Raw genomic sequence first — 57,671 nt, forward strand, 5'->3', positions numbered from 1 at the left:
ATTATTTCTTTTGTACTTGCTGCCCTTTCCAGGCCTTCTACGGCATTGCGGGAAAGCTTGATCAAGACGATCAATAAGGGAATGATGGCCGGGAAACTCAAAATGGCCATGAGCGTGCTATTGTTGCCTGCCTTTGAGCTAATGCCAGAAATCATGGTAAATACACTTGCAAAACTAATGCTCCCCAGAATGACTGAAATAAAATATAGCGTAGGGTCCCCGAGCGGATTTTTGAATATGATTGAATAGACGAAATAAGCGATAATGGCCAGTATGCTCATCAATAGCATATTGTAAATGACTTTGGCGAGGATGATAGCCCGCGGGTCTACCAGTGAATAGTAATAAAGCTGTCGGTTGGGGTTTTCCTGAACAAAGCTCTTATTGATAGCATTGATGGAAGCAAATAACATGATGATCCAAAACAATGCATTCCAAACTGTAGTATCTACTGACTTGAATGCCTGATAACAAACAAATACAGTAGATACGACATATAATAGGATTCCGTTGATGGCGTATTTTGATCGCCATTCCAGAATGATGTCTTTAAGAATCAAAGTTTTTACCTGTTGCAGTAAAGTCATATGCCGCAAAGATACAAATGTATTTTAACCACAGAAGTGGCTAAACCATCAATTCTTAAAAAAACGTTTTTTTTACTTATGCATTAGAAATTTTTGATTTAGCAGCATCGGTTGTGTTGTCGATTTTGTTTGCTAAATTTTGTGCCGCATTGTTGGCGTGGTCCAAAGCTTCTCTACCAGCTTCTTTTGCTTTGTTTTTCAATGCATCGGCATCATCTGAAGCTTTGCTGAAAGCAGCCTGCGCTTTGGATTTCAAGCTGTCCAGTTCGGCTGATGCTCTATTGGCCAGCTTTTGTGCTTTTCTAGCTTCTTTTTTAGAAAGATCCTTCAATGACTTAGTTAAGCTTTTGATGCCATCATTTGCACGATCTAATTGTTTTTTTCCGTCATCAGTTCCTAAAAGATACCATGCAGCAGCTCCCGCAGCTAATCCTACCAAAGCAAATGCCACTAATCCATTTTTGCTATTTTTCATAATTCTTCTATTTTATTGTGTATTCAAACAAATGATAATCAAGTATGATACCAAATGAACAATCACTGGAACAATTTGTTTAAAAAGAATCAATAATTAACAAAATTTTACATATCTACCTTTTGCTGTTTGGATTGCAGGGTATACAGGTGGCGATAGAGACCGGTTTCTTTCTGTAATAATTCGAAATGTGTGCCACTTTCCGACACAACCCCGTTTTCGACCACGATGATTTTGTCCGCATCAACGATCGTAGAAAGCCTGTGGGCAATGATAACGGAGGTTCGGCCACGCATTAATTCCTCTAGGGCATCCTGGACCTGACGCTCTGATTCTGAATCCAACGAAGAGGTCGCTTCGTCCAGAATTAAAATCGCGGGGTCTTTGAGTAAAGCCCGGGCAATAGCGATGCGCTGACGTTGTCCGCCAGAGAGCTTCACGCCGCGTTCTCCGACAATGGTATCGTAACCTTCGGGAAAATTTAATATAAATTGATGTGCATTGGCACGTTGGGCGGCTTCAGTAATTTCAGTTTCGGTAGCGTCTAATTTACCGTAAGCGATATTCTCGCGGATGGTTCCGCCAAATAACAAGACGTCCTGTGGAACAATGGCGACCTGATTCCTGATGTCGCAGAGGTCAAAGTCCGAGGCAGGCTTGCCATCATACAGCACTTCGCCTTTATTGCTTGTGTAAAATTGCAATATTAAAGAAGCAATGGTTGATTTTCCTGTACCGCTGGGGCCAACAATAGCAATTTTATCCCCGGCATTGGCCGTAAAGTTAATGTCTTTGAGGATTTCAATATCCGGACGGCTAGGGTAGGCAAATGCGACATGATTGAATTGTAGATCGCCGCTTATCTTTTTGCGGATATCTTTGCAGCCCGGTTCGATTTTAACATCTTCCTGTGGTTCATCCAGGATTTCCAGGATCCTTTCGCTTGCGCCTAGGGACCGTTGAATGTTAGCGTATAATTCCGGGAAGCTGCCCATGGAGCCAGCGACAAACATCGAATACAGAATATAGGTGGTCAGATCACCGACAGACATCTCATGGATCGAGACTAATGCAGCACCATACCAGATGACGGCTATTACGGCTCCGAAGATACAGAATATGATAAATGAAGCGAAAGCACCGCGAAAGGTAGCTCCCTTGACCGCTAATTTGACAACAGAATCCATCTGATTGCTGTAACGGTTGAATTCAAAGTATTCATTCACAAAAGCTTTCACATTGCTGATCCCCAATAAGGTTTCCTGAACGATGCTGTTTGACTCCGCCATTTTATCTTGTGCCTGTCGGGACAGTTCACGGATGAATTTACCAAAAATAATGGCAGCCACAACGATAATCGGTAAAATACAAAGGTTCATAAGGGCAAGTTTGGGCGATACCCAAACCAGTAAAAACACCCCAAAGCAAAGGCTAATCAATTGTCTCAAAATCTCCGCTAATGTGGTGGTCAATGTATCTTGGATCTGTGACAGATCGGCCGATAATCTACTGTTTAACTCACCGACACGGCGATTAGCAAAAAATTCAACCGGTAAGGAAATTAGCTTAAGATAGGTGTCCTTGCGGAGTGCGGCCAATGTACGCTCTGCGATTTCAACAAAGATGCGTATCCGAAAAAACGAAACGATGGAGAGGAAAGACAGAATAACAAAAGCAATTCCACCAATGTAATATACTTGTGGAGCTAGCCAGAGGTATTTTTGTTTGCCCTGTGCAGCATCAATCATTGCACCAAGCAAGGCTGGAAAAGCCAGCATAGCCAAGCTGGATAATACCAAAAATAACATGCCGATTCCAAATTTAACCCGATAAGGCCTCAAATAGGTCAATATTTTCGAAGCCCGTAATAAAAGCTCCTTATTTAACTTTGGTTTTGGTAGATCTTCTTCTTGTTTATTACCACTATTGAAACCTCTTGCCATAATCCGCTACTTCAATGTTTTGTTGCGAGGACAAATGTAAAGAGATTAAAAAATTTTGCTATCATACTTTAGTCAATTTTTTGCCTTTTAGACGATTTTACTCCGTCAAAGTTGTATTTTGACTTGCTTTTCGGTACATTCCAACGATTGGCAGGGGAGATCCGAATGTGTTAGTCCGGATGTTTACTGCTCAACACCGATTGCTGGGCGCGGCTACGGTATAGCAATACTGAGAGAATAATAATGACAAGCAGGGCTAAGTAGAGCCACAGGTTGCCGGCCAGACCCCGCCCTTCGGTTTTTTCCAATTGTGCCCGCAATCGCTCGTTCTCATTTTGGAGTTTATTGATCGTGCCCATATACGCAGAAATCTGTTTGTCATATTCAGTGGCCATCTGCCGAAATTTGTCCTTTTCGAAATCTTTTATTTTTAACAGCTGCTGGGTTTCTAAAAAGATGTTGTTGTCTGTGATCACCACATCCTTCAGGATATCGATACTTTTTTGCATATCGCCTTTGGATTTGAATAGTCCAAAAAGACCTGTTTTCTGGGTAAGGCTCGTGTCGTAAGCGCCAAACTTCTGCTGCCGTGCCTCGAGTAGACTGTTGACACGTTTACGTTGCAGCTCAAAGGCACTGGAATCTGCATTTTCCTGTGCATGAAGATGCCCGAAGATCAACAGTAGGAGAAGGGCTAGTAGTGTGTGTGTTAAAGATTTCATAGCTAAATTTGAACAATCAATCTGAAATGAACTTTGCTGAAATCGCATCAAATGTGTCAACGGTACAAGGGACGACAAAATCTGCTAAATCAGGCGTTTAACGATCATAAATCCCAAGCGTATTTTGGGTCAGATTCAAGTGATAAACTATTTGCAGGAATGAATTTATGAAATTAATCTTTAAATTCGATACGAATGACATTGGAATCGTCATCGTGAAGCCCCAAAAGCTGGCTTGCATTGCCTTTGTTGATCGCAATTTCCAAATAATTACTGATACCAAAAAGACATAGTTTTTCGCCTTCACCGACTTCGTTGTAATGCCATGAAAGGTTGGTTATTGTTTCATTGCGTTTGAAATACAGAACAAAATTCCGTCCCTTTTGGACTTTGTTGAACAGGTCCTTGGAGATATTGGTAATGGCATTGCCGAAAGCGTCGACATAAATGACATTGCCACGGATCATATCTTTGTCAAAGATCGGCTGTAAAGTAACTTTTTCAATCAGGTGATTCATGGGGGTACCCACATCTTTCAGTTTGCCGCCCTTGGCAATATGGCAGGCAGATTTTGAAAGGATATCCGCAAGCGGGAAATGAAGGTATCTCAGGTCCTGCATCAGGTTGAGCTCATACAGTTCCTGGGGTTCATTTCCATTCAACAGTAAGCTGAAGATACCATTGTCCGCCCCTACGAAATAATGATCCCTGTATTTCATGCCGATATACTTGGATTCTTCATGGAACAGGGTGTTGATACCGATGATATGTACGGTTCCTTTTGGGAAATAATGATAGGCGTTACCCAGTACAAAGGCTGCGCGGGGAATGTTGAATGCAGGGATTTCATGCGTGATATCGACAATATGAACATCGGATAACTGCGTTAAAAGGCTCCCTTTTAGCGCAGCTTGATAAAAATCTTTATGTCCTAGATCTGTCGTTAACGTAATTACTGCCATTATAATCTAAAGTAGACCGAATTGCTGTCAAATTCCCTTTATTGCATGAATATAAATAGATCTCCTGCCGTTTACATATTCTGTTCCTGAAAATCTATTCAAATAGAGGACAAAATTACTATTTATCAGCTGATTTGTAAAGCCAATTGAAGAACTTATTTTGAATATATCTTTTTTCGGTTGATACACACAAACATAGCTTCTGTTTATCCTGTAAAGAATCGATTTGTATAGGCTAAGTTCGGCTTTTTAAAGCCAAATTTATAGCGGAAACCTGAAAAAAATAATTTGGTTTTCTTTTTACAAAAATCTCTTGGGAATGGCCTATTTTCTCGTTAGAATACGTTAATTTTGAATAGTATTACGTATTGGAGCTATAGCGTAATAAGGACATCTGATTATTTCTAAAATAGGATAAAATTTGAACGAGTTACTAATTGCATTAGATGGTCTGAATTTACCCATATTATGGGGAGCAGACAATGAGCACTTTGATTATTTGAAGAAACAATTCCCAAAACTGCGGATTGTAGCTCGTGGAAGTGAAATGAAGGTGCTAGGAGATGCGAAGGAATTGGAACTATTTGAGCAATCCTTTAAGGAAGTCATGGCACATCTAGAAAAATTCAACAACATTACCCTGTTGGATTTTGAGAATCTGCTGGGCGCGAGTGCAGGTTCAGCTGCGCAGCAGGAGAAGGAGATTGCGGCCAAGCAGGCAGCCTTTGGTTCTGAGCCCATCGTTTATGGACCTAATGGTTTGATTGTGCGGGCACGGACGGCCAACCAGCGACGGATGGTGGATAGTATTTCAAAAAATGACATCCTATTTGCCATTGGCCCTGCGGGAACAGGAAAGACCTATACAGCTGTTGCACTGGCAGTCAGAGCACTTCGCAACAAAGAAATCAAACGGATTATCCTGACCCGACCAGCGGTGGAAGCCGGAGAAAATCTTGGTTTTCTACCCGGAGATCTGAAAGAAAAGGTCGATCCATATCTGAGACCACTTTATGATGCGCTTGATGATATGATCCCGGCGGAAAAATTAAAAGGATATTTAGAAAACCGTACGATCGAGGTTGCACCACTCGCATTTATGCGGGGGCGTACGCTTGACAACTGTTTTGTGATTTTGGACGAAGCCCAAAATGCAACGGATATGCAGTTGAAAATGTTTTTGACACGGATGGGGCCTACTGCAAAATTTATTGTTACGGGTGATATGACGCAGGTCGATCTCCCTAAAAAGAATCAATCCGGCCTCTCAACATCAATCCGTTTGTTGGACAATATTGAAGGGATCGATATTATCCACCTTAGTGGTGGGGATGTGGTGCGCCATAAATTGGTGCGACGCATTTTAGAAGCATACGGCGATATTTAATGGCTTGTTTGCAAAAACTTATTATTTGAATTTACTTTGAACATGAACGCTATAAAAGAAACAAATTTCAATTTCGAAAATCAAACTGCTTTTTACAGAGGTAAGGTACGTGATGTGTATACGATTGCCGATACCTACCTGGCGATGGTAGCTTCCGATCGTATTTCAGCATTTGATGTGGTACTACCCCGCCCGATCCCGTACAAGGGACAGGTGTTAAATCAGATTGCAGCTAAATTTTTAAAAGCGACAGCTGATATTATCCCCAATTGGGTTGTATCTGTACCGGATCCTAGTGTGACTATCGGTCAGATGTGTGAACCGTTTAAAGTAGAAATGGTTATCCGTGGTTATTTGTCGGGACATGCCTGGCGGGAATATGCGGCTGGTAAACGTGAGGTCTGCGGCGAAGCCCTTCCAGAAGGACTGAAAGAGAATGATAAATTGCCGGAGCCGATCATTACACCAACGACCAAAGCGGCAGTAGGTCACGATGAGGATATTTCCCGTGCTGATATTTTGAAAAAAGGTATCGTCAGCGAGGCGGACTATGTGCAATTGGAAAACTATACCAAAGCCTTGTTTCAACGCGGAACTGAAATCGCAGCGCAAAGAGGATTGATCCTAGTGGATACCAAATATGAATTTGGTAAAAAAGATGGCAAGATCGTTTTGATTGATGAGATCCATACGCCAGATTCATCCCGTTATTTCTATGCAGATGGATACCAGGAACGCCAGGAGAAAGGTGAAGCTCAAAAGCAATTGTCAAAAGAGTTTGTGCGCAAATGGTTGATCGAAAATGGTTTTCAGGGTAAAGATGGGCAGACGGTTCCGGAGATGACGGATGAAATCATTACTTCAATTTCCGAACGTTATATTGAGCTATACGAGCATATCGTTGGTGAAAAGTTCGTCTACCCTGATCAGGAAAATGTACTGGAGCGCGTGGAAAGAAATGTTTCAAAAGCCTTAAAAGAGCTAAATTATTAGTACATTGTATCCGCAAACTAATGAAATAGACTTATGAAGTACACTATTGATAAGCATGATCGTTATATTGTGATAGAACCCCATGTAGAAGTGATAGATGCGGATAATGCAGCTAAACTGAAGGGGGAGTTTCTGTTGCGAAATACGATTGGCCAACGCAATATTGTTTTGGATATGGTTCATGTCCAAAAGACGGATGAGGTAGGTATTCGTTTGGGAATACTGGCTCACCGTTTGTGCCAGTCCGTTGGCGGTATATTTATTTTGGTCAATCTATGTCCTAAATTGATGGATATGGTTCGCGTGTCGCACCTGGATAAATCCATTAAGATTGCCCCATCACTAAAGGTTGCTGAAGATATGATCTTTGCGCACGAATTGGAATCTGAATATCGGGGGACAATTGAGGATTAATATGAAGTTTGAAGTTCTGATATTAGGAAATAGTTCTGCGACGCCGATGTTTGATCGCCATCCGACTAGCCAAGTGTTGAACTTTAATGAACAATTGTTTTTAATAGACTGTGGGGAAGGGACGCAGATGCAGCTCAGCCGCTATGGAATTAAAAGCAATCGCTTAGGACATATTTTTATTAGCCATTTACATGGAGATCACTACTTGGGCTTGGTCGGGCTACTGTCATCGATGCATCTGGTCGGCCGCAAAAGTGATCTTCATTTATATGGTCCCGCTGCCTTGAAAGAGATTTTGGATATCCAATTTCTACATTCTGAGACCGCTTTACGCTATAATCTTATTTTTCATCCGATTTCACCCGACCAGCCCGGTGTTATTTTTGAAAATCGAACAATGAAAGTGAGTGCATTTCCTTTAACACATCGCATTGCCTGTACAGGCTTTCGTTTTGACGAAGGTCCCCGGGCCCGTACCTTGCTTGCTGATGTCGTTCAGGCATTAAATATTCCTACTGTCTATTACCCTGCCATCAAGAAAGGGATGGATTATGTGGATGAAAAGGGAAATGTTTATCCAGCGGACCAATTGAGCCTACCGGCCCCTAAATCCAGAAGTTACGTGTATTGTTCGGATACAGTGCGCACTGCAGACTATCTACCTTATGTCCAGCATGCCGATCTGATGTATCATGAATCTACCTTTCTGCATGATATGGTAGATCGGGCAAAAGAGACTTTCCATACAACCGCACTGGAAGCCGGGGAGATTGCCAAAGAAACCCACGCAAAGAAATTATTGTTGGGGCATTACTCCGCCCGTTACCGGGATCTGAATCCTTTATTGGATGAAGCCCGTACGGTATTCCCTAATACTGAACTTTCGATCGAAGGTAAATGGTTTTTAGTTTAGTTTTTTGTGAATTTTAAGCAGATTTCCACAGCCAAATACTTTTTATATTGCTTTTGATAAACAATTTATCTAAGTTTACGGCTCTAATTTTTTTATAATGGATAATCCATTCAACTTAAACAATCTACTACGGGAAAATATCAAAAAACTCGTACCTTATTCGTCCGCTAGAGATGAATTTAAAGGGGAGGCGTCCATATTGATTGATGCCAATGAAAATCCTTTTGGATCCCCCCTAAACCATGATTACAACCGATATCCAGACCCACTCCAACATCAAGTCAAAGCAAAACTTTCCAACATAAAAGGTGTACCTCCAGAAAACATATTTTTGGGTAATGGAAGCGATGAGGCTATTGATATTTTATACCGCGCGTTTTGTACACCCGGTGTGGACAATGTTATTTTAGTTCCACCGACCTACGGTATGTACGAAGTGTCCGCGAATATCAATGATGTTGCCTTCAAGAAAGTGAATCTTACGGCAGACTATCAACTGGATCTGGACGGTATTGCCAATGCCATAGATGCGCATACCAAGTTGATCTTTATCTGTTCACCTAATAACCCAACAGGGAATTCGATCCGTCGCCAGGACATCGAAACGGTATTGAATAATTTTCAGGGACTAGTCGTTGTCGATGAAGCGTATATCAATTTTTCCGCTGTGAAATCATTTACTCAGGAACTGGCCGAATATCCAAATCTGGTGGTTTTGCAGACCTTATCTAAGGCCTGGGGACTTGCAGCTCTGCGCTTGGGCATGGCCTTTGCAAGCAAAGAGATTATAGCAGTTTATAATAAAATTAAACCGCCTTATAATATTAATCAAGCGACACAGGATATTGTGCTGGAGGCGCTGAATAATGTGGATCAAGTCAATGACTGGATCAAGGAGACTGTTTCAGAACGTGAAAAACTGGTACGCGAGCTCCTTGAATTGGGCTATGTGCATCACATCACACCTTCCGATGCCAATTTTATTCTGGTCAAGATGGAAAACCCCCGGGAGGTCTACGACTATTTGGTTCAGTATGGGATCATTGTCAGAGATCGTTCTAAAGTAGAACTTTGTGAAGGCTGTTTGCGGATCACGGTCGGTACACCTGCGGAGAACCGGACATTATTAGAAAAACTTAATCAAATCAATAAATAATACTATGCCTGATAACTTAAAACGTGTCCTGTTTATAGACCGTGACGGAACATTAATTTTGGAACCAGAAGATGAGCAGATTGATTCTTTTGCAAAATTAAAATTCTATCCTGGTGCTTTGCAGTACCTGCCACGTATCGCTAAGGAGCTGGATTTTGAATTGATCTTGGTTTCCAACCAAGATGGTTTAGGAACATCTTCCCATCCGGAAGAAAACTTTTGGCCTGTCCATCGTTTTGTGCTAGATACGTTTGCGGCAGAAGGTGTAGTATTTGCGAAAGAACATATCGACAAAACTTTCCCACACGAAAAGGCAGATACGCGTAAGCCAGGTATTGGTATGCTGGGGGAATATTTCGATGCAACAAAATATAATCTGAGTGAATCGTTCGTGATCGGTGACCGTGTAAATGATGTCAAACTTGCACAAAATCTTGGTGCTAAAGCCATATGGCTACGTGCAAACGATCAATTGGGGGCATTGGAAAACGTCGACATCGACCCGAATGCGGTGGCTTTGGAGACCACAGACTGGAAGACCGTCTACGAATTCCTTAAACTGGGTACACGTACGGCCGAACATCATCGTAAAACGAATGAAACCGATATTTTTATTCAACTGAACCTGGATGGTTCCGGTAAATCAGCTATTGAAACAGGGCTGCCATTTTTTGATCATATGTTGGATCAAATCGCCCGACACGGCGCACTGGACTTAACGATAAAAGCAAAAGGAGATCTTCATATCGACGAACATCATACGATTGAAGACACTGGAATTGCTTTGGGCGAAGTGTTCTTAAAGGCCTTGGGTGACAAGCGTGGTATTGAACGTTATGCGTTTACGTTGCCAATGGACGATTGTCTGGCGCAGGTTGCACTGGATTTTGGTGGCCGCAATTGGATTGTTTGGGATGCTGAATTTAAACGGGAGAAAATAGGTGATATGCCGACGGAGATGTTCTTCCATTTCTTTAAATCATTTTCTGACGCCTCCAGATCAAATTTAAATATCAAAGCTGAAGGGGATAACGAGCACCACAAGATCGAAGCAATTTTTAAGGCTTTTGCAAAATCGATCAAGAAAGCAGTACGACGGGATGCAGATCATATGCAGCTGCCAAGTACAAAAGGTGTTTTGTAGTTTTGTTTAATTAATAAAGAGTATCCTTGGGTAAATGAGTAAAGATTAACGATGTCCGAATGATGCGAAAGCTTGTGCGGTCAAAGTCTCAATACTCAAATCTCAATACTCAAATCTCAATATGATAGGAATTATTAACTATGGCGCTGGGAATATCTTCTCGCTGACTGCTGCGCTGGATCGTGTAGGGCTGAGCTATGGTATGATCAATACTGCGGCGGAAATCGATCTTTATGATCGTATTATTATTCCGGGGGTAGGCCATGCCGGAGCTGCCATGAACAAATTGCGTGAGTCAGGATTAGTACCCTATATTAAAGAATTGCGTAAACCTGTTTTGGGGATCTGTGTCGGTATGCAGCTTTTGACCGAGTATTCGGAAGAAGGTAATGCTGAGATGTTGGCATTATTCCCGCTGAAAACGTTACATTTTGATGCCGGTCTAGCGGGCAAAGTGCCTCATATGGGCTGGAATAGCGTTTCTGTACAAGCAAATAATCCTTTATTTGCGAATATTGAAGATCAGACTTATTTTTATTTTGTGCATTCGTATTATATTGAATATGATACGACGTTTACAGCCGCAAAATGCGACTATGGATTACCATTTTCAGCAGCCATTTCCAAAGATAATTTCTTTGGTGTACAATTTCACCCGGAGAAATCGGGAAAAGCAGGTGAGCAGTTGCTGCTCAATTTTTCAACTATTCAAATAGACTAAAAATATTCGATTATGTATATCATTCCAGCAATTGACGTTTTGGACAAAAAAGTTGTCCGTTTAAGAGAGGGTAACTACAACGACGTTACGACTTATGATATTAGTTTAGAAGCACAGATAGAAAACTATCGTGCAAACGGCACTGAACTGGTTCATATCATAGACCTGAATGGTGCCAAAGGTGATTTTAGTAACCAAGCCTATCTGTTCGATATTATTCAGAAGACAGATATGAAAATTCAGTATGGCGGTGGAGTAAGGAGCATTGAAAAAGTAAAAGAACTGGTAGATGCTGGAGTATACCGTGTTATCGTGGGTACGCAAGCGATTACGAACCCTTCGTTTTTAGAGGAATTAGCGACTTTAAATGAAGGTAAAGTGAAGTATGCAGATCATATTGTCATTGCAATTGATGTGTTGGATGAAGTAATCAAATACTCCGGTTGGTTAGAGAGTTCCCCGATTAAATTGATCGAATATATTGATAAATGCTTGGTACTGGGCTTCTTTAGATTTCTATGTACGGACATTAGCAAAGATGGTAAACTGGGCGGAGCAGGTGTAGAACTATACAAAAAGCTATTGAGCCATTCACCCATCATCAAATTGATTGCTTCCGGAGGTATCAGTTCCATGGATGATATTCAAAAACTTCAGGACCTCGGCGGAGTAGAATCAGTGGTCGTAGGAAAAGCAATCTATGAGAATAGAATTTCCATCGATGAAGTCAAAGATTGGAACCTTAAATCATTAATCAGATTTTAACATGCTGGCAAAACGGATAATTCCTTGCTTGGATGTTAAAGATGGGCGGACAGTAAAAGGAGTGAATTTTGTAGATCTTCGTGACGCAGGGGATCCTGTGGAATTGGCCTACGAATACTCCCAACAAGGGGCGGACGAACTCGTTTTCTTAGATATCACAGCTACACATGAAGGGCGCAAGACAACAATAGATCTTGTCAAAGCGGTAGCCCGTCAGGTAAATATCCCTTTTACAATAGGCGGTGGTATCAACGAAATCAAAGATGCCGACATCCTATTAAATGCAGGGGCGGATAAGATATCCATCAACTCTGCAGCTGTACGCAATCCCGACCTGATCAATCAAATGGCTGCAGCTTTTGGAGCACAGTTTGTTGTCGTTGCCGTAGATACAAGATCTATTGAAGGGCAGGATTTTGTTCACCTGAGCGGAGGACGGATCAAAACCGAGATCAATACCCTGGATTGGATACTGGAAGCACAGGAACGTGGTGCCGGAGAAATTCTGCTGACATCCATGGATCATGATGGTACGAAAAATGGCTTTGACAATGGATTTTTGAAAGCGGTAAACGATCGCATTCATATTCCTTTAATAGCATCCGGTGGCGCTGGAAATCAGCAGCATTTTGTCGATGTATTTCAACAGGCCAATGTGGATGCCGCCTTAGCGGCTTCTGTATTCCACTATGGGGAAATATTGATTCCGGATCTTAAACAGACATTACGCCAAAATGCTGTTGTCGTAAGATAATTGCGGATAGAGATCCAGAAATAAAGAGTAAGGATCCAGAAATATGGATCAAAGGATAAAGAATTAAAAGAGGAGAAAATAGATAGTTTGTAAGCCTTTGGCTTGCGCTACCAGAGTCTCATTACTAGATACTAAATACTAGATACGAATACAATGTTAGATTTCGCAAAAAGTGACGGACTTGTTCCAGTGATCGTGCAGGACGCCCAAACGTTGGAGGTGCTGATGCTGGGGTATATGAACGAGGAAGCTTGGCAAAAGACACAGACGGAAAAGCGTGTGACTTTTTTCTCCCGTAGCAAAAATCGTCTCTGGACCAAAGGAGAGGAGAGTGGTAACTTTTTAAATGTAAAGAGTATCCATATTGATTGTGATAAAGATACCGTATTAATTAAAGCGGATCCTATAGGACCGACCTGCCATACCGGAAGTCGGAGTTGTTTCAACACGGAATTCAATCAAAATTTCATATTGCAACTGGAACGTATCGTAAATCATCGCTACGAACATCCTTCTGACGAATCCTATGTAAACCGTCTGCGCTCAAGGGGAATTAATAAGATCGCTCAAAAAGTAGGCGAAGAAGCCGTAGAAACAGTAATCGCCGCATTAACGGAGACCGAGACTGACTTTATCAACGAGACTTCTGATCTATTGTTCCATTTGATCGTATTGCTACGTGAAAAGGGTTTTTCGTTGGAGACAATCGCTAAAAATCTTGAAAGCAGACATCAATAATGCGTGTTTTTGCTAAGCCAAGTCGTCTATCGAACATTTGTCCAGGTAAACTGTCAGATCGAACGAGGCTTTAAGGTAATATGACAAAATAGTCTTGAAAGTGCAGTATATTTGTGGATATACTGCACTTCTTTTTTTGCCTGGTCTGTTTTAAACGACAGCCGGACATTAAGTCAAAAAAGATAGGACAAGAATGGTCTCTCCGCATGTCATTGGGAGAACTTGACAATATAACTATGGATATTAAATTAAGAGCGACATTACCCGGGCATCAAAATCCCATTTTTTGCGTAGAAAAAGGATATGATCCAAATACATTCTTTACAGGAGGAAATGACAAGGGCGTGGTCGAGTGGGATATCGAAAAAAATGGGTTTAAACGGATCCTCTGTGCCGTGACTTCCTCTGTATATGCCTTAAAGTTGATTCCGGGAACGGCTATCCTAGCCATTGCCTTACGCGAGGGCAAGCTACTTTTTGTGGATGTACAGGAACAAAAACTTGTTGCGAGTTTGCAATTGGGCAAAAAAGCCATCTTTGCCCTAGCATATATCAAACAAAAAAATGAGCTCTTGGCTGTAGGCGAGGCGGGGCAGTTGCATGTGATCGATCTCGCCACCTATACAAGCATTTATGCGGTACAGCTCTCCCAAACGACCGTGCGGAGTATAGCTGTTGATGAAAATACAAACAGGATCGCATTGGGCGATAAAGAAGGTTGGGTATATTTGTTGGATAGCGTGGATTTCCATGTCATTGAACGAATGCAGCTCCATAGCATGCCCACAACTTCCTTGGCTTTTCTTGAAAATAAATTATTAAGCGGAGGCCGTGATGCGAAGCTCATGATTTCGGAAGTTGGTCAACTAAGTAATAATTTTTCATTTATCCCGCACCTTTTTACTGTTTATGGGATCTATCCACATCCATTCGAATCTTTTTTCGCCACGGTCAGTCGCGATAAATCCTTGAAATTCTGGTCAAATGCGGACTTCGCCCTGCTGAAGAATATGAGCAGGGACAAAATGCAAGATGGCCATCATTTATCTGTGAATGCTGGCGTATGGTCTGAAAATGGTCAGTATTTCTTTAGCGTCAGTGATGATAAATTAGTCAAGATATGGGAATTTCAGCAGTAAAATATTCGAAGAATAATCTACTGAAGCTCCCATAAAACAGGAGGATATAGTGTCCACTTCTGAGACGTTAGGACTTTGTATCATTGTTTTTTTAACAGGGACTAGCGCTGACCTTTGATTTGTATGTCTGAACGATAGACATAATTCTTCCGATATCCGGACACTAATTATCCAACAACTGCAAGATCTGCGTCAGGTATTTTTCATCAGTTTCATCGAAGCAGTCCAGTTCACTGCTGTCTACATCGAGCACACCTATAATTTGTCCCTGACTATATACAGGCAACACGATTTCGGAGCGTGAAAGCGAGCTACAGGCGATATGTCCGGGAAACAGCTCCACATCCGGTACAATAAGTGTTTTCTCCTTCGCCCAGGATCCGCCACATACACCCCGTCCTTTTTTTATACGGGTACAGGCCACCGGACCTTGGAATGGACCGAGAACAAGTTCTTCCGCACTGTCTACCAGATAAAATCCTACCCAAAAAAAATTAAATTGTTCTTTTAGCGCTGCCGCGATATTCGCAAGATTTGCAATCTGGTTATTTTCTCCCTGTAATAATCCTGCTATCTGCGGAAGTAAGTTTTGATATTGTTCCTCTTTGCTGCCCTTGGCAATTAGCAGATCCTCAGCCATAAAATTTCTTTTTTAAATCCTTGTAGAAATACACATTTTCCATAAACCCTTCACGCTTTCACAGCCTGCAACGACGATGGAAATCGATAGCAGGTTATTTTCTGACATCCCCAAAAAAGGTAATTCAGAAAAAAAGCGCTAATATCTGTTCAAAGTTAACAGAATATTAGCGCTTTTGAATGGGGTATGGTATATTATTTCTTTGTATTGATAATATTTACCCGGATGTAATTGCTTCTTTTTCCTGAAGGAGTCACAACGACAGCTTTGAATACACGTTCTTTACTATCTGGAACAGTCACTTTAACCGGACCTGTATACTCCCGATCCAATTCCGAAGGATCGTAGTTGTCCAGGGTATAATAGATTTTTGCACCTTCCACAGATGGTTTCAATCCGCGAATGGTGTATTCTGAGGCATATATTGTTGTATCAGAGATACCATAAACCTCGGGTACGCGATAGAATGTAGTTGTCTGATCGAGTTTTGCCAATTGGCGTGCAGCACGTTGTTCGGAGAAATTCTTCCAGTTTTTCTTTTCCGGCTGGGTCCAGGCAATCTCAGATAGGGCTAACACACGCGGTAAAATGGTAAACTCTACTTTGTTCGAAGAAGCGATATATTCTGTCCAGATATTTGCCTGAACACCCAAGACATGTTTCTTGTTGTTTTCAGAAATTTTGCTAGGCATAGGATCAGAAGAGTATACCTTAGCCAATGTCGAAAGACCTCCGATACTCAAAGGCTCTCTATTTTGATCCGCTCCTTGTTTGTGATCAAAGTAAAGACCATAGCTATTGGCCGTGATGATGACGTCATGGCCCTGGTTTGCAGCATCGATAGCTCCTTGGTCACCTCTCCAGCTCATAACAGTCGCATTTGGTGCTAAACCGCCCTCTAAGATCTCATCCCATCCAATGATACGTTTACCTTTGCCATTGATGTACTTTTCCATACGTTGGATAAAATAACTCTGCAGCTCGTGTTCATCTTTGAGATTGTTATCCTTGATTCTTTTTTGGCAATGCGGACAGGTTTTCCATCTTGTTTTAGGACATTCATCACCACCGATATGAATATATTCGCTAGGGAATAGTGGGATCACCTCGTCGATCACATCTTCCAATAGCTTAAATGTTTCTTCTTTTCCGGCACAGAATACATCATCAAATACGCCCCAGGTCTGTGCAGCAGTATATGGTCCCGGTTTATCACCACAACCGAGCTCTGGGTAAGCTGAAAGTGCTGCTAAAGCATGACCGGGCATCTCGATTTCAGGGATGACGGTAACATACTTAGATTTGGCGTAAGCCACAACATCTTTGATCTGTTCCTGGGTGTAGAAACCGCCATAAGGCGTATTATCGTAGTCACCGTCGGTTTTATAGTTACCCAGCAATGTTTGCTTGCGGTAGCCACCGATCTGTGTTAATTTGGGATGTGATTTAATTTCAATGCGCCATCCCTGATCATCGGTCAGATGCCAGTGAAAGGTATTCAATTTGTAAGAGGCCAAAATGTCAATGTACTTCTTAACAAATTCTACAGGGAAGAAATGACGGCCAACATCAAGATGCAGTCCACGGTAAGCAAATCGGGGTTCATCCTGAATGGATGCCTGCGGAATTTCGATACTCGCTTTTTTATCAACAGGTAATAACTGGATCAGCGATTGCATTCCATAAAACAGACCAGCTGCTTTACCCCCCACTGTGATCTGGTCAGAAGCAATGTTTAATTCGTATGCTTCTGTATTGGCCGACTTTGCATTTTTGGATGAAAAATAGATGCTGTTTTTACCAGGTGACTTTACTAAGGATAGGTTGAGGTTATAGTTGCTTTTTAGAAAATCCTGGAATAAAGCGGCAACTTTTTTATCCTCTTCCGTGTCAAATGCAATTTTAGTGTTTTCATTGACTTTAAATGATCCATTTTTGATCTGAACATGTTGTGGTAAGGGCACAATGTTCAACGTGATGTCTTTCTTTTCTTGCGCAAATACTGCTGCTCCTAAACTGAAAGCGAGCGCAAGTGAAAATAATTTTTTCATGTGTGAGATTATAACTGAAAATACAAACGCTAAAAATAAGGGAATAAATACGTTTTAGCAACGTCATATTGTAACAAATAGGCTGTAGCGACGTGGAGGAGGGACTTTGTGTGTTTTTGTAACTTATTGATAATGTGTTTGTTTGTCTTAGGGCAATCGTTTGTGTTATTTCTTGGAGATATACGGTGATTCATGTAGATCCATAGCCGTATTTGTCATGCGATAACTATTTTGATAGCTAACATTTTGCGCTTCTACACAGCTAGACCGATTATTCGGTTGTTGCGGCAAATAAGCCTATGTCTGGGCGGGGATAAGTTGGATACTTCTTGCTTTTTTCTAGGTTTATAACACGAATCTCAGCCGAGAATAAAAAGGACTTCATACGCGTTTATCCGAATGAAGTCCGAATGAGGTCCGTATAAGATCCGGGTTAAGTCCCTGTTAGTTTACTTTCAATTCTCAAATTGTTACCTAGATATTTGCTGTTTGAGATCGCGTATCGCTATGCGGAATTCGAATGAAGACTGCCGGTGGGAAAATAGAAAAAGGAACCGAAGTTCCTTTTCTGTTTTTTCGTATAAGCTAGCTATTTGATGTTGGCGCTATTCAACGGATCTGTTGCTCAGCTACATGTTCGTAGCCAAATCAATGGATCAATCGGCATATCTTATAGTCTCTTTAGGGCAAGTTTGATCATATCCTCTACAGAAAGATTGCTTTCTGTCTTTAGAATGGTATTCAATACTTTTTCTGCTGCAACTTTATTAAAGCCTAACATAACCAGTGCAGACAAAGCTTCGTCCGGTACGGATTGCGATTGAATGGTTGGTGAAAGTGCTTCCACGCCCTGTTTTTTCAATTTATCCTGAAGCTCCAGGATCAGACGTTGTGCTGTTTTCGGGCCGATCCCTTTAATTTTCTGAATTAAAGCAACCTGACCATTAGCAATGGCCGACTGGATTTCATCCGGGGTATTGGACGACAGGATCATCCGCCCCGTATTTGGACCGATACCTGAAACGGAGATCAGATTCTCGAAGAGCTTTTTCTCACCCTCGGTAGCAAAGCCATAAAGCGTATGGGAATCTTCCCGCACTTGCAGCGAAATAAATAATTTGCAGTTTTCCTGATCCTTGATTTGGGAAAAGGTATAAAGAGAGATGTGGACATAATAGCCAATCCCACTCACGTCGATAACAACATGAGTGGGGGCTTTATATGCTAATTTTCCATTGAAATATTCGTACATAGTACTACGAATATAGGAAGATTTTAAGCTATTCTATAAATTTTTGAGATGAGCCTGAACATCAACCACGGCAATGGTCACCATGTTGACGATTTCACGTACTGAGCTATCCAATTGCAGTACATGGATCGGTTTGTTCATACCCAAAAGAATTGGACCTACAGCTTCCGCTTCACCGACTTCCTGCAATAATTTATAGGCGATATTCCCAGATTCCAGATTAGGGAAAACAAGTGTATTTGCTGACTGTCCGTTTAAACAGCTGAATGGGAAGTTGTCAGTCAACATATCACTGTTTAAAGCAAAGTTAGCCTGTAAATCACCGTCAGCGATAATATCCGGATGCTGATCGTGTAAGATCTGTGCTGCCGCTCTTACTTTGGTTGGTGTTTTTCCTTCGCTTGAACCAAAATTAGAGTAAGACAATAAGGCAATGCGCGGTTGAATATTCATGCGTTTAACAGCTTTGTCCAAAAGCAAGGTGATATCCACAAGCTCTTGTGCCGTAGGATCCTCATTCACGGTTGTATCGCCCATGAAAATGGGACCTTTTTTGGTTAACATCATATACATACCTGCTACACGGCTGCCGGGTTTAGCACCGATAACATGCAATGCTGGACGTATGGTGTTTGCATAATTTTTGGTCATACCGGAAATCAAGGTATCCGCCTCTCCAAACTCAACCAATGAAGCACCGAAATAGTTACGGTCAAACATCAGTTTGCGCGCATCGTAGCGGGAAATTCCGCGACGTTGTCTTTTGTTATAAAGGTGTTCGATGAATTTTTTTGAACGTTCAGTTTCGCCATCAACCTCTGCAACAGGATCAATAATCTCCACTCCGTCCAATTCAAAAGCATATTCATGGATCAAACGTTCGATTTTCTCTTTTTTACCTAAAAGAATCGGGATCGCGATACCTTCCTCTTTTACGATCTGAGCAGCGCGTAAGGTTTTGTAATTATCGGCCTCAGCAAAAACAACACGTTTTGGATCTCTTTTAGCTGCCATCGTCAAGTTACGCATGATAGCATCATCTTTACCCAGGCGTTTACGCAATGCATCGCGGTATTTATCCCAGTCTTCGATTGCTGTTTTCGCTACACCAGATTCGATCGCCGCTTTTGCAACAGCCATAGAAACTTCGGTGATCAAACGTGGATCGGTCGGTTTAGGGATAATATACTCTTCCGAGAATTTTAAATTGCTGGTATTATAAGCCTGATTGACTTCTTCGGGAACAGGTTGTTTTGCCAGGTCTGCAATAGCACGTACAGCGGCAATTTTCATTTCCTCATTAATTGCTGTGGCACGCACATCCAAAGCTCCGCGGAAGATGTAAGGGAAACCCAATACATTGTTTACCTGATTCGGATAATCCGAACGGCCGGTACCCATGATAATATCGGTTCGTGTTGCCATTGCTAAATCATAAGCAATCTCCGGGTTTGGATTGGCCATCGCCAAAACAATAGGATTAGGAGCCATTGATAACAACATCTCTGGAGACATCACATCCGCAGCCGATAAGCCGATAAATACATCGGAGTCTTTTACGGCATCTGCCAAGGTGTGGATATCGCGATCTGTAGCGTATTGTGCTTTCATGCTGTCCAGATTTTCTCTATCCGTACGGATAACACCTTTACTGTCCAGCATCACAATGTTTTCTTTGCTAGCGCCTACAGAAATATACATTGCTGTACAGGACATCGCTGCTGCACCGGCACCGTTCACGACGATTTTTACTTTAGCGATATCTTTTCCGAGAATTTCACAGGCATTGATCAGGGCCGCACCCGAAATGATCGCTGTACCATGCTGGTCATCGTGCATGACCGGAATATTCATTTCCTCTTTCAGGCGACGCTCAATTTCAAAACATTCAGGTGCCTTGATATCTTCCAGGTTGATACCACCGAAAGTAGGTTCCAATGCTTTTACAATGTTAACAAACTCATCAACATTCTTGGTATCCACTTCGATGTCAAATACATCGATGTCTGCAAAAATTTTGAACAATAAACCTTTTCCTTCCATGACAGGTTTACCTGCTTGAGCACCGATATCACCTAGGCCCAAGACAGCTGTACCGTTACTGATAACGGCAACAAGGTTCCCTTTTGCGGTATATTTATAAGCATCTTCTTTATTCTCGGCAATAGCCAAACATGGCTCCGCTACGCCAGGAGAATATGCTAAAGATAAGTCTCTTTGCGAATTTGTTGGTTTTGTCGGAACAACAGCTATTTTTCCAGGTCTACCCATTGAGTGGTAAGTTAACGCTGCCTGTTTACGATTAGTGTTACTCATTACGATTTTATTAATTTAAGGCTACAAATCTATCATTCTTTTTGATATTTGGAAATATTTGCCAATATCTTATTATAAATAGACAATAATATGTTACTTCAAAACATCCAGTAATTTAAACATTTGCCTGCGCATATTGGACCCTGATCCGGAATAGTTGTTGACCAATAGCGTATAGGTAAAGGATTGTCCATTTTTATTGCTGTGGACACCCGTATATCCCAGTACGCCACCTATAGTTCCGCTTTTCATCTTCATGTCATTGTAAGTTGGCAGACTTTCATAGAATACAGGATACCAATTTTGCTTTTGGGCATACTGCATGATTTTGTTCATAGCGAGCGTGGTGACCCTATTTTGTGGTGAAAGTCCCGAACCGTCCATACTATTAAGCTCGCTGGGCTTAATGCCTAATTTAGCGTTCCAATATTTCTGGATGTAATTGGCTCCATCATCTGTGCCAGTTTTTCCGGCCGTGGTATAGGCGATCGCCTTCAATAAAGCTTCGCCATAGAGGTTGATGCTTTTTTGGTTAAACCAATAGACAATTTTATCCATGGTAGGGGATAGGTGCACATCCAGGGTCTGTTTCTGGGAGACATCTACTGAATCCATCTTAGCGCCGGTTGCAGGGGGATGGATTGCAATAATCCCCTGTTTGCTGAGGCCTTCATTCAGTTGGAAAGCCAGGTCATAGGCAGGATCGGGGGAAGCGAGTTCGATGGTCTTCTTTAAATCCTGGCCATAGGTGCCGCGGACAAATATTTTGGTTGAATAAGGTGCTGCATAGGCATACACATTGTCTCCACTGCCAGCTTTACCAGTGGTGGTTTCGTTAATAATGTTCAGATAGGGAGCTCGGGTCGTGTCTTGGATAATTTCGGCTTTTGCACCCACTTTATTGCTCGGGCTGAAATTTATACCAAAAGCATTTTCGCGCCAGTTGAGCGATGAAATGCCAGCACCGTAGTAATTGCCCATGTCTGTCCAGATCCATCCTCCCGGTAGTTGGTTGCCATTATATAGACGGTCATCAGCGATTACTGCTCCATTGATGCTTCGAATTCCCGCGTTTTGAATAGCAGTAATCCATTTGTTCAATACGATAGCTGCTTTGGTCTCTGGGTAACGTTCGCTGCCCAAGGTAGGGTCACCGGTACCCGTTACAACGATGTTGCCGTTAAGGACTCCGTTTTCATCGATTGCACCGGTATAATATAAGGTGGTTTTAAATTGATAGTTTTTGCCCAGAAAATCCAAGGCCGTTGCTGCGGTAATCACTTTCATCGTCGAGGCTGTAGCTAACCCTATATTTTCATTGGCTGCATAGATTGTTTGTCCGGTCTTTCCGTCAAACACGGTCAGCGAACTGATCGCGTTTGTTAGGTTTTCCTGACTTTGAAACTGATTGAATGCAGCCTGGATTTTGGTTCGTAGATCCTGTGCAAATAACGAACCTGTGAGGCCAGTAAATGCATAGGTCGATAGTGCAATGGAATAGAGCGCAAATTTTTTCATCCGTTTAAATTTGTTTATTCATTATTTTATTTTCCCTTTAAGGCATTCATGCTGCCTTCGGCGGTTTCATTTGCGATGAAGCTATCATGATTTACTCATTCCCGTATCGGATTATTCATTCATAATTTGTTTTTTAATTGCATTCATGAACTCGTTTCACTCGGTTTGAATAAATCATGATGATTTCATTCACATGTCATTTCGGCGGACCTTATTCTGTCCGGGTAATTGATATTCTACTTTTGTTGTGATGGGCGTATAACCTTATTATGTGCATATACGCGTAGACTCAGTTTGTTTTATTTGGCTTAAAGTTAGGCATTCGACCCTAAAAAATCCTAACTTGCATAAAATTGTATAGACGACATGAAGCATATCGAAAAATTAGCTGCTATTCGTGAGGCTATGAAGATTCAGGGAATCGATGGATATATTATTCCATCATCAGATCCTCATATCAGTGAATATTTACCAGAACGTTACAAATGTATTGCTTGGGCATCAGGGTTTACGGGTTCCGCAGGTACCCTGGCAATTACACAGGATTTTGCAGGCCTTTGGACAGATTCCCGTTATTTCGTCCAGGCAGCAGAACAATTGGAAGGAACCGGTTTTGAATTGGTTAAACTGAAAGTGCAGGCAGCGGCGGAGTATGCAGATTGGTTAGGAGAAAAATTGAATGCGGGAGCAAAAGTGGCTTTTGATGGAAATCTTGCTTCACTTTTAGTAGCGCAAGCTGTTAAAGCTGCCTTGGAACCGCTGGATATTCAGGTAGATGGCCATATTGATTTGTTATCCGATTTATGGGTAGGCAGACCAGAATTGCCAAAGGCACAGGCTTATTTGTTGCCTGAAAGTACGACCGGACAATCTACGGTAGCAAAGATCGAAGCTGTTCGGGCTGAAATGAGGAAAAATCGGACCGATGCACATTTAATCTCTTCCTTGGATGATCTGGCTTGGCTATTGAATATCCGTGGTCAGGATGTGCCCTGCAACCCGGTTGTGCTGGGATTTGTATTGATCACAGCTGATGCGGCTACACTCTACATTGAACCGTCCAAATTGAGTGCCGAAACAATTGCTGAATTAAAAGGTTACGGTGTTGACATTGCTGCTTACGAAAGCATCTACCAGACAATTGCGACATTATCAGCTAAGGCGATCCTAATTGATCCGAAACGCACCTGCTTTGCTGTATTTGACAGCGTTCCTAAATCCGTTAAAATCGTAGAAAAAATAAATCCTTCTACCACTTTAAAAGCGATTAAGAATACAATTGAAATTGAAAATAACAGACGTACTTTTGTAAAAGACGGTGTTGCGCTTACCAAGTTTTTTAAATGGCTGGAAGAAAATGTGGCCAGTGAAGAACTTTCGGAGCTGTCGATCGCAGCCAAGTTACGTGGATTCCGGGAGGAGCAAGATGGATTTGTGGATGTTTCTTTTACGACAATTGCAGGTTATCTGGATCACGGTGCATTGCCACATTATTCGGCAAATGAAAAATCCAATTATACGTTGCGTCCGAAAGGATTGTTATTGGTAGACTCCGGTGGCCAATACAAAACAGGTACTACGGATATTACAAGAGTCGTTTCGTTGGGCGGACTTACCCAGGAGGAAAAAGAAGATTATACCTTGGTGCTGAAAGGTACGATAGAGGGCTCACAGGCGATTTTTCCTGTAGGCACCCGGGGTTATCAGATAGATGCCATTACCCGTCGTCCACTGTGGGAGACATTGCGTAACTATGGTCATGGTACAGGGCATGGTGTCGGGTTTTTCCTGAATGTACACGAAGGACCGCAGGTATTTAATGCTGCGGCAATAGATGTTGCCGTTGAACCAGGTATGATTACCTCCATTGAACCGGGACTCTACCGGGTCGGTAAACATGGTATCCGTATCGAGAATTTGGTCCTGACCCGTAAAGCTGCTTCCTCTGAATTTGGGGAATTCCTGGATTTTGAGACCCTGACAATATGTTATATCGACACAGCGCTCGTGGAGAAGTCCCTGTTGGAGAAAAGACATCTTGCCTGGTTGAATAATTATAACCAATGGGTATTTGATCAACTTTCAACGCATCTTTCTAGCGAAGAAAAGAATTGGCTTGCTGAAAAATGTAAGGCTATCTAACGATCTAAATGAAAGGTCTATCCAAAAAGATTGGATAGACCTTTTTTTACTGTTTTAACCCTACCTCCCTAACCTATCATTTCAACTATTCAATGCTTTCTTTTTTTATCCGGTCAAGTTGAGCAGGTCAAATCCAGCACTTGGGCAGTATCGCATATAGACCGATAGCCGGCATTGCAATCCCCCTGTAGGAAGGGATGGTTTTTAACTGCGTGCTCTTAAAATTTCATATAGTTGTTCCTTGCCGAAAGGTTTTAAAATAAAACCGCTGATGAAAGGATAATTTGCCAATTGTTCCTGGTCGCTTTGGCTCGTGGAGGAGCTGATAATAAAGATCTGGGTCTGCTCGATAAAATCAGTTCTATCCTCTAGCGTGTCCATCAGTTCCCAACCTGTCATAAATGGCATACTGATATCAACAAACAATATGGCCGGCTTGGACGATGTGCTGATATCATGGGATTCCAGAAAATCCAAAGCATCCAGGGCATTTTTAAAGGGTAAGAATTCAATAGGGTAATCCGTAAATCCCTGAAGCATGTAGCCAAAAATGGTGCGTAAGATCGCATTGTCATCTATAAGGATGACTTTTCTTTTATTTTCCTGATTCATTGCTTTCGTTCTAAAAATTTGACGGAAAAGACGCTGCCCTCGTTGGGTTCACTTTGCACATCTATTTTGCCACCCAGAGATTCCACTTGATAGCGTGTGAGAAATAATCCGATTCCCTTACTTTCAAAGCCACGATGGAAGACCTTCTTAAACATGAAGAGCTGGGATTTATATTTCGGTAAATTAATACCTAGTCCATTATCCTTGACTGTCAATAAGGTACCATCTTCCTCCAAAGTAGTCCGGATCTCAATATAAGGGGCCTTATCCTTGGCTGTAAATCGGAGGGAATTGCTGATGAGGTTACTGAGAATACTTTCTAGGTAAATTTTGGGGTAATGGATACTTGTTACATTAAATTCGACGGAAATCGTTGCATTCTTTTGCTGTATTTCCTCCATATATTGGTGCTTTACCTTGTGATATACATGAAGGAAATCGCAGTTTTCAAATATGAGGGATTTATTTGAACGTAATTCAAGGATATCTCCCAGTTCCTGCAGAGTTTCGGTAAGCTGTCCAGTGCTGATTTTTAGGAGGTTCAGGAATTCAGCCTTTACCTGTTCATCTTCCGTTACTTGCAGTTCATCGATGAGCATCGGCATATTACTCAAGGGCCCCTTTAGGTTATGGGCAAGGATATGCGCAAATTCTTCAAGTTGTCTGACTTTGGTTTCAAGGTCCATTTTAACCAGATCAGATTCTAATTTTTGCCGTTTTAGGATCTCGATATTTTTCTTTGATTCGGAAATATCCTGGATCTGAACAATTAGAAACAGCGGGGTATTGGCATTGTCAAAGACTCCGGCGATAGTGACGGAGCACCATACAAAGTGACCGAGTTTGTGCCGATAGCGTTTTTGGATCGTAAAGCTTTCAATTTCACCCCGAATCAGTTTTTTACGGAGCTCAATCTCGCGTTCGACGTCATCCGGGTGTGTATTGGAAGAGAACCGCGTTGTTGACATTTCTTCCTGTGTGTAGCCAAGGATTTTTGTCAGTGTTTGGTTTGATTCAATACAGTAGCCATCGAGGTTTGTCAGGGCAATCCCCAGACCCGAGAAATGAAAGGCCTGATTGAATTTATGTTCGTTAAAACGTATTTTTTCCGTTGATTCGATCTGTTTTGTAATATCTGCGATGACCAGGGCAACGCGGTTTTGAGCACGGTGAATAGGTTTTATCTGTAGACTGTACCATTTGCCTTTATGTTGTTCGGAAGGAGACTGAAATTCCATTTTAAACTCACGGTCAAGCTTGAGCGAGTTCTGGATCAGTTGAATTGTGGGTATGGCGAGGTCTGCCGGAAAAAGTTCGGTCAGGCTTTTATTTAGAAATTCTTCGGGTGGGTAAAAGAGCAGTTTGGTGTCGTTGGTCCAATAATTTTTAAATACCCCCGTGTCGGTGACTTCAAAAACAAGATCGTTGAGCGAGGCGACGAGTAATTGCAGCTGATGTTGTTTGTCTTTTAAGATCTGGTTCTGATTGACGAGCTTGGAGACATCGAAGAAAGACAGCTGCAGGCCGGTATTGTCCTCTTCCCTGAACGGATTGATATGAAATACGAACCATTTAAACCGGTCTTCAATTGCGATACCCAGAATTTTTTCTTCATGGACCCGACTGTCGTCAGAACTGATCTGGAAGGGAGCCTGTTCTGCTATGAGCGCAGAAGTATCGTCCGATGAATAGAATGTAATTAATTCATGTAGTTTTTTGCCTTTAGTCTCCGTCTTGCCTAAACCTAAAAGCTCACCTGCACGTGCGTTGAGATGTAGAATGCTTCCATCTTTTAAAATTGTAATCGATCCTTCTAACCCCGAACATTGCGTTTGAGCGGAAGATGTAGATAAAGAGTCCCGTTGCAGATGCATTGTCCGACAATTTTTAGGATTAATTTACTCATTTATAAGTGAAGAGACCGGTCCAGTCTCGATTTACAAAATTGGTAACTTTTACTCCAAAATAATAAAAAAAATATTAAAATAGGTCACTTTTGTTTAATAAGCTGTGAAGCAAGTTGTTAGATGAAAGCGGCTGAAAAGCCAAAAACCTCTGACTTTAGGTCAAAGGTTTTTGATGATTCTTAAGAGGCATTTATGCCAAATCGTTTAATTTTTTACTTTTTCCAGCCATAACCAATTAAACCAGAAGGGAAGTTGTTGCTGGCTTTTGTAGGTCAATATATATTTCCCGGGTCTATCAAATTTGAATGTGCCAACGCGTTTTTCTACAAATTCTTCGGTATAGTTGTTTTCATTTGGTTCAACAACCATTTTCTTTGTAGGCCCGAAACTTCCATTGAGTTGTTGGCTGGCAATGCCGATTTCAAATGGAATATTTTCTTGATTTGGATTGTGGGCAGATAGATCTACCGCATATGTGCCCGCTTCTGTGACGGTGACTTCCCAGTCTATCTTCGTATTTCCGGTGAGGACGGCGTGGGTTGGATTTTTCCCATTGTAACGTATTATTTTCAGCTCATTATTCAGACTATTGGTTGATTTTAGGGAAAAACCACCAAAAGTTGATTCCGCGACGGTATTTTTGTCCAGTTCCAAGGGGCCATCGAAGGTCAATTTTATTTCTGATACATAATGATCGGGCTGGTCTCCAGGTAAGTCAATATGTATGGAACTCAGTTTCTGTTCATAGTTCAACGTCGTTAAATTGTTTCCCTTCATCAGCTCGATAGTGGACGGTTTGGATTTGATACCTGTAATACGAAGTTTGTGATCCAGGGGCCAGTTGAATATATGCGCATAGACAAGCGTTTTATTTTGTTCAGTTTTGGTGGTGAGGTATCCCCAGTCAAAGTGGTTGTTTTTTAAAGCAAGGCCAGTGCCACCATAGATGCCTTGCCCATAGGTGTTCAACCAGTTGCCAACCTCGTGCAGACGGCTGACACTTTCGTAAGGGACAGTACCATCGGCGCGGGGGCCAATATTAAGGGTGAATCCGCCGTTGAGACTGACGTTTGAAATCAAGGACTGAAAGATCTGGCTGGTGGATTTCCATTCGTTTTCCTGTCCATTATAGCCCCAGGAGTGTGCGATAGTGCCCGGTGTCTCCCAAGGGTGAGCGATATATTTGCTGCCAAACTGATTGTCTCCAAGGGTCTCGAAATCTACATTTTCGGCATCTGTCGGAAGTCCTAAACGCGAATTGATCAGGCAGTTGGGCTGTAGTTCGCGGATCAATTTCACCACCTGAAGCAACTGTTCTTTTTTGATAATGGATTTCTGGTAGGGGATCCACATGTCAAACCATATCAGTGAAATATCGCCGTAGTTGCTCATAAGTTCACGCAGCTGGGGGATTACTTTTTCCTGCCAATACTGATTGTATTGGGCATCGGTTACATGTCCGGACAATTCTTGCTGATGATTCCAGCCATAGGGATGTTCCCAGTCGATCCAATGCGAGTAGTAAAAGCCAAGTTTCATACCATGTTTTTTACAGGCAGCTGCAATTTCCTTGATCACATCGCGGTTGGAACCGCTCAATTTGGGTAAACTATAGCTGCCCACTTTGGTATCCCATAGCGCCACACCATCGTGATGTTTGGCCGTGATGATCATGTATTTCATCCCGGCCTCCTTGGCGAGGAGTACCCACTTTTCAGGATCGATCTTGTCCCAGTCAAAGCGTTTGGCTAAGCCGCCATATTCTTCTTTCGATACGCGGTTGCGGTAGCGCAACCATTCCGCGTAATTGTTCATGTAGCGTAAAGGCTCTCCTTTCCACATGCCCTCGGCAGCGCTGTATAGTCCCCAGTGGATAAACATGCCAAAGCGGGCATCTTTAAACCAGTCTGCCTTTCCCTTGTCCTGAGCAAGAAGCCTTGTTGCAGCACTGAGCAGCAGTAAAGATAAGATTGCGATTCGTTTGAGTTGTGGTATCATAAAGGTTGTTATTTTTTGGATGACAAGATAAGTAAAAAAAAGAATACGATATCCGATTCTGTTCGAATACGAAAAGTTTAGAAAAAAAGGATGCTAAATCGAATTTTTATTATGTACATACATTTGATGACATAAAAAAAATTTATATTTTTATGAAAACCAAAAAAAATATACCAATTAAACGAACTGAAGGCGGGTTTACATTTTGTTAACATGATATTAAAATTTTGATAACCCTTAATTTCTACTTTCGCCACACATTATCAATCATATGAATAAATTTCTAATTCTACCACTCGCGCTTGGGATTGCCTATCAGGGACAAGCATTCCCCGTAAAAAAGCCTTTTTCTTCCATCGTTGGAAGCAGTGTCTTTCAGGATCAGATTAAAGGAACGGTTGTCGCGAACAATGGCGTGCCTGTTGCAGGAGTAACAGTTAAAAACGTTCAATCAGGAAAAACAGCAGTAACCGACGCAAATGGACAGTTTCAGTTGTCAGCCAAACAGGGCGAGACGCTGCGTTTTAGTTTTGTAGGGTACAAGTCACTGGATCAACAGGTGACAGGTAATAGCCTGTCAGTAATCCTGACAGAAGATGCCAGTCAATTGGAAGAAGTCGTGGTGGTTGGTTATGGTACGCAACGCAAGAGTACAGTCTCAGGTGCTGTTGCTACAACAGATTTGAAAGGTACAAACAGCCGTTCAATGGCGGGAATAGGGGAAGTGCTTCAGGGGAAGACACCCGGTGTTACGGTAACTGCTGAGGGGGGAGACCCAACGTCTAAACCGAGCATCAATATCCGCGGTATGGGCGGTATCAATGGTGAACAGCCTCTATACGTTGTCGATGGTGTACTTCAGGCACGTGCTCCGGAGCTCAATCCCAACGATATTCAGGATATTAGTGTGTTGAAGGACGCTGCGGCTGCCGTCTATGGAGCTCGTGCGTCCGGTGGTGTTATCCTGATCACAACAAAAGGTGGTAAGAATGGGGATTTGAAAATTGATTTTGAAGCCAAGTATGGCGTACAAAAGGCGCACAACCTGATCAAAGCGCTGAATGCAGCAGACCGTGCCATGATCTCCAATCAAGCGGCCGACAATGCCGGCGTGGCGCGTGACCCAGCTTTTGATGCAAGTAAATATCCGGATGGACAGATCACCCGTACCGATTGGATAGACGAAATTTTCCGTACGGCGCGTGTGCAAGATTATAATCTATCGGCGAGTGCAGGTAATGAGAAGTCTTCTTTTTACACTGGTTTCAACTACCGAAATGCTGAGGGGATATTAATCAATACGTATGGTAAACGCTATAATTTCCGTGTAAATTCACAGACCCAGGTAACTCCTTGGTTGAAGTTGGGTGAAAATATATCCTACTCCTTTACCAATGGGCAGGGCGCCAATACAAGTTCAGGCTATACAGGGGCTGTATTATCTGCCATTCATTACCCAAGAAATATATCCGTATATGATGCCACAGGTAAGTTTTCGGGACTACCGTCGGATCATGGCCCGGGTACCTATGGTGATGTAATTAATCCGGTAGCTTACCTAAGCCGATTGGATGTCAATAACCCCGTACATAATTTATTGATCAATCCCTATATTGAGCTTAAATTGCTTCCGGGCTTGAAATTTAAATCAAATTTTGCTTATACGAAGCAATTTACCGATTTCAAGGAATTTACGGCACGTATTCCGGAAATTGGCAAACCTAATATGTCCAATTCCTTGGCGGTTAATACCAATCGTCTGACAGATATCTTGGCTGAACAGACATTGACCTACGAAAAAGATTTTGGTCTGCACCATTTCGACGCCTTGGCAGGATATATGTATCAAAAAACAACGGAAAACTATAGTAATGTGGTGGGGGAAAATTTCGATGATGAAGCCAAAAACTACCGTTACTTGGTCAACGCTGGACGTATTCAGCCTATCGCAGATGGTAAGCTCGAGCAAGCTTTGATTTCTTACCTCTTACGTGCAAACTACAATTACGACAACCGTTATATGTTGACCTTGATCGGTCGCCGGGATGGTACCTCCTTGGTGGCAAAAGATAACAGGTTCCAAAATTACGGTTCTATTTCTGGAGCCTGGGCAATCCACCGTGAGGCATTTCTTTCGGATTCCGAAGTAATTAATACATTGAAATTAAGAGGAAGTTATGGTATTTTAGGTAATCTGGGTTCGTTGACTTCCACGGCAGTAAGTCCATTATTACAGCGTGTGGACAATTGGGTCGGTAAAACACCGACATTAATGCCTGGATATGTTGAAAAAATCATGGGCAATCCTATATTGACCTGGGCGCAGTCGAAGCAAACGAATGTTGGTTTAGATATCGGCGTATTAAATAATCGTTTGACCCTAAATGCAGATTATTTCGTTAAGCGGACAGATCGGATGTTGATGGACATCGCATTGGCCGGGACAACTGGTTTGCAGACCAAAACTGTCAATGGTGGACGTGTTACGGACAAAGGAATTGAGCTTGCCGTGACCTATAGCAGTAAATCAGATGCAGCTTTCCAATATGATATTTCAGCTTCCGTCAACAAGATCTCAAATAATGTGGATTATCTAATTGATGATTTTCCTAGAATAACCTCGCAGATTGATTATCGCGGTATATTGAAACCTTTGTTGACCGAACCGGGGCATCCACTGTATTCGTACTATGGTTTGGAAACTGCAGGTCTATTTAGGTCCAATCAGGAGGTTGAGCAGTATAAAGGCAGTACTGGAACCAAAATACAACCTAATGCCCAGGCTGGGGACATGAAATTTGTGGATCAAAATGGAGACGGCGTAATTGACGATAAGGACCGTGTATTTTTAGGAAGTGCCTATCCGGATTTTAACTACGGTGTAACCTTCAATGGTAGCTATAAGAACTTTGATGTCAATATCTTTTTTCAGGGGGTACAAGGGAATAAATTGTTCAATACGTTGAAATTTACAGGTTTAAATGCAGCATCCGGACAGCCTTACAACATGTTTGAAGAAATTAAGAATGCGTATTCAGAGAGCAATCCAAACTCCAATATACCGCGTGTATCGGTAAAAGATCCAAATGGTAACTTCTCCAATGTATCGGATTTTTATGTGGAAAATGGATCGTATCTCCGTTTAAAAAACTTTGTTGTTGGATATACGCTTCCAAAGGAGCTGACGCAAAAATATAAGTTGCAGAAATTACGCTTCTTTGCTTCGGCAACCAACCTGTTTACCGTGACGAAATATACAGGAATGGATCCTGAGGTCGGGATGAACGATTATGGTGTGGATGCGGGCCGTTATCCGCAGTCACGTACATTTATGTTGGGAGCAGCTGTCACTTTTTAATCTCAAATTTGGATAAAATAAAGGATGATATAGGCTTTCAATTCGGGAAACTGAATAAATTAAACCTGGTTGTCCTGTGCATATTTAAAAAATACTCCAATGAAAAAAATAACTCGAAATATATGTTTTGCCCTGCTTTTAGGAAGCATGGGAATGTCTTTTCAATCTTGTACCAACAAATTGGATATCCTTCCAGAGGGAGCTCCGTCAAAGGCAAGTTTCTGGAAAACGAAAGAAGATGCGATAAAAGGGGCCAATGGGCTCTATTACCTCTATGATGAAGAGGATTTCTATGGCCGTGGATTCGCCTGGTTTATGAATGCCAGCGACGATATGGTGACCGGAAGAAACAATGCGCAGGCTGAGAATATCCGTACATTTAACAGCAATTATATTGGTGGTGGTTACACAGAGTCACAATGGCAAATGCGCTATGCGATTATCAAACAGGCCAATGATATCTTGCGTTATGTTCCTGCAATCTCAATGGATGAAGCGTTAAAGAAACGTATTCTGGGGGAAGCCAATTTTAATGCCGGCTACATGTACTTTCAGTTAGCTGCTAACTATGCAGATGAACGCGCCGGAGTACCTATCGTTACTGTTGAAAATATGGATAACGAAAAGGCTACACCTAGAGCGGCCAATATCGAAGAAAATTATCGTCATATAGAAAAGCTGCTGAAAGAGGCTGCTGATCAATTGCCTTTTTTTAATGAACTGGAAGAAGCGGATTATGGCCGGGCGCATAAAGTGGCGGCATGGGCGGTGCTTTCCAAAATGTACCTGTATAAGAAAGATTACAAAAATGCCATTCTCTATGCTGATATGGTTATTAACCAAGGCAAACGTGGACTTGAACCTAATTTTAAGGATGTCTTCAAAGCATCCAATAACTGGGGCCCTGAATATATCTGGTCCGTTACAAGTACAGCTGCAGGTACGGATGGCTGGGGATCGATTTTACCGGGGGTAATGCTGACCAATGGTGCCTGGGGCTTATACAACGGTTGGGGATATTACATGCCAACGAAAGAGTTGTATGATTCTTATGAAGCGGAGGACGAACGTCGCGCGGCAACTATTCTAAAACCGGGGGATAAATTTGTTTTCTTTGGCAAAGAGCGGGTATTCGAGCCGGCAAGTTCAGCAACCTGTGACATGCAGTTCAATAAGTATATGGAGCCTTTCTCGCATACTGATCCAGTAAAAACTGGGCATGTGAGTCCAAATGGAAATCACATGGCCACGGATCTGAATGTGCCTTTGATCCGTTTTGCAGAGATTTTATTAATCAAGGCCGAAGCTTCGATTATGCTCAATGGTGCCGGAGCGGGAGATAAAGAATTGAACATGATCCGTAAGCGTGCCAAACTGATTGAAAAGACGGGCATGACTTTGGCTGATCTCAAACGCGAACGCCGTAATGAACTGGCGGGCGAATTTGCAGACCGTCACCGCGATCTGGTGCGCTGGGGGGATGCGCAGGATACCTACGCCAAACCACTTCATACCTATGCGATGAAGAACGGTTCAGGTATGCCCGTCGAGTTTGCAGGTCGTAAATTTGATCCGAAAATTCACCATGTGTGGGCCGTACCGCGTAGGGAAGTGGATAATAGTGCAGGTTTGATTAAACAAAATCAAGGATGGTAAACGTTCCAAAAGTCTTCCAAACTAAATTGGGTGGCTTATTGATCATCGCGAGCTTGTGCGGGGGGCCTCTGGGGTCTTCCGCACAAACACTCAATGAAAAATTTGAGCAACTGATGTTCAGCCGGGAGAAAGAGAAGGCAGGAGCTATCCGCTATGCCGGTCACAGTCACAACGATTACTGGCAGAGCCAACCTTTCTATACGGCCTATTATGCCGGTATGCAATCCATTGAAGCGGATATTTTTCTGCGCAATGGTCAATTGATGGTTGCGCATGATGCAAAGGAAATCAAGACAGAAAACACACTAAACGCGCTTTATCTGGATCCTGTTGCTAAGCTATACCGCAAAAATGGCGGAACCGCCTTTGCAGATAAATCAAAACATCTTCAGCTTCTGATTGATGTAAAAGAAAATTATAAACAGGTATTGCCCGTTCTTGTCAAAGCCCTAGAACAATATGGCGATCTGTTCAATCCGCTTAAAAATCCCAATGCCGTTAAGATCATCGTGACCGGCGGACGCCCCAAGCCAGCAGGATTCAAGGATTATCCCAAATGGTTGTTTTTTGATGGGGAGGTTAACTGGACTTATGACGCCGCAAGCCTGGCACAGACCGGATTGATCAGTGCGGATCTAAAGGATTATACGGATTGGAACGGAAAAGGCTTGCCCGAAAATATTCCGGCAATCAAAAAGGCAATTGCCAAAGCAGATTCCCTCGGCCTCCGTTTTCGTTTTTATGGCACGCACGATAGTCCCAATGCCTGGCAACAGCTTATTGATCTAGGCGTTTACTGGATCAATACGGACCATCCCAAGACCTTGGAATTATTTTTGGATCAGCGGGAGCGGTCATCTTTTCAATTGGCAAAACCGCAGACCGTCTATACGCCCAGTTTTCAATATGATGGTCAGGATCGACAGGTGAAGCGGATTCTGCTGCTTATTGGAGACGGTATGGGGTTGGCAGCCGTTAAAGCGGCAACGCTGGCCAATGGCGGTGCGCTCACGATGACGCAGATCAAGACAGTTGGACTCTCACAGACCGAGGCTTTAAATTCGGATAATACGGACTCCGCTGCCGGAGGTTCAGCCATTGCAGTAGGACAGAAAGTAAATAATCGGGCTATTGCAGTCGATACCACTGGACGCCCCTTACCTAGTGTCGCTGCGGTGCTTGCTGATCAGGGCTGGAAAACCGGCGTGATCAGTATCGGTGATGTAACCGACGCTACTCCAGCAGTCTTCTATGCCCATCAGCGGGAGCGGAATGAGAGTGAATCCATTTTGGGGCAATTCCAACATTCCACCATGGATTTTATTCTGGGTGGAAAGCCAGGTTGGCTGGAGAAGAAAACTGACTGGAAAGGATATACCGGTGTTTCGATCGTAAAAGATCAGCTTAATCCATCTGGCGGAAAACAAATTGTTTTCCTGTCGGACGAACTTGTAAAGCCCGTAAAAGATGGTCGGCCGGCAATTTTAAAACAGTCTATGCTGGATGGCATAAAGTTTTTGTCCCGTGACAACAAACCATTCTTTCTGATGGCTGAATCTGCACAGATTGACTATGCTGGCCATGCAAATGACCTCAAATATTCGGTCATGGAAACATTGGATTTTGATAAAACAGTAGAAGAAGCCCTGAAGCTGGCCGATCAGGATCCGGAGATGCTGGTTGTAGTAACGGCTGATCATGAAACCGGTGGAATTACACTGCTCGATTCAGACCGTAAATCAGGACGTGTGATGGTTAATTTCAGCAGCAACGATCATACTAATGCATTTGTTCCTGTATTCGCTTATGGAGCGCGCTCGTTTTTATTCCGTGGTGTATATGATAATACAGCTATTTTCCATAAACTCTTGGAAGCTGTGAAATAAAAAATAATTTCCTTTACACTTTTCGCCCCGTTTGTGTGTCAGATCACAACGGGGCTTTTTTCAGACGATCACCGGATGCTGTTCACGTACCGGCTCTTATTTGCGGTACGCTTTTCCGCTATAAATATCTATGTAATAGTAACTAACTTTATTTTCTGCATCTTTTTCCCGTACCAGGCCATTTGAGCTGATCGTGTCATAACTTTTGCTTCCGATCTGCTTTTTTGTTTTATTATCGTACAAGGTGTAGGGACCATCTTCTTGTTTCTGTAAGGCAAATATCTGTTGTTTGCCGTCGAGGATCTCGATATGCCGGAAATTTGGCGGTAGATCCCATGTTTTGGCGCCCGCATTCCAAAACCCCATCGTTGGATCCTGTTCCCCTTTTTTGATGTTGATCAGGTAAAGTGCTTCGCTTTGATAGACGTACTTAATTTTCCCTGTTTTCCAGCCTTTTTCAAGCGTGTTCTTGGTAAATAACATATGTTTATCCGGCCAGACCAGATAACCCACTTGATCCAAAATAAAGAAATCCCTGACATTGATCTCATCCAATAAGTTACCCTCCTTGTCCAGGTATAGCCAGTCATAAGCCCAGACCTCATGGTCATAATTAAATCTTCCCAGAATAAAGTAAGGCGAATTGTTTACAGAATACAGCAGTGAGGCTTCTTTCAGGAAAGCAATCTGTGCGGCAGTAGCCTGTTTGATTTGTGTTGGAAGCGCTTTGTCATATTGTGGGAACGCGTAGATCTTTCCGGAACTATCGTCTTTTAATAATTTTGGAACAGTTGGCGCAAAGCGTTCCTGATTGATGGAATCCAATTGCAGGAGTTGCCCCTTCCAATGCAGGTCTATCTTATCCACAGCGATCAGGTTGGATAAAATAGGCTGCTGACGTCGGATATCGTAAATTTCAAAACGATTTCCAGCTACAGGAATATAACGGCCATTTTCCAGGATCAGATCAACTTTGGTGCTGAGCTTTTTTAAATGCTGATCTTTCAGTCCATAGAGGTTTCCATTTAAGACAACATGTTGGTCGTCCAAGTGGTATAAGGCCAGACTGTACTCGTTCTCATCGTAAGGAACATCTTTATCCAATAATACCTGGCCGGTTTCCAATACCCGAATTTCTACTTTGATGTACGTAGCTGTTTTTTTTATTCCACCACCTAGGATATTCCAATCCCAATTCCAGAAAGGAAGGTTTTTTTCATGTTCCCGACGTTTCATAAGCAAAGTCACCTGGCCTAGCGTTTGTAGACCGAGATCGGTATCCGAATAATTTTCGATAAACTCGCCCTTTGAATTAATTAAAGCCTGCTGGTTTTTTGTATTTGAGACGATGGCGTAACCTGTGGAGGTAAAAAAGTCAGCATGAGCGAATTTTTGCGGCAATTGCTGACGGAGCGCACTGTCCACATAGACAAATTGCCTATCCTTAGTCTGCATTGGAATCCAATGGATGGGTTTCAAGGTTGGATTTATGGTGGACTTTTGTGCACAGGCTGTCATACAAAGCATGCTTATTAAACCTATTAGTATTGATCTGATCATTTTTTTTCTTTTTTATTGAAAGCGGTTATCGCTAAATGAGCAGCGGAAAACGTCGGTATGCTTTCGCCCTGCCAATAGCGCGCTTTCGAAGGATTTGTGCTACCTATTATAATCCCTTGGCTAAAGTAGGTGAAAATTGGCGTTGAAAAAATAGCCGAATTCCGTGATTATGAATCGGATTGGTCAGCTGCTGGACAGCTTGATTAAGTCAGTTTGTTTCTGTATTATTTTTTCAATGAGCCGATTAAAGTTTAGGAGCGGCTGATATGCATGACCGCAAAAAAGTATATGTCCATTGCGAAGACCTCAAAAGCTACTGCGACAAGGGATCTGCAATATCATTATTTCTTCTCCACCGGAATAAGCTCCGCTCCACCCGCTTTGGGGCGGTACCAATACTTATGTCCCAGATCATCTTCAAAATCATGACTTGTTTCAGATTTATCCACCACCCTGAAACTTTTGACATCGGCATCTTTAAAGATTTTATCGCCGACGAAAATATGCTTGGCATCTTTAGCAACGGCACGTTTGAGCACTTTAAAGGTCTTTGGGTCAGCTTCCGACAGCAGCTGTTCGTTGTAATAAATATGATTTTTGTCGCCCGACCAGAACGAGTTCCCACCAATTCCTTCCAATATTTTGAAGCTTTCGGCATCCACATCTGTGAAGGAAAAACGCTTTCCCTGAATAATAACCAATTGATCAATAACAATTGATTTTCTGTCCAACAATCTGATGTTGTTGACTGTAGGTAAGGCCATTTCGAGTACACCTATGCCTTGATGAGGTTCGTAATACAGTAGCTTTTTACCATCCAAAATAAGATATTTACTGTTGACAACTTTAATTTGGTCTGTTGTATACTGGAGTGGATTGATACCTTTCTGTGTGACTACATAGAGCCGGTTTTTATCTTTTACAAAATTTTCATTCAAAATTTCGAATGTTTTATAATCGACATCTATGGGTAAGGATTGGTAGAAATAGTGTGTTTTGTCTTTGGAGAGGGACTGAAGTTGATCATAGAGCGTGGTATAGGTTTCGGGATCAGCGCCCTTCACGATGCTAAGCTGCTGTTTGCTGCATGCGCCTGTCGCTGATGGAAAACCCGTGAAATGGAATACGTGATGTTGATCCACCGGTATGTTTTCCTTGAGCTTAAAAGTCTTTGCATCTACGAGCTGTTGCGGGCAGCCCATAAAATAGATCGTATTTTTGTCGCGCGCATAGACATTTTTAATGACAGAAAAACTGCTGATATCGACGTCCATCTTTCTTGAACCACGTTCAAAATCATTGCCGCCCGGAATAAAGTAAACAGTTTCTCCTTTTTTGTAATAATCTTCGGACAACGAACTGACCTGCTTTTTGCAGGAAAAGAATAAACCGATACAGGCACTGATCATTCCCATCTTAAAAATATGTTTCATACTTCCTTGTTATGATTTGCTCCATAATGATGTACTATCCAGCGTATTCTATTGCCTTTGATATACCCACTGCTCCTTGTCTACATTAAAAATACGATGTGTTTACATCACATGGAATAAAGGTTTACGATTCGCTTATGGCTATTTATGATTCGTTTACGATATACACTGTACACTTTCAGCGCTTTAATTTTCTTCTGCGCAACCCCTGATTAATCTAAGCATAAGTTAGTAAATATTTTTGCGATTTAAATAAGCGGGATCGGTGATCTCTCAGGCCGGATAAAATGTGTTTGGATTATGGTTGTAATACTGGCTAAAGAGCAATATAGTATTGATCACATAGCTCAAGACGGATACACCTATCCTAAGAAAACCTTGTTGTAGCTATGCGCATGGTGTACCGGAGATTTTTGGCAACCCCTGCGGCCGCATAGATGCACGCGATTCGCAATGAAATATTGTTTTTTCTAAAAAATAATTGGGATTAATATTTTTAGTTTATATATTTGTATATATAAACTATATAATTGTATTGTAATGGTGTTTTGAGTAACCTGTAGCATCAATATTTATCTGTTACTTTTCCGGCAGCCAGATAATATCCTTCACAAGTTAGGTGAGATTTCAATACAATATTTTAACTTAATTGCCGGCCAGTCTTAAAATAAGCCAAGGTGCAAATGTGTATGTATCTTACCTGTTGATTTCCTATTTAATCACCTTGGTTGTAATTTCTATCTTTTTTACAAAATACTGTGTGTTATTTGCAAAAATAGTCTTTAACTGTTTGTTGCTCTGAAGACTATTTGTTGCGAGATTTTACAACCATTAAATCATTTATTATGGGAATTAATAGTCAGCTGATTATCGATCGCTTATCTAAACGTATGGATCTTGATCGGGTTTATCGCGTTAAGTATACGTTTTTGGATCACGAATACGAGCACTTAATTTTAGCACTTAAACCTATGAGTGGGCTTTCGCATAAGGTATTAAAGCCTATTGTGGAATTATGTCTAATTGATCAGGAACCTATTTCATTTGAACTGATTTTTATGCCCGAGCTGAAGAACAAGATTAAGATCGGGAGTTTATTCTATTGTTATGCAGTTTTACCTGGGCACGAGATTTTTAATTCCGGTGGAAACAGTGCGGTGATCGGCAAACAGAAAGAGTTAAGGGGAATACTGGATCTTTCCGAAAAGCACTATCAGAAAGCGCTGATTACATCTGCAGAATTTTTGGAAGGAGCACGGACATTTGCGGATACCGCAAATTATCTCCGGTCATTGTTTATGGTACATCAAAGCTTGGAAAGCCATTTAAAATTGCTGCAGATCGCCGTGGAAGGGAAAGGAAATAATGTACATAAACTCGATAGCAGGATAAGGAGTCTCGATACACACTTCTCGATGTTCAAAAAGGTATTTATGGGGGAAGATGAGGAAGAGAAAGAGCGCTTCCACTTATTGGATACTTCCTTTAACGCGGTCAGTCAAAATAAAGACCTGGATATTTTGGCTCTTGATGCTTCGTGGTTATATGAGCATTGTATCGCGATGCAAGCGGCAATAGAAAAACTCTTCCGTTACTTTATGGTGGCATTGCAGAGCGAATATGAAAAGAATATGGCGGCTGAAGCTGCCATTCAGGCGGAGCTCGCTAAAGCTAAATTGGCCAAGGAAGAAAAAGTCAGAATTACACAAGCGAAAGCGCCGATAGCTGTGCCTACTTTTCAGGCATTCCCCTGGCCGTCACATTATCAGTCCGATATCCAGCAGCTTCTTTATCAGATCTGCCAGGAACATCAGCCCGAACAGATTATGTTGCTCAACTACTATGTGAGCAATGTCTCTGGAACCGGATTATTCGATTATCCACCTAAAGACATTGGCGGCGCAACACTTTATCTGACAGTTATAAAAAAGCGGATTGGAGCTGCTTATTTCCGTCAAGTTTCTTTCGGCCAGGCGACAGCAGTGATTTCCTTTTTAAGCAGCAGTTTTATCGCCGCAAAATTGAATAAGGGCAGTCGCTTCTCTCAAACGATCTGGAATGAATCTGTTGTCCTTTATCGCAACCCGGGTTATAAGCCGACGCATTCGCTGACTCCCATAAATTGGTCAGAGGCGCTGTTTAAGACAACAAATGCCTGGACGCGTAACGCAAAACTTATGCAGGATCTGCAGGCGATATTTTCAGAGACCTGTTTTTCCAGCAAACAATTGGCGGTGCTGTTATTAAATCAGCTGGTTTTAATTGGATTACATAGTTATCTCTACCTGCGGATCGGTTATGCACCAATGAAGGCGACGATAGCTGAGCTGATTGAATGGACCTGTACCTGTGATAAAAAAGTAAGTGAATTTTTTGCCTCAAACGAGCCTTCTCAGGATATCTTGTGCCGGGAAATATTAAATGACATGAAAGGTAGGGTATATGAACTTCCACCGGAGCTGGAGGAACTGGAGATGGATTACTTTAAATCCAATGCCAATCGGATAACTACCTTTTTTGCTGATCTATGCGAACAGAGTTTAAGGTATATGGAAAGGAAATCGGGGGGGTAAAATAAATTGATGCTTACTATAAAAGAATAGATGCTCATCTACGTATGCTAGATTTATACAAATAAGCCATCATAACTAAACATAAATCAATGAAAAATGAAATAGATATAACGATACCATGGCAAAATAAGCATGAAAAATCCCTTTCTATCGTTTATCTGAAAAGATTTTTTAACGAAAAGTCTGCAAGACTATCTTGGGATTTTAAAATAATCCTTGAAGAGAGTGTTTTTAATAATAAGTATGCATTTGAAAGTTTGAGCAAGGGAAATATTCGTGTGCTGATCACGTTGACCGCGGATCATTTGAAAGCGAACTGTTCATGTGGAAACATGAACACGACGTTATGTGAACATGTCTATGGTTTATTGCGAGAAAAACTAAGTGGGAATAAATATTATTTTTCGCATTTATACGATCCGAAATGGTTTTTACCTCAGCCTGACCAACGTGAACTATTTCGTTTATCTCTTAAAGATGAACATAGCAGAATAACGAAAATTGAGATCAACGCAAAAGCAGATTATGGGAGCATTTATGGTTTTCATGGAGCATCGGAATTATGTCATACGGCCAGTAATAAAATTTCTTCCTTAGAACCTACACTTTGCAGATCGGAAGGCAAATTTATTGTAGCAATTCCGATAAATAATACGATTGATCAACTGCCTTTTTTACTTCCATTTTTAAGCGCAGAAAAGAAAAAAAACATTTTCAAAGAAAGCTATCTATTAAATGATGACATGCCACATCCGGAACATCTTACCGGCCAGGAGATGATGCTTGATGCGATGGCAAAGAAGATGATGCAGTTAGGATCTTTCGCATTTTGTAGGGTTAGATCAGACGAACTTTCATCACTTGAACAAAATGAACGGGCGTACCGAATAATGGATTTATGGAGAGATCTCATTTCGAACCAATGGGGGCGTGATGAAGTGATCTTTTTCTATTCCCATACGAACAATTTTGGTCTAAGACATTACCAATTCCGATATAGCGCTGCTTCCAATCAATTGTATAAATTGAAAATTGCTAATGGTGATTTTAAGCTTAAGATTCACGTAGTAGAAAATCAAAAAGGTTTATTGATGGAAGTGCTGGCGTATTATAAGGGAAATCTGTTAAAGAAAATCAAGTTTTTGAGCGATGTGCATAGTTTCTTTGTCGAGTTAAATTCCAAGTACGTACTTTTTATTGACGATATGCAAATCGGAAAACTTCTAAATCAATTTAGGCATTCCGCATTCAAAATTTTTGTGTTGCGACAAGACATCCCTAAATTTTACGAAGATATATTGCGTCCAATAACTCAATACTTCCCGCTAGTGTATGAAAATGAAATGGTCAAAGATCACACCGCAGCTAAAGAGACAATTGAGGAAACGAAAATATTGGAGATATCCCTTCAGGACGATCTTCTACTCTTGAAAGCATCTATAGACTTTGGGACAGTTACCCTACCCATTGTGGAGATGCCTAGTACAACTGTTGTAACCTATGTTGATCATGAAATTCGTGTTCAAGATCGAGACACTGATGCTGAACTGGCTTTTAGCAACTTTGTTAAAAATCAACATGAATGTTTTGAAGAACAGGCTTCCCCTCATACCTGGGAATTGAGAACATCTTTAATTGCTCGAACAAATTGGATAAAAAATCTTCGCAAAGCATGTCAAGATCATCAGATAAAGCTTAAACTTATAGGACTCGTTCAAGGATCTTATTATTATCCTTTCTCTTTGAAATGGGAAGTGTCTGAGGTGAAATCTCAATCAAATTTGTTATATATCGATATAAAATTTAAGCTAGGCAAACTAATATTGGAACCTAGTTTATTTGAAAATTATCTATTTGAAAAGAAAAATTGGTTTAAGATTAATGGCGAAGATCACGTTTATATCAGCGATTCTTTGAAATCCCTTTTTATACCCTTATTTGCTCAGGGATGTGTAGAAGATCCATATATTATTTTGACTTCGGCACAATTGATCTCATTTCAAACGCAATTGGAAAAAATAGATCCCAAGATTATTAATGATAGTACAAGAGAACGGCGGGATAAATTAGCCAATATGACCGAAATTCCTTTATTAGATGTTCCGGATACGGTCAAAGCAACGTTGCGTCCCTATCAATTGGTTGGTTTTAGTTGGCTGGGATTTCTACAAGAATTTCAATGGGGTGGTATTCTGGCGGATGATATGGGACTTGGAAAAACATTACAAGTAATTACCTTATTGGAATACTACTACCAAAATAATCCGGATGCGGACCCTTCCATTGTTATTGTTCCTAATTCATTGCTATTCAATTGGCAAAACGAAATTAAAAAATTTGTTCCGCAGCGACGTTATCATATCTATCATGGCATAAAAAGAAAGGACCAAGAGACGTTAGCAAAAGCATCAATTGTGCTGACAACCTATGGGACAGCAATGACAGACTTTTCCTTTCTTCAATCCCAGTCATTTAGTTATATGGTTTTGGATGAGTCTCAAATGGTAAAGAATCGAAATTCGAAAAGATTCGAGTATTTGTTTTCTATTAAAGCATCATTTCGGATTGCAATGACCGGTACTCCGATTGAAAATGGCATTCAAGATATTTATGCACAAATGACAATGGTCAACCCTGGTTTTTTTGGGAATTACAGAAATTTTAACAAAATGTTTAAGTCTATGGGAGAGGGGGAGGGAATGGATGTGTCACTCATGAATTTACAAAAGATGATTGCACCATTTATTCTGAGAAGGACCAAAAAGCAAGTCGCAATAGATTTACCTGATAAAACAGAGACGATTTTGTATTTGGATATGCAAGAGGGGCAACGGAAAATCTATGATAGCTATCGTAAAAAATATCGAGAGGAGATTGAAGAAAATTTAAACAGTGAGGAGTCTACAAAATCCAAGTTCTTAGCTATAGAGGCTCTACAGAAACTACGGAAGTTGTGTAATTCTCCTGTACTAATGACAGACGGTGATTTTGCCAATGATTCCATTAAATTGGATTTTATTGACGAAATCATGGAAGAAGTAGCTCCAAATCATAAGATTCTTCTTTTTTCATCTTACACGTCTATGCTTAAGCTTGTGGCTCAACGGATCGAGAAATACAATTTAGGGTATACCTATCTCGATGGTAAAATGCATCAGGAACAAAGGCAGTCTGCAGTTGAGCTATTTCAAACTGAAGATACCTGCCGTGTTTTTTTGATTAGCTTAAAAGCTGGTGGAACAGGGCTGAACTTGACTGCGGCAGACTATGTTTACATTTTGGACCCGTGGTGGAATCCTGCTGCTGAAGCTCAGGCAATAGATCGTTGTTATCGTATTGGTCAAGACAAACATGTCATGGCCTACAAGATCGTATGCCGAGATTCTGTCGAAGAACGAATATTGGAACTTCAGACCATTAAAAAGAGAATGGCCGAAGGATTGATTTTAGATGAAGTGAATCTCATGAAGTCTATTAGTAAAGAAGAACTACTTAAATTATTCGAGTAACCCATTATAAACTTAACTTATGAAGACCCAATCAACAACCACAGCTTCCTACGCAGGAATGATGTATTCATATGATTTTCAACTTTGGTATACCTATTTTAAGCGGAGGATAGAAAAGAAGTGGCGGCCTGAAGAACTTTCGTTCCTACTAGGCAAGCCTGATCATGCCTATCTGGATTTTGAAAAAATGTTTCAAGTCCAGAAGTTTTTAACACAGGAATCTATTTTACTGGATCGGATATACGCGAGTTCGCGGATCGAAACCATGAAATTCCATCGCGAAAAAGATGAGGCTCCTGAGGAGCGTCTGGTACGTTTTAAAATCGAAGAGGATGAAGTGAAGTGGAATTATTCCATAGAGGTGCCTTGGGCTTTTTTAACCGAGAAAGAGAAGCCAGCTACTCCCAAATTAAATTTTGAGGAGTGGAAAGCGGAAAAGGATCTACAGCTTGAATCGGATGCGATGCTTCACGTCCGGCAACAATTGGTCGAGTTATTGGAGCGCAATTACTTTGAACATGGTGCCTCTGCATTGCAAATGTTTCGTAAAGTTGAATATACCGGCCTTGCTCATTTACAGATTTTCCCCCGACACCTTAAAAATGTCTTGTACAACTTTATCCAACAAAATAAACTTGTTGTCAGAAGTATAGAAAATAGTTATTCTTTTTTCTTGCCGGATTTTCAACAGACTGGCCGGAAGCACTATTTATTAAATGGGCAAAGCTGAGAAAAAAACAATCATTATATTTATCCCAATGAATAAGATGATTCCCGGAAATAAAACAGCCATCGTACTAACCATCTTAAAAGGAGTGGCTGGTACGATGGCTGTTTTTGCTGTTGTGACAGCGCTCTCTTATCAGAATCAACTGCCTGTAGATGGCAAATTAGTCATGGGTTTTCCTTCAGAATTCTATGCAGAAGGAACCGGGTATAGTCCCGAGCGCGATGAATATGCAAGTTTTCAGCATTTTAAATTGCTTGGATTGCTAATTAATATTGTGTTTTCAACATCTGTATTTGCCCTTTTGTGTAGATTATATCGTTTTATTCCTTTTAGAAAAAAGAAGTAATATCTCTGATCAGCTCTTAAGCATGTAAATTAATCAAGGAAGATGACTTTTCCCTCCTTTGCGGAACGCTTGGCTGCTTCCAGGATCTCAACGACAGTCACATTGTTGCTGAGTGAACCCAGATCCTTGTCCGCGAGCTGATTTCCACTTAATACATGCTCCAAATACTGGATATGGTGTTCAAAATAGGGTTGATCTGTTGGAATAACTGTAGGGCTCTCGTTATGTTGTGCATATTTCAACAGCGTTTTGTCATTTTGCGCATAAAGCTGGGCTTTCGTTCCAAATACCTGTAGATCCTTTACGCTGTAAGGCCATGCCCAAGATGCTTGGATAATACCTGTGCTGCCATCGCGGTAGTTTAAGATAATTGTGGCATTATCCTCTACCTTTGGATAAACTTCTGGTTTGAGCTGTTGCGTAAACGCGGTGACAGACATAGGCCGTTCGCCATTCTTGATCCAGGTCATCAGATTGGCGCCATAACAGCCAAAATCCATCAATGCTCCGCCGCCATTTTTCTGTGGATCTGTTAGCCAGTCCAGAAAATAGCCGCTACAGCCAATTTCTTTAGGCCCTTCATGTCCGTCTTTTACAATCATTCGTGTCACTCTGCCGACTGCGTGTTGATCTAGCAATCGCTTGAGCTGTTGGTTACTTTTATACCAGGTCGTTTCGTAATTGACTAGAAAAGGAGTTTTGTTTTCTTGGGACAATATAGCTATACGTTTGGCATCTGCTGCTGTGGTTGCCAGGGGTTTTTCGACCATGACCGGTATTTTGAGCGGAAGGCAGATCTCTGCTACCCTAATATGTTCATTCGTGGGATTATAGGCAAGGACAACCTGGGGTTTCACCTTTTTGAGCAACGAACCGAGGTCAGGGTAAAAAACGGACTTCGGAAGATTATATTGGGCTTGAATCTTGTCGGCAAGAATGCTATTAGCCTCTGCTATTCCGATAATCTCTACCTTCTTTTCCTTGTGTAAGTTTAAAAGAAGATAGACATGGTCATGATTGAGGCCCGCAACGGCTACCTTAAGCGGGCTATTTCCATAGACAGCATGCTGAAATAGCATGGTCAGCAGGAAGAATGTCTTTATTAGATGTTTCATCGTACACTGTTTAGGTACACTAAAGATAACATTTTGAAACGGTTCATTAGCTTAATGAATCCAGTCGATCTTCGGGTGTGATTGTATTATTTCCGCTACGATATCAAAATAGGTCTGTCCCTTTCCGGCTTGTAAATCGCTTAGTTTTTGCTGGAAATAAGCCTGATTGAACTGCGTATTTGCGGTCAGTTTTTCCTGATAATAGGCGAGTGTGGTGCTCAGTCCCAATGCTGCCCGGCTATGAGCAACATCCCGCCAAATGATCGTATGCTTTTTTGCATGCTGCAATTTGCCAAATCCGCCGTGCAGTAGATCATCGAAGCCATCGAGGCTGCCAATTTTCCAATTCTCATCGGCCATATAGACCCGATTGATTTCGGTATAAAAACTGCGAATATCTGCGATATGGCCCCCCTCGATAACAACAAAGCCTAGTTTGGGGTACATACAAAGGACCTTTGTGAAATCTGCCCATAGTTGTGGTACTGGTATGGGAGATGCTACTTTTGACCATTTTTCCGCAAACTGAAAAAGATCCGCGGGGATGTCGTCTTGCCAGCTTTCGCATAGGCTCAACAGGGCCTCCCTTAGCGCCTGCTCCTGAACATTTCCGACTAGAAAATTAGCAATAACCTTAAGTTGATCCCGTTCATTTTTTTTCATCTGCTTCGGATTAAATTCACCTTTCTAAAAGGACTAAAAAAAATCGACTTAACGAAATCGTTTTCGGTTTTTTTATAAAAATCCAATACATTTAAGTTTACATTTAAGGATAAATCTAAAGCGATGATCTACCGAATAACGTTTTTTCGTATACTTATTTTGCTGAGTGTACTTTCTTTGGTTAAGATTTCTGTTTTTGCCCAGCAGCGGCCAAATGTCATTGTTATTTTAAGTGATGACGGCGGTTATGATGATTTTGGTTGCTATGGCGGCAAGGAGGTGTATACACCGCACATCGACGAACTGGCTAAACAGGGGATTCGTTTTGAGTGTGCTTATGCCTCCGCTTCGGTTTGTGCACCCTCACGTGCGGGTTTGCTGACGGGCCGGTATCAACAGCGCTTTGGATTTGAACACAATATTTCCAAACGTCCGATCACGGGAACAGCATTGGAAGATATCGGGATGGATACCAGCGTAGCGACAGTAGCCGATTTTATGCGATACAATGGGTATAAGACAGTTGCCATTGGTAAGTGGCATCAGGGAGATGGCCCACAATTTCACCCGCTTAAGCGCGGCTTTGACCATTTTTATGGTTTTATCGGTGGTGATCGCTCTTATTTTCCGATCCCCGGAAAGGTTAAAGCCACACATATGCTGATGGATGATGATCGAGTAGTGCCCGAGGATTCTATCCGATATCTGACAGAGACATTGACAGACAAAGCAATCTCCTATGTGCATCAATATCGCCAGCAGCCTTTTTTTATGTACCTCGCATTTAATGCGGTGCATACACCGGTAGAACCTCCGCTGACACAGGGAAATAAATATGCCCATGTCACAGATCCTTTGCGGCGTGCTTATTTGGCGATGCTGGAAAACATGGATAGCAATATCGGAAGACTGATACAACAGTTGAAAAACGATGGACTTTATGAAAATACGCTGATTATCTTTATGAATGATAATGGGGCAGCAACAAATAACGGTGCTGATAATGGTCAATTGCGTGGTTTGAAAGGCTCGAAATGGGAGGGGGGTATTCGTGTGCCCATGATCATGCAGTGGCCCGCACAACTTCCAAAAGGAAAAGTAGCCAATGCGATGGTATCGGGTATGGATATTTTGCCAACGAGCCTAGATGCTATACAGGGGAAAAACATCCCCGGACAGCAGGTTGATGGGCTAAGTCTATTGTCGTCCTATAAAACGGTGAAGAAGGGGCATGATTACCTATTTTGGCGACGGGGTGTCGCTAAGGCGGTTCGTCATGCCGAATGGAAGCTCATTGTTGTCAAAGATGATCCTATATTATTATTTAACCTGAAAAATGATCTTAAGGAACAGCATAACCTTGCTGAAAAATACCCCGATCGGGTGAAAGATATGTTGAATAAATTGGCTGAGTGGGAAAAAAAGATGGCTGCGCCCAAATGGTTGAGTGGAGTCTTGGATAATGACCAGAACCAGATGATGAAACATCGAATGGAGGTCATAGGAAGGTCAGCAGAAAAACAATATCCTTAATCGGGTAGCAATTATAAAGCGAATGAAAATTATACTTATATTCTTATTATCCTTTGGGCTGGTCATGGCAAGAGCACAGGACAAGCAGACATTTGACCGCATCAAAAAACATGTATATGACGATGAATTGCTCAATTCGGCGACGCATCCGGAACAGGCGGCATCCTGGGGCAGCCAATTGACAGCGGCCGGAACATGGCCCGATATCGATTACAAGAGTAAAGCAATATCACTCTGGCCTCCAGGGGAACACCTGGATCGTTTGAAAGCGCTGATTGTAGCCTATGTATCCCCCACTAGTAAATCTTATCAGCAAAAGTCGCTTTATGACAAGATTGTACTGGCGGCGCAGTATTGGGCAAATAACCGCTTTGAATCAACGAACTGGTGGCACAATGAAATTGCATCGCCAAAAGCGATCGGTGTATGTTTGATACTGATGAAGTTTGGTCAGGAAAAAATTCCGGTAGCTGTGGAATCACAGCTTGTGAAACTGATGGAACGGGGAGATCCTTATAAAAAAACAGGTGCGAACAAGAGCGACATCGCGATGCACTATTTCTACCGTGCATTGATCCTGGAAGATCCTTTGTTATTGGCTTCGGCAATGGAACAACTACTTTTCCCCATCCAGTTGGTGGATGGCAAGGAGGGCTTGCAATATGATTTCTCCTACTTACAGCATGGGCCACAATTGTATATTGCGGGCTATGGCGAAGAGTTTTTAAAGGGAATTTCTAAGGTAATGGCTTATGTCCGCGAGACGCCTTATGCTGTCACTAAAGAGAAATTGGACCTCTTCGAAAAATTTCTTCTGGAAACCTATCTCCCGATTATTCGTTCACGTTATATTGACTTTAATGTGCATGGACGTGGAGTCTCGCGGCCAAATATATTACGCAAAGATCAAGAAGTGGGCATATTGCAGCAGATGCAATTGATCGATCCGGCTAAAAATGAGGTCTGGAAGAAAGGATTGGCAAAGTTGGACAGTATACAGGCTTTTGATGCCGAAGAGCAATCCCGGCACCGGCATTATTGGAAGGGAGATTACACAACACATCTCAGCAAGCACTATCATTTCAATGTACGCCTGGCAAGCAAGCGTACCAACAAATCGGAATCTGGAAATGGTGAGAATATGCTCGGCAAAAATATGAGCGATGGTGTAACCAATATTCAGGTATTTGGTCCGGAATATTATAATATCATGCCCGTATGGGAATGGGACAAGATTCCGGGGACAACTACCCGCGATTATCAGGCTGATCAGGAACTCAAAGAACAGTGGGGTGTATTGGCTGCCAACAGCTTTTCTGGCGGCGCGAGCAATGGTAAGACCGGTGTCTCGGCGATGTCGGTCCAATACGATAGCGTAGCAGCTAAAAAAGCATGGTTCTTTTTTGATAAGGAGATTGTCTGTCTGGGGAACGGAATTAACAGTAGTGCCGCCGAACCCGTCGTTACGACACTCAATCAGACCTGGTTGAAAAGCCCCATCGTCTGGAATGGAAATGAAAACATGTTGATGGATTCAGCGGTTAGGAATGTAAAGCAGGGGGAGTATGTACTGCATAATCAGGTTGGTTATTATTTCCCGGAAAAGACAAAAATTATACTAACAGCAAAAGAACAAACTGGATCCTGGTACCGGATCAATCGCTCCCGGTCAAAAGATCTTGTCCATGGAAAGGTATTTAAGTTATGGATTGAGCACGCAAGCAGGCCGGTAAACGGAACTTATGCTTATATCGTTGTCCCCAGTGTGACAACGATCGATAAGAAGGTGATGCAGCAGCTAAAAATCTGGCACAATACGCCTGCTCTTCAAGCTGTCGAACATCAGGGACTAGCCACCATGCAGGCTGTGTTTCATCAGGCAGGTACCTATCAGATTGGAGCCTGGTCTATTCAGGTGGACAAGCCTGTCATTCTGCAAATCACAAAGGGAGACCGAGCCTTCAAGCTAGATGTAGCAGATCCAATGCAACAGGAAAAGGCCGTACGCATTCATCTTATCAATCAAAGCGCAAAGCTAAATCAAACCCTCGAATTGGCACTGCCACAGGCAGAGTATGCGGGGAGCACGCTATCAGCAACAATTCCCACTGATCATTAAGAAGGTTTGATCCTTTGGTAATTGCCGTAAAATTTAAAGTCCAGGATCTGTAAAGAAACTGGACTTTATTCATTCGTTTGACTGCGGTTCCCGAAGATTATTTGGCCCTGTTTGCCAAAGTTTAGCTTTTGATACAGTTTATTTTTAGTGTTTTCTGAGCTGTTTCAAGCGAGTCAATCCCTCGAGATAATAATAATCCGCATAGGTCAATGGCACATCAATTTCGGAATGATGCGGAAGGCTGCCAACACTATGTTTGAGCAGGAAACCGCCGTTGCTTCCGTATTTGGCAAAATAACCTGCTCCTGAAAGTGTTTGTAGACTCTCTTTTGCGAAGGCCAAATAGGACTTGCTTTCGGCTCCCGATGTTAAGGTCGATAGTTCAACGAGTGCCGAAGCGACAATAGCTGCTGCGGAGGCATCACGAGGGACGTAATTTAGCTTTAACGTTGAAAAATCCGCATCTGATTTGTAGCCCTGTTGTCCTGCATTGAAATCCCAGTAAGGGATTTTATCTTTTGGAAGATTCTTGTGGGTCATATAAAATTTAGCTGCTGCCTGTGCTGTTCTGAGAAACTCCGGTTTTTTCGTCTCCCGATACATCATCGTAAATCCATAGATCGCCCAGGCTTGTCCACGCGCCCAAGTGGAGTTGTCCGAATACCCTTGGTTGGTCTGTTGATGGATCGCCTGCCCATTGGCGTCATAATCGACAACATGGTAGGTACTAAAGTCCTTGCGGAAATGGTTTTTCATGGTTTGCGTGGCATGACTGATGGCCACGTCCCGGTATTTGGGATCTCCTGTCAGGTCGGATACGTAACAGAGCATTTCCAGATTCATCATATTGTCGATGATCACAGGGTATTTCCAAAGTGTTTTCCCATCCCATGATTTTTTCTCATTCCAGGATTTGATGACACCAACCTGTGGATCGAATCGCTTTAATGCGGTATTGGCCGAATGCACGAGGATAGCTTTATAATCGGCAATTTTTTTCTGGTCCTTGAGGTATTTAATTGCTGTTCCATAGGAACAATACATGACGAAACCAATATCGTGATGTTGATCCAGGTCCTTTGCTTTCTCGAGCGCTTCGGTCCATTTTATGGCCTCTTTTTCGGTTTCTTTATTGTGCGTATGGTTATAAATATACCATAGTGAACCCGGAAAAAAACCACCGGTCCAATCCCATTCGTCAGTTCCTTTCAATTTTCCGTCGTGAGTCAATGTGCGCGGGAATTTATGATCCTTGTCAGCTTCTTTAGCCAAAAATTGATATTGTTTCTCTGCAGCTTTGAAACTCGTGTCAATAAAGTTTGGCTTTTGGTCCATAAAACTGAGCGCAAAAAGCCCCGAAGCGATAAGAAGGATTGTTTTTAAACTGCTTTTTCTTTTTTTCATTTGTATCATTATTTGTCCATCAATTATTTTTTAAGGTATCCATGCCGCCTTGGCAGCATGAATAGCCTCGCCGGTATAAATGAACTGACAGGCATGCTATCTTTGATGGTATTATTTATTAGTAAGTTACATAATAATCTTTTGGAAAAGGTAAACCTGCAAAAGCTTTTTGCGAGCTCCATTGTGCAGCAGCGTCAGACCAAAAAGCATGTGTCGGTGGAAGACCTAGTGGTAGAAATGAGAGGGAGGCAGTATAGAGCGAACCGGAGTTCGTATAACTGTCTGCTATATTTCCCTGATCGGCGTTGATAAATCCCAGGGCCATCCAACCATCCGCATGAAAAATGCGATCGGCGTAGATGTGCTTGAGGACTGCTGTCAATGCAGCGCGCACCTGTCCATTGGAGAGATCCGGGGGCAGTTTTTCATCGAGCGCCACCGCAGCCAGCGGTTGAAAGGCTGCATTTCTATACGTTGCACTCCGCCCAACAACAGGGTAGGTGCCTTCGGGTGAAATCATGCGCTCCAGATGATGTGCATAACGTTGCATACGTTTATATGCTCGGTCATACATGGATTGGTACTTTGCATCGGCGCTAAGATTATTTCTTAAGGTCTCCACTTGCATGCAATGGATGACATAGCCATTGTAATGATCAAAACTAAATCGGGCTCCATCACTATACCATCCGTCGCCGACATACCACTCCTGATCAAATTTGTTCACCGCATAATCTATTTTCTCACGGGCACAGTCTTCACCGATACTGTACAGAAAAGTTTCGGTCATTGCGGCAAATAATAACCAGTTGCTTTCGTTAGGTTTAATCCAGCGTAAGTGTTTGAATTCAGTTATAACCTGTTGCTTTGTTGTCTGCGGCAACGGATCCCATAATGCTTTTGGAGCACGCATAAATGCCTGCGCCAAATGTGCAGCATCAACCAAAGGTTGCTTGGACTTGCTACGCCAGGAGAAATAATCAGCCGAAGCAGGGTTTACACCATGTTTTATGCCCAGCAAGGCTTGTTGCTTAAATTTAGCACGCAACTTTCCTTCTGCGGTTTTATCTTCTGGCAGGGCCAGCCATGGAGCCATACCGGCCAATAATCGGCCAAAGGCTTCCAAATACCCCACACTGGGATCTATATAGTCATAAGTTTCGCTTTTAACAATTGGCATCTCCGCGCGAAAACGCTCTTTGCTGATACGATCGAGAATAGGGCTGGCCATTTTTGTTAAAATAGACACCCAATAAGCGCGATCGTCAGTAGAGGGTTGCGCCGCTGGACTACCAGATTTGCTCTGACCGATTAAGCGGCTGTTCATTAGCGCCCCTGCGGTAGTTAATGCTACGGCTTGAATCCAATTTCTTCTTTTCATTTGGCTTTTTTAATGATAAAACTATATTTCCCAGTCGATTTGATACTTTTGGCCTTCAGGCTGATGCGGTAAAGCTGCTTTCCCCATACCTGGCTCAGACGAGGGTCATCCTGTGGAATGGCCTCGTAGGAAGCAGTGAACTGTGCAGGATTAAAATGCAATGCGGCTAGATCGTCAGCCATTACAATCAGGCCCTTTTTAATTTCAGGTTCTCTAGAAACTAAAAAATGAACAGTATTGGGCTGAGTCGGATTTTTGATCTTAAACTCGTCCACAATGGCCAGGCCTTCGGCTGTAAGGCTGTAACTTCTGATCCAATGTTCAATATTGGCTGTCTTTGGATAGGCTTTCCCGATATCAAGCTGGAATTTATTCTGTTCAGGTAGGAATACCACATTTTCGGCTTTATATTCCTTACCAAAGGCCTGATCAGTGCCATTGACCAGTGGAAGATTGTGGTAGGCACCCTGCATGGTCCAGATACTATAGCGGTCGTCGCTAAATGTTTTCTTCGTGTAGGTTCCGACACCAGCATCAATAAAAAGGGGCTGCTGGTCCTGATATAGAATAAAACTTCCGACATCGTTATGGTTGTGGCTCTCATTGTTAAAACCACCTTTGGCGGCGAAGAAAAAATCTGCCTTTTTCAGATAGAGAAACTGCGTCTCCGGATACCACTTAAATGCATTTTGAGGAAGCGCTGGCTGTGTGTGCTGCAGCTGTGGAAAACAGCGTAGGTCTTCAAAAGCACGGAAGATGTCGCGTGAGGGTTTGAAGTCCGCAACTTTACCGCTATGGTCTGCCATATAGCGTGCAAATTGCATCATTTCGGTACTGTGTACATCTTGCCCATAACGATAGATGAGTAGCGGATCCCCACCGCCTTTGGCGGAGGCATCGGCAAAATTAACCACCCATCTGTCTCCGCCGATATACGATTGTGCGATGTATTCACCCATATCCCGGATAAGTGGTCTGTCAAAGATACTGATCTTGTTCTGTGTTGCCAGGGCAAGGATCTTCAGATAATCGTACAGCTTACCGGCCGCATGTCCCCAATAGGATGGGCCCTCTTCACAAGCGCCATCTTTTTTGATATAGTCGGTAAAGCGATCGACCGAAGTCATGGTTTTATAGATCCCGCTCAGTTGAACATCCGGATTGTCTTCCACCAGTAATAGGCAGGTAAGTACATTAAAATTGCACCAGGGGTTCCAGTTGTTGACCAGTTGATTTCCCTTGAGTTCAAATCCCTGCCACCACATATCATTGCGGTCGAGATAGGGCTGTATAATGCGTTGCTGGATGTGCTGTTTTAAGCGAATACTAATTTCGGGATTGATGTTATTGAAGGTGTCCCGAAAGAAATAATGTATCCATGAAAGTAAGGATCCTACATCGCCAGCCATCAGGTCGATCACGTGTGTGCGTTCCTGTGGAAGCGATCTTTTGCTGGATTGGAAAGCGGGTAGGTGGGCTGATAATGACCAGGTTGACATCTCGGTCATATGCCAGGTACCGTTTAGGATCTGATCGATGTAACGTCCTTTCCCTTCTGCCAGCTCAGCTAATAATAGGTTGGTGAGGGCAGCGCAGTTTTCGTTCATCGGCTTTTCCATTATATTGCGATTGCCGGAACGTTCATATTCCAGATAATCGGTTGCCTTGACGACCTGCCATTGATAGCTTAAGGCTTTATCTCCTTTGGCGATAACCTCTTCCTGGAATGGTGCCATCAGCTGATCCCATGCCTTTCGAGCGGAATAGTCTGGATAGGGCACCCAGGATTTGTTCCTGCTCAAACTATGCTTGAGATCTTCAGGCTTAAAAGTGTCTGTGAGCAGCTTTAATTCTTTTCCCAGTAGTCCCTGAAAAGAGAGACTACTGAGATAAAAGAATAGGATTAGATATCTTCTCATGTTTACCAATCTTGATTTTGGGGTAGAAGAGCCGCATTCATTTCAATTTCTTGTCCCGGAACCGGCCAGAGTTTATGTCGGGTTTGATATCCCCTTGTAACGAGATTATCACCGGTAATGCCCTTTTCGATAATGCCCTTCGACAGCTCTTCCAATAAGTTCCAACGTTTGAGGTCAAAATAACGCCAGCCTTCCCCTGCAAGTTCGACTGCACGTTCGTGCTGGATACGCTTACTCATTTCCGTTTTATTATTCACGACCAAAAATGAGCTGCCACTGTTTAAGGCCGGCATTTTCGAACGTGTACGGACTTTATTCAGTTCCGTGATTGCTTTGTCAAGCTGATTGGTTTCGTTATAGGCTTCGGAAAGCATCAACAATACATCTGCCAAACGAAGGATCGGGAAGTTGATCGGTGTATGCGCGCGGTCGGTAATAGCACCTTTAAGATTCCCTTCAGGGACAAACTTGCGCCATAAGTAGGTATACCAGCCGCGGTTGTTACGAATCTGTCCGAAATTTTCATTTACCCCTGTTGCGAGAATAAATTGCATGTCACGTTCTTTGTTGGCGTTCCAGCCCAAATAGTGTGAATAAGGGACGATAAGCGTCTGATTCATCCGTGGATCGCGGTTGGCATAGATCTGGCGTAGTTTGGCTGTATCAGGTACTTTCGTCAATACACCACCGGATTGTGTCGATTCCATCGCCTGTTTTTTGACGGCATTGTCGGCATTATAATTTGGGAAATGGTCATTCCAGTTGAAAGGGCTACCGTCCCGGTTTTCATAGCGGTCTGCAAGCCGGGTGCTTGGCAAGCAGTTGTTCCAGTCACTGCCAAAAGTCGATCTTGTCCCCATATACCAGGCCATAGGCATCCCATAAGGAAATCCCGTTCCACCCATGTTCTGTATGGCAAAGATCATCTCAGGGGATTGATCCCCCTCTGGCGTGAATAAAGCCGCATAATTTGCATGGAGGTTATAACCGTAGTTGTTCGTTTTATTGTAGACAAGCTCTTCGAAATCCCGGATTGCCGAGGTCCAATCTTTGTTGTATAGGGCTACTTTACCTCTTAATGCATAGGCTGCACCCTTTGTGATTCGGCCATAATGTTTAGCGTCATACGTTACGGGTAATTTATCGACAGCATAGTTGAGGTCGGCAAGGATAAATTTCCTGACATCTTCAACCGAAGAACGGCTATTTTTGAGTGAACTGAAATCTTTGTTCAGAT

Annotated in this window: 42 protein-coding genes (2 of these 42 cut by a window edge); 21 read left to right on the top strand and 21 right to left on the bottom strand. The window is 42.2% G+C overall.

Annotated features, from left to right (window positions below; genetic code table 11):
• From ABDW32_RS13690 to ABDW32_RS13710, 5 genes are all read right to left on the bottom strand, one after another.
• A protein-coding gene (locus tag ABDW32_RS13690) for a heme exporter protein CcmB (RefSeq protein ID WP_343563287.1) crosses the window boundary here: on the bottom strand, nt 1-587 show its 5' portion. Its footprint begins 73 nt before the window's first position; only the first 587 of its 660 coding nucleotides appear in the window; its start codon is at nt 585-587; the stop codon falls past the left edge of the window.
• 76 nt (nt 588-663) lie between these two features.
• The gene (locus tag ABDW32_RS13695; RefSeq protein ID WP_343563289.1) at nt 664-1,062 is read right to left on the bottom strand and encodes a hypothetical protein; all 399 of its coding nucleotides are present in this window, start codon (nt 1,060-1,062) and stop codon (nt 664-666) included.
• Nucleotides 1,063-1,169: 107 nt separating this feature from the next.
• Nucleotides 1,170-3,005, bottom strand: coding sequence for an ABC transporter transmembrane domain-containing protein (locus ABDW32_RS13700; protein WP_343563291.1), 1,836 nt, complete (start codon nt 3,003-3,005; stop codon nt 1,170-1,172).
• 170 nt (nt 3,006-3,175) lie between these two features.
• Nucleotides 3,176-3,727 carry a hypothetical protein gene (locus tag ABDW32_RS13705; RefSeq protein ID WP_343563293.1) on the bottom strand — a complete coding sequence of 184 codons (552 nt, stop codon included), beginning with the start codon at nt 3,725-3,727 and terminating at the stop codon, nt 3,176-3,178.
• 173 nt (nt 3,728-3,900) lie between these two features.
• The gene (locus ABDW32_RS13710; RefSeq protein ID WP_077437984.1) at nt 3,901-4,689 is read right to left on the bottom strand and encodes an SAM-dependent chlorinase/fluorinase; all 789 of its coding nucleotides are present in this window, start codon (nt 4,687-4,689) and stop codon (nt 3,901-3,903) included.
• Nucleotides 4,690-5,110: 421 nt separating this feature from the next.
• Here ABDW32_RS13710 and ABDW32_RS13715 point away from each other — a divergent pair, with 421 nt between their 5' ends.
• The 11 genes from ABDW32_RS13715 to ABDW32_RS13765 all read left to right on the top strand — a co-directional run bounded on the left by ABDW32_RS13715 (nt 5,111) and on the right by ABDW32_RS13765 (nt 14,813).
• Complete coding sequence (locus ABDW32_RS13715) at nt 5,111-6,076, top strand: PhoH family protein (RefSeq protein WP_077437983.1); 966 nt, start codon at nt 5,111-5,113, stop codon at nt 6,074-6,076.
• A 42-nt stretch (nt 6,077-6,118) separates the two neighbouring features.
• Nucleotides 6,119-7,069 carry a phosphoribosylaminoimidazolesuccinocarboxamide synthase gene (locus ABDW32_RS13720; protein ID WP_343563299.1) on the top strand — a complete coding sequence of 317 codons (951 nt, stop codon included), beginning with the start codon at nt 6,119-6,121 and terminating at the stop codon, nt 7,067-7,069.
• Nucleotides 7,070-7,102: 33 nt separating this feature from the next.
• A complete protein-coding gene (locus ABDW32_RS13725; protein ID WP_343563301.1) occupies nt 7,103-7,483 on the top strand; it encodes an STAS domain-containing protein in 381 nt (126 codons plus the stop codon).
• Between the two features lies 1 nt (nt 7,484).
• Nucleotides 7,485-8,396 (top strand): ribonuclease Z, encoded by a 912-nt coding sequence (locus ABDW32_RS13730; protein ID WP_343563303.1) that lies wholly within the window; start codon nt 7,485-7,487, stop codon nt 8,394-8,396.
• Nucleotides 8,397-8,493: 97 nt separating this feature from the next.
• Nucleotides 8,494-9,552, top strand: coding sequence for a histidinol-phosphate transaminase (gene hisC / locus ABDW32_RS13735; protein ID WP_343563305.1), 1,059 nt, complete (start codon nt 8,494-8,496; stop codon nt 9,550-9,552).
• 4 nt (nt 9,553-9,556) lie between these two features.
• A complete protein-coding gene (hisB, locus tag ABDW32_RS13740) occupies nt 9,557-10,696 on the top strand; it encodes a bifunctional histidinol-phosphatase/imidazoleglycerol-phosphate dehydratase HisB (RefSeq protein ID WP_343563307.1) in 1,140 nt (379 codons plus the stop codon).
• Nucleotides 10,697-10,817: 121 nt separating this feature from the next.
• A complete protein-coding gene (gene hisH, locus ABDW32_RS13745; protein ID WP_343563309.1) occupies nt 10,818-11,417 on the top strand; it encodes an imidazole glycerol phosphate synthase subunit HisH in 600 nt (199 codons plus the stop codon).
• Between the two features lie 12 nt (nt 11,418-11,429).
• On the top strand, nt 11,430-12,182 hold the full coding sequence (locus tag ABDW32_RS13750; protein WP_343563310.1) for a HisA/HisF-related TIM barrel protein: 753 nt from the start codon (nt 11,430-11,432) through the stop codon (nt 12,180-12,182).
• Nucleotide 12,183: 1 nt separating this feature from the next.
• On the top strand, nt 12,184-12,936 hold the full coding sequence (gene hisF / locus ABDW32_RS13755; RefSeq protein ID WP_343563311.1) for an imidazole glycerol phosphate synthase subunit HisF: 753 nt from the start codon (nt 12,184-12,186) through the stop codon (nt 12,934-12,936).
• Nucleotides 12,937-13,089: 153 nt separating this feature from the next.
• Nucleotides 13,090-13,674, top strand: coding sequence for a bifunctional phosphoribosyl-AMP cyclohydrolase/phosphoribosyl-ATP diphosphatase HisIE (hisIE, locus tag ABDW32_RS13760; RefSeq protein WP_343563312.1), 585 nt, complete (start codon nt 13,090-13,092; stop codon nt 13,672-13,674).
• A 236-nt stretch (nt 13,675-13,910) separates the two neighbouring features.
• On the top strand, nt 13,911-14,813 hold the full coding sequence (locus ABDW32_RS13765; RefSeq protein ID WP_343563313.1) for a WD40 repeat domain-containing protein: 903 nt from the start codon (nt 13,911-13,913) through the stop codon (nt 14,811-14,813).
• Nucleotides 14,814-14,976: 163 nt separating this feature from the next.
• Here ABDW32_RS13765 and ABDW32_RS13770 read toward each other — a convergent pair whose 3' ends face one another.
• From ABDW32_RS13770 to dacB, 5 genes are all read right to left on the bottom strand, one after another.
• Nucleotides 14,977-15,453 carry a GAF domain-containing protein gene (locus tag ABDW32_RS13770; protein ID WP_343563314.1) on the bottom strand — a complete coding sequence of 159 codons (477 nt, stop codon included), beginning with the start codon at nt 15,451-15,453 and terminating at the stop codon, nt 14,977-14,979.
• A gap of 194 nt (nt 15,454-15,647) precedes the next feature.
• Nucleotides 15,648-17,504: a family 20 glycosylhydrolase gene (locus ABDW32_RS13775; protein ID WP_343563315.1), complete on the bottom strand. Its 1,857-nt coding sequence runs from the start codon at nt 17,502-17,504 to the stop codon at nt 15,648-15,650.
• Between the two features lie 670 nt (nt 17,505-18,174).
• Nucleotides 18,175-18,756, bottom strand: coding sequence for a Holliday junction branch migration protein RuvA (gene ruvA / locus ABDW32_RS13780; RefSeq protein WP_343563317.1), 582 nt, complete (start codon nt 18,754-18,756; stop codon nt 18,175-18,177).
• 33 nt (nt 18,757-18,789) lie between these two features.
• Nucleotides 18,790-21,072 (bottom strand): NADP-dependent malic enzyme, encoded by a 2,283-nt coding sequence (locus ABDW32_RS13785; protein ID WP_343563319.1) that lies wholly within the window; start codon nt 21,070-21,072, stop codon nt 18,790-18,792.
• A 93-nt stretch (nt 21,073-21,165) separates the two neighbouring features.
• Nucleotides 21,166-22,590: a D-alanyl-D-alanine carboxypeptidase/D-alanyl-D-alanine-endopeptidase gene (dacB, locus tag ABDW32_RS13790; protein WP_343563321.1), complete on the bottom strand. Its 1,425-nt coding sequence runs from the start codon at nt 22,588-22,590 to the stop codon at nt 21,166-21,168.
• A gap of 366 nt (nt 22,591-22,956) precedes the next feature.
• On the opposite strand from dacB, the gene ABDW32_RS13795 reads away from it, so the two are divergent.
• Nucleotides 22,957-24,732: an aminopeptidase P family protein gene (locus ABDW32_RS13795; RefSeq protein WP_343563323.1), complete on the top strand. Its 1,776-nt coding sequence runs from the start codon at nt 22,957-22,959 to the stop codon at nt 24,730-24,732.
• Nucleotides 24,733-24,936: 204 nt separating this feature from the next.
• Here ABDW32_RS13795 and ABDW32_RS13800 read toward each other — a convergent pair whose 3' ends face one another.
• The 3 genes from ABDW32_RS13800 to ABDW32_RS13810 all read right to left on the bottom strand — a co-directional run bounded on the left by ABDW32_RS13800 (nt 24,937) and on the right by ABDW32_RS13810 (nt 29,249).
• Entirely contained in the window at nt 24,937-25,344 is a 408-nt protein-coding gene (locus ABDW32_RS13800; protein ID WP_343563324.1) for a response regulator, read from the bottom strand.
• A complete protein-coding gene (locus ABDW32_RS13805; protein WP_343563326.1) occupies nt 25,341-27,218 on the bottom strand; it encodes a PAS domain S-box protein in 1,878 nt (625 codons plus the stop codon). The genes ABDW32_RS13800 and ABDW32_RS13805 overlap by 4 nt, the downstream gene beginning before the upstream one ends.
• Nucleotides 27,219-27,455: 237 nt before the next feature.
• Nucleotides 27,456-29,249, bottom strand: a complete 1,794-nt coding sequence (locus tag ABDW32_RS13810; RefSeq protein ID WP_343563328.1) for an alpha-L-fucosidase — start codon at nt 29,247-29,249, stop codon at nt 27,456-27,458.
• Nucleotides 29,250-29,520: 271 nt separating this feature from the next.
• On the opposite strand from ABDW32_RS13810, the gene ABDW32_RS13815 reads away from it, so the two are divergent.
• From ABDW32_RS13815 to ABDW32_RS13825, 3 genes are all read left to right on the top strand, one after another.
• Entirely contained in the window at nt 29,521-32,607 is a 3,087-nt protein-coding gene (locus ABDW32_RS13815) for a TonB-dependent receptor (protein ID WP_343563330.1), read from the top strand.
• Nucleotides 32,608-32,706: 99 nt separating this feature from the next.
• Nucleotides 32,707-34,263 carry a RagB/SusD family nutrient uptake outer membrane protein gene (locus ABDW32_RS13820; RefSeq protein ID WP_343563332.1) on the top strand — a complete coding sequence of 519 codons (1,557 nt, stop codon included), beginning with the start codon at nt 32,707-32,709 and terminating at the stop codon, nt 34,261-34,263.
• Nucleotides 34,257-36,149: an alkaline phosphatase gene (locus ABDW32_RS13825; RefSeq protein ID WP_343563334.1), complete on the top strand. Its 1,893-nt coding sequence runs from the start codon at nt 34,257-34,259 to the stop codon at nt 36,147-36,149. The genes ABDW32_RS13820 and ABDW32_RS13825 overlap by 7 nt, the downstream gene beginning before the upstream one ends.
• Nucleotides 36,150-36,245: 96 nt before the next feature.
• Here the strand turns inward: ABDW32_RS13825 and ABDW32_RS13830 are convergent, their stop codons facing one another.
• Nucleotides 36,246-37,709 carry a hypothetical protein gene (locus tag ABDW32_RS13830; RefSeq protein WP_343563336.1) on the bottom strand — a complete coding sequence of 488 codons (1,464 nt, stop codon included), beginning with the start codon at nt 37,707-37,709 and terminating at the stop codon, nt 36,246-36,248.
• A 341-nt stretch (nt 37,710-38,050) separates the two neighbouring features.
• Nucleotides 38,051-39,142: a DKNYY domain-containing protein gene (locus ABDW32_RS13835; protein WP_343563338.1), complete on the bottom strand. Its 1,092-nt coding sequence runs from the start codon at nt 39,140-39,142 to the stop codon at nt 38,051-38,053.
• 845 nt (nt 39,143-39,987) lie between these two features.
• Here ABDW32_RS13835 and ABDW32_RS13840 point away from each other — a divergent pair.
• From ABDW32_RS13840 to ABDW32_RS13855, 4 genes are all read left to right on the top strand, one after another.
• Nucleotides 39,988-41,715 (top strand): hypothetical protein, encoded by a 1,728-nt coding sequence (locus tag ABDW32_RS13840; protein WP_343563341.1) that lies wholly within the window; start codon nt 39,988-39,990, stop codon nt 41,713-41,715.
• 89 nt (nt 41,716-41,804) lie between these two features.
• Nucleotides 41,805-45,224 (top strand): DEAD/DEAH box helicase, encoded by a 3,420-nt coding sequence (locus tag ABDW32_RS13845; RefSeq protein ID WP_343563343.1) that lies wholly within the window; start codon nt 41,805-41,807, stop codon nt 45,222-45,224.
• Nucleotides 45,225-45,243: 19 nt separating this feature from the next.
• Nucleotides 45,244-45,954 (top strand): hypothetical protein, encoded by a 711-nt coding sequence (locus ABDW32_RS13850; protein WP_343563345.1) that lies wholly within the window; start codon nt 45,244-45,246, stop codon nt 45,952-45,954.
• Nucleotides 45,955-45,982: 28 nt separating this feature from the next.
• The gene (locus ABDW32_RS13855; protein ID WP_343563346.1) at nt 45,983-46,300 is read left to right on the top strand and encodes a hypothetical protein; all 318 of its coding nucleotides are present in this window, start codon (nt 45,983-45,985) and stop codon (nt 46,298-46,300) included.
• 29 nt (nt 46,301-46,329) lie between these two features.
• Here ABDW32_RS13855 and ABDW32_RS13860 read toward each other — a convergent pair whose 3' ends face one another.
• The gene (locus ABDW32_RS13860) at nt 46,330-47,415 is read right to left on the bottom strand and encodes a Gfo/Idh/MocA family oxidoreductase (protein ID WP_343563348.1); all 1,086 of its coding nucleotides are present in this window, start codon (nt 47,413-47,415) and stop codon (nt 46,330-46,332) included.
• 51 nt (nt 47,416-47,466) lie between these two features.
• Nucleotides 47,467-48,078 carry a hypothetical protein gene (locus ABDW32_RS13865; protein ID WP_343563350.1) on the bottom strand — a complete coding sequence of 204 codons (612 nt, stop codon included), beginning with the start codon at nt 48,076-48,078 and terminating at the stop codon, nt 47,467-47,469.
• A 123-nt stretch (nt 48,079-48,201) separates the two neighbouring features.
• On the opposite strand from ABDW32_RS13865, the gene ABDW32_RS13870 reads away from it, so the two are divergent.
• Nucleotides 48,202-49,611: a sulfatase-like hydrolase/transferase gene (locus ABDW32_RS13870; RefSeq protein ID WP_343563352.1), complete on the top strand. Its 1,410-nt coding sequence runs from the start codon at nt 48,202-48,204 to the stop codon at nt 49,609-49,611.
• Between the two features lie 22 nt (nt 49,612-49,633).
• Nucleotides 49,634-51,730: a polysaccharide lyase 8 family protein gene (locus ABDW32_RS13875; RefSeq protein WP_343563354.1), complete on the top strand. Its 2,097-nt coding sequence runs from the start codon at nt 49,634-49,636 to the stop codon at nt 51,728-51,730.
• 144 nt (nt 51,731-51,874) lie between these two features.
• Here ABDW32_RS13875 and ABDW32_RS13880 read toward each other — a convergent pair whose 3' ends face one another.
• From ABDW32_RS13880 to ABDW32_RS13895, 4 genes are all read right to left on the bottom strand, one after another.
• Nucleotides 51,875-53,134: a glycoside hydrolase family 88 protein gene (locus ABDW32_RS13880; protein ID WP_343563356.1), complete on the bottom strand. Its 1,260-nt coding sequence runs from the start codon at nt 53,132-53,134 to the stop codon at nt 51,875-51,877.
• 118 nt (nt 53,135-53,252) lie between these two features.
• Complete coding sequence (locus ABDW32_RS13885; protein WP_343563358.1) at nt 53,253-54,515, bottom strand: DUF2264 domain-containing protein; 1,263 nt, start codon at nt 54,513-54,515, stop codon at nt 53,253-53,255.
• Nucleotides 54,512-56,434 carry a heparinase II/III family protein gene (locus ABDW32_RS13890; protein WP_343563360.1) on the bottom strand — a complete coding sequence of 641 codons (1,923 nt, stop codon included), beginning with the start codon at nt 56,432-56,434 and terminating at the stop codon, nt 54,512-54,514. Before ABDW32_RS13890 ends, ABDW32_RS13885 begins: the two co-directional genes overlap by 4 nt.
• A 2-nt stretch (nt 56,435-56,436) precedes the next feature.
• A protein-coding gene (locus ABDW32_RS13895; RefSeq protein ID WP_343563362.1) for a RagB/SusD family nutrient uptake outer membrane protein crosses the window boundary here: on the bottom strand, nt 56,437-57,671 show its 3' portion. Its footprint extends 469 nt past the window's final position; only the last 1,235 of its 1,704 coding nucleotides appear in the window; its start codon lies off the right edge, out of view — the gene reads right to left on this strand; it ends in the stop codon at nt 56,437-56,439.

Origin of the sequence: Sphingobacterium sp., from assembly GCF_039596235.1 — a bacterium.
In the GTDB taxonomy this organism is placed as follows: Bacteria; Bacteroidota; Bacteroidia; order Sphingobacteriales; family Sphingobacteriaceae; genus Sphingobacterium.

Bases quoted from the DNA above. Each gene is read 5' to 3' on its own strand.
- ABDW32_RS13695 (WP_343563289.1), bottom strand. From the start codon at position 1,062: ATGAAAAATAGCAAAAATGGATTAGTGGCATTTGCTTTGGTAGGATTA.
- ABDW32_RS13700 (WP_343563291.1), bottom strand. From the start codon at position 3,005: ATGGCAAGAGGTTTCAATAGTGGTAATAAACAAGAAGAAGATCTACCA.
- ABDW32_RS13705 (WP_343563293.1), bottom strand. From the start codon at position 3,727: ATGAAATCTTTAACACACACACTACTAGCCCTTCTCCTACTGTTGATC.
- ABDW32_RS13710 (WP_077437984.1), bottom strand. From the start codon at position 4,689: ATGGCAGTAATTACGTTAACGACAGATCTAGGACATAAAGATTTTTAT.
- ABDW32_RS13720 (WP_343563299.1), top strand. From the start codon at position 6,119: ATGAACGCTATAAAAGAAACAAATTTCAATTTCGAAAATCAAACTGCT.
- ABDW32_RS13725 (WP_343563301.1), top strand. From the start codon at position 7,103: ATGAAGTACACTATTGATAAGCATGATCGTTATATTGTGATAGAACCC.
- ABDW32_RS13730 (WP_343563303.1), top strand. From the start codon at position 7,485: ATGAAGTTTGAAGTTCTGATATTAGGAAATAGTTCTGCGACGCCGATG.
- hisC (WP_343563305.1), top strand. From the start codon at position 8,494: ATGGATAATCCATTCAACTTAAACAATCTACTACGGGAAAATATCAAA.
- hisB (WP_343563307.1), top strand. From the start codon at position 9,557: ATGCCTGATAACTTAAAACGTGTCCTGTTTATAGACCGTGACGGAACA.
- hisH (WP_343563309.1), top strand. From the start codon at position 10,818: ATGATAGGAATTATTAACTATGGCGCTGGGAATATCTTCTCGCTGACT.
- ABDW32_RS13750 (WP_343563310.1), top strand. From the start codon at position 11,430: ATGTATATCATTCCAGCAATTGACGTTTTGGACAAAAAAGTTGTCCGT.
- hisF (WP_343563311.1), top strand. From the start codon at position 12,184: ATGCTGGCAAAACGGATAATTCCTTGCTTGGATGTTAAAGATGGGCGG.
- hisIE (WP_343563312.1), top strand. From the start codon at position 13,090: ATGTTAGATTTCGCAAAAAGTGACGGACTTGTTCCAGTGATCGTGCAG.
- ABDW32_RS13765 (WP_343563313.1), top strand. From the start codon at position 13,911: ATGGATATTAAATTAAGAGCGACATTACCCGGGCATCAAAATCCCATT.
- ABDW32_RS13770 (WP_343563314.1), bottom strand. From the start codon at position 15,453: ATGGCTGAGGATCTGCTAATTGCCAAGGGCAGCAAAGAGGAACAATAT.
- ABDW32_RS13775 (WP_343563315.1), bottom strand. From the start codon at position 17,504: ATGAAAAAATTATTTTCACTTGCGCTCGCTTTCAGTTTAGGAGCAGCA.
- ruvA (WP_343563317.1), bottom strand. From the start codon at position 18,756: ATGTACGAATATTTCAATGGAAAATTAGCATATAAAGCCCCCACTCAT.
- ABDW32_RS13785 (WP_343563319.1), bottom strand. From the start codon at position 21,072: ATGAGTAACACTAATCGTAAACAGGCAGCGTTAACTTACCACTCAATG.
- dacB (WP_343563321.1), bottom strand. From the start codon at position 22,590: ATGAAAAAATTTGCGCTCTATTCCATTGCACTATCGACCTATGCATTT.
- ABDW32_RS13795 (WP_343563323.1), top strand. From the start codon at position 22,957: ATGAAGCATATCGAAAAATTAGCTGCTATTCGTGAGGCTATGAAGATT.
- ABDW32_RS13800 (WP_343563324.1), bottom strand. From the start codon at position 25,344: ATGAATCAGGAAAATAAAAGAAAAGTCATCCTTATAGATGACAATGCG.
- ABDW32_RS13805 (WP_343563326.1), bottom strand. From the start codon at position 27,218: ATGCATCTGCAACGGGACTCTTTATCTACATCTTCCGCTCAAACGCAA.
- ABDW32_RS13810 (WP_343563328.1), bottom strand. From the start codon at position 29,249: ATGATACCACAACTCAAACGAATCGCAATCTTATCTTTACTGCTGCTC.
- ABDW32_RS13815 (WP_343563330.1), top strand. From the start codon at position 29,521: ATGAATAAATTTCTAATTCTACCACTCGCGCTTGGGATTGCCTATCAG.
- ABDW32_RS13820 (WP_343563332.1), top strand. From the start codon at position 32,707: ATGAAAAAAATAACTCGAAATATATGTTTTGCCCTGCTTTTAGGAAGC.
- ABDW32_RS13825 (WP_343563334.1), top strand. From the start codon at position 34,257: ATGGTAAACGTTCCAAAAGTCTTCCAAACTAAATTGGGTGGCTTATTG.
- ABDW32_RS13830 (WP_343563336.1), bottom strand. From the start codon at position 37,709: ATGATCAGATCAATACTAATAGGTTTAATAAGCATGCTTTGTATGACA.
- ABDW32_RS13835 (WP_343563338.1), bottom strand. From the start codon at position 39,142: ATGAAACATATTTTTAAGATGGGAATGATCAGTGCCTGTATCGGTTTA.
- ABDW32_RS13840 (WP_343563341.1), top strand. From the start codon at position 39,988: ATGGGAATTAATAGTCAGCTGATTATCGATCGCTTATCTAAACGTATG.
- ABDW32_RS13845 (WP_343563343.1), top strand. From the start codon at position 41,805: ATGAAAAATGAAATAGATATAACGATACCATGGCAAAATAAGCATGAA.
- ABDW32_RS13850 (WP_343563345.1), top strand. From the start codon at position 45,244: ATGAAGACCCAATCAACAACCACAGCTTCCTACGCAGGAATGATGTAT.
- ABDW32_RS13855 (WP_343563346.1), top strand. From the start codon at position 45,983: ATGAATAAGATGATTCCCGGAAATAAAACAGCCATCGTACTAACCATC.
- ABDW32_RS13860 (WP_343563348.1), bottom strand. From the start codon at position 47,415: ATGAAACATCTAATAAAGACATTCTTCCTGCTGACCATGCTATTTCAG.
- ABDW32_RS13865 (WP_343563350.1), bottom strand. From the start codon at position 48,078: ATGAAAAAAAATGAACGGGATCAACTTAAGGTTATTGCTAATTTTCTA.
- ABDW32_RS13870 (WP_343563352.1), top strand. From the start codon at position 48,202: ATGATCTACCGAATAACGTTTTTTCGTATACTTATTTTGCTGAGTGTA.
- ABDW32_RS13875 (WP_343563354.1), top strand. From the start codon at position 49,634: ATGAAAATTATACTTATATTCTTATTATCCTTTGGGCTGGTCATGGCA.
- ABDW32_RS13880 (WP_343563356.1), bottom strand. From the start codon at position 53,134: ATGAAAAAAAGAAAAAGCAGTTTAAAAACAATCCTTCTTATCGCTTCG.
- ABDW32_RS13885 (WP_343563358.1), bottom strand. From the start codon at position 54,515: ATGAAAAGAAGAAATTGGATTCAAGCCGTAGCATTAACTACCGCAGGG.
- ABDW32_RS13890 (WP_343563360.1), bottom strand. From the start codon at position 56,434: ATGAGAAGATATCTAATCCTATTCTTTTATCTCAGTAGTCTCTCTTTT.